Source organism: Pantoea sp. K16 (genome assembly GCF_048452805.1).
GTDB classification, from domain to species: Bacteria; Pseudomonadota; Gammaproteobacteria; order Enterobacterales; family Enterobacteriaceae; genus Pantoea; species Pantoea agglomerans.
The window spans coordinates 1-57,671 of sequence record NZ_JBLWNV010000014.1; the positions used below are offsets into that span (position 1 = coordinate 1).

The window sequence follows — 57,671 nt, forward strand, 5'->3', positions numbered from 1 at the left end:
GCGTCCTGTCGCGAGGTGGCGTATATTACGCTTTCCTCCTGCAGAGTCAACCTCTATTTCAGAAGTTTTTCTCCGGCGGCGCAGTCTCCTGTGCCTCTCAACCCGCTTTCCGTTGCCGGTGTTCCGTGTTGATGGAGGCGCATTATAGGGAGTTTCCGCGGGCTGACAAGCGTTTCTTTGAATTAATTTGCTGAGCGCATCTTTTTTAAACGAACGGCTTAAAAAGAGACGTTTCATGACGGAATAACGCACAAAAATCGCCATTAAACGTTGTAAAGAGACCTGCCGTTGCTTAATGCGGGTGCTATTATTTTGCTTCTTCTCGCAGGATAACCCCAGGAAGGACACTCAATGATAAAATCCGCGCGCAGCATGGCTGGTTTGCCATGGATAGCTGCCATGGCCTTTTTCATGCAGTCACTCGACGCCACCATACTGAATACTGCCCTGCCCGCTATCGCCACCAGCCTCGACCGTTCTCCTCTGGCCATGCAATCCGCCGTCATCAGTTACACCCTGACTGTCGCTATGTTGATTCCGGTCAGCGGCTGGCTCGCCGATCGCTACGGCACGCGCAAGGTGTTTATCGTTGCCGTTTCGCTGTTCACCCTCGGCTCGCTGGCTTGCGCACTTTCTCCCACACTCCAGGTACTGGTCATCTCGCGCATCATACAGGGCGTCGGTGGCGCAATGATGATGCCGGTCGCGCGACTGGCGCTGTTACGCGCCTATCCGCGCAGTGAGCTGTTGCCGGTGCTCAACTTTGTCACCATGCCGGGATTAGTTGGCCCGATACTGGGGCCAATGCTGGGCGGCGTGCTGGTGACCTACGCGACCTGGCACTGGATTTTCCTGATTAATATCCCGATTGGCATTCTCGGCATTATCTACGCACGCAAATATATGCCGGACTTCACCACGCCGAAGCGCCGCTTCGACTTTTTCGGCTTCTTATTGTTCGGGGCCGGACTGGTGATGATCTCGATTGGGATTGAGCTGTTTGGCGAGCGGATTGTTTCCGCCTGGCTGGCGGGCGGGATATTACTCAGCGGGATTGTGCTTTTGCTTCTTTATATAGTGCATGCCCGAAATCACCCTTCGCCACTGATCAATCTGCCGATGTTTAAAACCCGGACGTTCTCAGTGGGCATCGGTGGCAACATCGCGTCACGTCTTGGCACCGGTTGTGTGCCCTTTTTGATGCCGCTCATGTTGCAGGTCGGCTTTGGCTATTCAGCGATTATAGCGGGCTGCATGATGGCACCTATCGCCATTGGTTCAATACTGGCGAAGTCGACGGTGACGCAACTGCTGCGCTGGCTGGGTTACCGCCGCCTGCTGGTTGGCATTACCGCCATTATTGGCATTCTGATCGCCAGCTTCTCTCTGCAGTCGCCCGCTGAAAGCATCATCGTGCTATTACTTCCGCTGTTTATTCTCGGCATGGCCATGTCTACGCAGTTTACCGCCATGAATACCATCACCCTGGCCGATCTGAATGATGATAACGCCAGCGGCGGTAACAGCGTGCTGGCCGTGACTCAGCAGCTAGCGATCAGTTTTGGTGTGGCCGTCAGCGCCGCGGTGCTGCGCTTCTACCAGGAGTTTGAAACCAGCACCATTTCACAGTTCCACGCCACGTTTATGACCATGGGCGTGGTAACAGTACTGTCGGCGCTGACCTTTATGCTGCTGAAAAACGGCGATGGCCGTAATCTGATCAGTAATCGCGACAAAAAGAAAAAGCGCTAAACCGATCCACGCACCACCAGTTCCGGCGTCAGCACCAGCGTTTGCTGACTGGCGTCGGGATTGCTGAGACGATGGAGCAGGGTGTCTATCGCCAGTTCACCCAGCGCATCTTTCGGCTGATGAATGGTACTCAGTGGCGGAGTGAGATAGCGCGCCAGTTCGATATCGTCATATCCCATTACCGCCATCTGCTGCGGAACCTGCATGCCGGCCTGATAGAGTGCGTGATAAACGCCCACCGCCATGGCATCGTTGCTGGTGAAAACCGCTTCCGGCGGCGTTTCCAGCGCCAGCAGTTCGACCATCCCGTTGTAGCCTCCCTGGAATTCAAAGTCACCATTCACCACATAGCCGGGCAGAATCGCCAGGCCACTCTTTGTCATGGCGTTGCGATAACCTTCCAGGCGCATTCGAGCCGGGGTTTTATCCTGTGGACCGGCGATACAGGCGATGCGGGTATAACCACTGTCGATAAGATGCTGAGTCGCCAGCTCCCCGCCCAGCAGCGCGTTATCCTGAATAATGTCACCACGGCCTTCAAACGGCGCCCAGTCCATCATGACGGCAGGTATAGAGGGATAACGGTTCAGAATGTCGGCCGAGGGCAGGTGACTTTCCGTACACATGATCAATAAACCGTCGACGCGCTTCTGCATCAGCGTTTCCAGGCTGCGGTTCATCCGCTCTTCATCACCTGCCGTGTTACAGAGAATCAGGCTGTAGCCACGCTGATAGCAGCTCTCCTCCACACCCCGCACCACTTCGGCATAAAATGGGTTACTACTGGTGGTCAGCAGCATACCGATCGTGTGCGTCTGATTGATTTTCAGACTGCGCGCCAGCGCAGAGGGGGCGTAATTCAGATGGCGGATGGCCTGCTCAACTTTTTCGCGCACGCCTTCACTAACAAAGCGATTGTTATTGATAACGTGCGAGACAGTGGAGGTAGAGACGCCCGCCAGGCGAGCGACATCTTTCATGGTGCTCAAATGCTTAGCCCTGCTGCTGCAAAAATTCATCGATCTCCGCGCGCCACGGCACGGAGGGCTGCGCACCCGAGCGGGTAACGGCGATAGCAGCGGCGGCATGGGCAAACCGCACCGCGTCATACATCGTTTTCTGCTCCAGCCGCGCGGTAATAAAGGCGCCATTAAAGGTGTCGCCCGCCGCGATGGTGTCGATAGCTTTAACACTGAAGCCAGCAATACGCTGACCTTCTCCCTGCTCGCTCAGCCAGACACCGCGGCGACCCAGAGTAATCAGAACCGTGCCGATACCTTTCGCATGCAGTACTGCCGCAGCGCGGGCGGCATCTTCATCGTTGCTGACCGCAATGCCGGTCAGACTCTCGGCTTCGGTTTCATTCGGGGTAATAATGTCGATCAACGCCAGCAGTTCATCTGAGAGCTGGGTGGCGGGTGCAGGATTGAGAATAACCTGCGTCTGATGCTGTCGGGCAAGCGTCGCGGCGGCCAGCACACTTTCCAGCGGTGATTCCAGCTGCATTAATAGTGCATCGGCGTCGGCGATAATCTGCTGATGGCGCGTCACGCAGGCGGGTGTTAACGCCGCGTTTGCACCGGAGTAGATGCCGATGTTGTTCTCACCGTCACCATTGACGAAAATCATCGCCACGCCGGTTGACTCACCCTCGACCACTTCGACCGGCGTGGTATCAATATTGTCCTGGGCCAGTTGCTGACGAACACGTTCACCAATGTCGTCAGCGCCCACACAGGCGATAAATGCGATATCGGCACCAGCACGACCGGCGGCGACAGCCTGATTCGCACCCTTACCGCCAAACGCAATCTGATAATTCTGCCCGATCACCGTTTCACCGGGACGAGGAAAGTGCGCCAGATTAAGGATGTGGTCAGCGTTAATGCTGCCAAGAACGGCCAGTTTTGCGTTTTTGCTCATTAGGGGAGTCCGGAATAAGTGCGCCACCAGGAGGGTGGCGCAGTGCCCTGCTTTTCTTTGAGTTATTGAGTGACCAGCTTCAGGTCGACCGGGTTGATCGCCTTCACTTTTTCACCCTTCAGCACTTTATCAGCGGTATCTACGCCGATCATGCCAATTTTGTCTGGCATCTGTGCCACGGTCGCGGACAGTTTGCCACCTTCTACCGCTTTAACGCCATCAGCAGTACCGTCAAAACCAACGACGATCACACCAGTTTTACCAGCGGTCTGCAGCGCACGCAGTGCACCCAGCGCCATTTCGTCGTTCTGAGCGAATACGGCCTGAACGTCCGGGTGTGCCTGAAGCAGGTTCTGCATGACGTTCAGACCTTTGGTACGGTCAAAATCGGCTGGCTGGCTGGCGAGGATCTGGAATTTATGCGCATCAGCGGCCTGTTTGAAGCCTTCGCCACGCTCACGGGCGGCAGAAGTCCCGGCAATGCCCTGCAGTTCAATAATTTTGGCGCTTTCGCCGACTTTTTTGGCGATGAAGTCGCCGGCCATTTTACCGCCGAAACGGTTATCGGAGGCGACGTGGCTGACAACGGTGCCCTGTGCCGCAACGCGATCCAGCGTGATAACCGGAATGTTCGCCTGGTTAGCCATCTTCACCGCATTGCCCACAGCATCAGAGTCGGTTGGGTTGATCAGCAGCAATTTGGTGCCGCGAACCGTCAGATCCTGCACGTTAGCCAGCTCTTTCGCCGGGTTGTTCTGTGAATCCAGCACCACCAGGTTGTAGCCCAGTTTGTCCGCTTCTTTCTGCGCGCCCTCTTTCAGCGAAACAAAGAACGGGTTATTCAGGGTTGAAACCACCAGCGCGATAGTATCTTTAGCCATAGCGCTGGTACTGAGCGTTGCGCCAAGGATCACGGCCAGTGCGGTTAACTTTTTCATCATGTCATCCTGTGTAAGGTCAGAGTTATTTACTGCTTTTATTATCTACCAGCACCGCCAGCAGGATTACTACCGCCTTAACGATCATCTGGTAGTACGAAGAGACGCCCATCAGGTTCAGGCCGTTGTTCAGGAAGCCGAGGATCAGCGCGCCAATCAGGGTGCCGAAAATACGGCCCTTACCGCCTGCCAGGCTGGTTCCGCCCAGCACGACCGCAGCAATCGCATCCAGCTCATAGCCGGTACCCGCTGTCGGCTGTGCCGAAGAAAGGCGCGCCACTTCAATGGTGCCAGCCAGCGCTGCCAGCATGCCACTCAGTGAATAGACGATGATTTTGACGCGATTCACATTGATGCCGGAGAGACGCGTTGCCGCTTCATTACCGCCAAGCGCATAGATATAGCGACCCAGACGGGTGTGCTGCAGCATGTACCAGGCAGCAATAAAGACCAGCGCCATCAGCCAGACCGGCGCAGGGATACCCAGCGGACGACCGATACCAAACCAGCCCAGCAGATCGGCATTGGCATTAAAACCCGTGTTTACCGGACTGCCATCGGTGTAGACCATGGTGACACCACGCAGCAGCAGCATCATGACCAGCGTGGCGATAAACGCCTGCACTTTGCCGCGCGCCACAATGGTGCCGGTCAGGGCACCGATTGCCGCTCCCAGCGCCAGCGACGCCGCCACCGCGACCAGGGCATTGACCTCCATACCCACCAGCGACGCACCCACCGCGCCAGTCAGGGCCAGCAGCGATCCCACAGAGAGGTCGATACCAGAAGTCAGGATCACCAGCGTCATCCCGACCGCCATAATGGCGTTAACCGAGGTCTGCTGCAGAATGTTGAACAGGTTCGCCACGGTAAAGAAGTTCGGGCTCTGGCTGGCCACCACGGCGATCAGCACCATCAGCGCAATCAGCGACTTCTGTTCCAGTAGCCAGCTTTTGCTAAACCAGCGACGGCTGGCAGGTAAAGTTTGGGTCGTCATACCACTAAATCCTCGCTGTGTTGCTTGCCTACGGCGGCTGCCATCAGGCTCTCCTGAGTGGCTTCTTCTCGGGTAAATTCGCCGCTGATACGGCCTTCATGCATCACCAGAATCCGATCGCTCATGCCCAGCACTTCCGGCATTTCCGAGGAGACCAGAATGATGCTCAGCCCTTCGGCTTTAAACTGGTTAATCAGTTGATAGATCTCTTTCTTCGCGCCGACATCCACACCGCGTGTCGGTTCATCCAGAATCAGTACGTTAGGCCGGGTCATCAGCCCGCGGGCAATCGCCACTTTCTGCTGGTTGCCGCCCGAAAGCAGACCAATGGGCTGCTCCATTGAAGGCGTTTTAACGTTAAACAGCCGGATAAAGTCGCCCACGGCCAGCTGCTCTGCCGCATGTTTCAGCGTGCCGCTGCCGTGACTGAAATAGCCTAACGCTGTCAGCGACATGTTCTCTTTTACTGACATGCCCAGCACCAGGCCATCGCGCTTACGATCTTCGGAGATATAGACGATGCCGTTAGCCAGCCCATCCTGCGGTGAGCGCGTCACCACTTCCCGACCATTGAGCCACAGTGTGCCTTCGCGACGCGGCAGGGCGCCGTAAAGCACCTTCATCAGTTCGGTACGGCCCGCGCCCATCAAGCCAGACACGCCGAGGATTTCACCTTTGCGCAGGCTGAAACTGACGTTATCCACGCCCGGTCCGCTGACGTTTTCCACTTTCAGCCGCACGTCGCCTGGTGCCTGATCAATATGGGGATATTGATCTTCCAGCTTACGGCCGACCATCATCTCGATCAGGCTCTCTTCAGTCAGCTCGCTGACCGGGCGTTCAGCAATAAACTGACCGTCGCGGAACACCGTGACGTCATCGCAGATCTCAAAGATCTCTTTCATGCGATGCGAGATATAGACGATGCCGCAGCCCTGCGCTTTCAGTTCGTTGATCACCCGGAACAGCGACAGCGTTTCGGTATCAGTCAGCGCATCGGTCGGCTCATCCATGATGATCACCTGCGACTCAAAGCTCAGGACTTTGGCGATTTCGACCATCTGCTGATCGCCAATCGACAAATCCCCCACCAGCTTGTGGCTGCTGAAGCGCAGATTAAGCCGTTTAAGCAGCGCATCAGCTTCGGCATACATACGCGGCCACTGGATACGGCCAAAACGGCTGACATATTCGCGGCCGAGAAAAATATTCTCCGCCACGGTTAATTGAGGGATCAGGTTCAGTTCCTGATGAATGATGCCAATACCCGCTTCCTGAGACGCTTTCGGCCCGCTGAAACGGGTCTCTTTGCCCAGCCAGCGCAGCGTACCGGCATCATATTGATAGATGCCGGTCAGCACTTTCATCATGGTGGACTTGCCTGCGCCGTTCTCGCCCACCAGCGCCATCACGCGTCCTGCCCGGACATTCAGCGACGCCCCCTTGAGGGCTTTCACACCCGGAAAGGATTTTTCAATGCCGTCGAGTTGCAGTAAAAGTTGCATAGCGGCCTCAGAAGGTCACACCGGCGCTGAGGATGACATTCGCAAACGGAGAGCACTCTCCGCTGCGAATGACCGCCTGACTACGCTGCGTTTGTTGTTTGAATTGTTCATGACTGGTGTAGCTGATGGTGATGATATTCCCCTGGTGCTGTTGCAAGGCTTCGAGCACGGCGACAAGCGCGCTATGAAGTGGCGGATTATGCTGCTTAATCTCTTCCGCGATCAGGGCGCTCTCTACCTGCATCTCCAGTGCGACAGCATTAACCACCTGCATAAAATCGGGCGTACCCGGCGTGAGCGCTAAATCGATGCGCTGCGGTCCGGCCGGAATCGGCAAGCCTGCATCGGCAATAGTCAGCGTATCCGTGTGTCCCAGGCGGGCAATCACATGAGAGAGTTCAGCGTTTAACAAGCGACCTTTTTTCATCTTTTCACTCCACAGCGAAACGTTTCGCTGTCAGGAGTGTATGAAAAGCCGCCATCAACTCAACCGGCAAAGAAGAAATCTGTGATCGCTATCGAAACGTTTCGCTCACGCGGGGAGAAATTTGTATTAAGTCGGGGGAGGGGCAGAAAAAAGGGCCGCGAACGCGGCCCCGGAGGAGAGGATTAAGGCAGTTTCTTAACCTGCTTAACGTCCATCTCAATGCTGTTGAAATCTTTATCCAGTTCACCTGTCAGCTCGACGTTGTCTTTAGGTGAGATAGTCTGGCCGTTCCAGTGCTTGTGGTCGATTTCGACTTTCATGGTGCCGGTCTGGTCGCGGAACAGATAATCTTCGTTGCCGATCTGTTTCTCCAGCTTACCGCGCACGGTGACCCAGCTGTCATCTTTCATCTCTTCAGCCTGCTTTACGGTCACCACACTGGTGTGATCGGCACTGAAACCACCCTGACCGGCTGCTGCCTGCGTCTGTGCGGCTGGCGCACTGGGATCAACAAATCCACCCTGCTGTGCAGCGAAAACCGGGGCGGAAGCCAGCATTACGACGGCCAGAATTGCAGCGTGCTTTTTCATTTTGTCACCTCTTTTCCATGATGTGGTTCGTCTTGTTGAGCTTAGTTGACCATAAAGTTCTTAACAGCTTCTTAAGAGGCAAAAATAAGCTATTTTCGCCGAAATCAGCTGTACAAGCAGGAAGTTGCTTCGTATAAAGCGCTATCGGAACAGGGAGACGTGATGCGTATTTTACTGATTGAAGATGATCGTTTAATTGGCGACGGTATCAAGGCGGGGCTGAGTAAACTGGGCTTCAGCGTTGACTGGTTTACCTCTGGTGAGGCGGGCTTTAACGCGCTGGAGGCCGCGCCCTGGGATGCGGTGATCCTGGATCTCTCACTGCCCGAGCGGGATGGGCTCGATATTCTGCGGCAGTGGCGACAGCAGGGCAAAGATGTACCGGTACTGATACTGACCGCACGCGATGCGCTCGATCAGCGGGTCGAAGGCCTGCAACTGGGAGCCGACGACTATCTGTGTAAACCCTTTGCCTTAACCGAAGTGGCTGCTCGCTTACAGGCGCTGATCCGCCGCCGTCATGGCCAGCTGCAGCCCGAACTCCGGCACGGTAATGTGGTGCTGATCCCCGGCAGCCATAGTGTGATGCGCGAAGGTGAGGCGATTGCGCTGAAAAGCCGTGAACTGGCGCTGCTGGAACTGTTTATGCGAAACCCGGGCCGGGTGCTGACACGCAGCCAGCTGGAAGAGAAGCTCTACAACTGGGACGCCGATGTCTCCAGCAATGCGGTAGAGGTTCACATTCATCATCTGCGTAAAAAACTGGGCAGCCAGTTTATCCGCACGCTGCACGGCGTCGGTTATACCCTGGGAGCGGCTGAATGCGATCAATGAGCCTGTTTCTGCGGCTGGGTATCGGTTTTGTGCTGCTGCTCGGGATCTGCTGGGCCAGCGCCAGCCTGAGTGCCTGGCATCAGACACGTGAAACCCTTGATGAGCTCTTCGATACCCAGCAGATGCTGCTGGCAAAGCGTCTGCTGACGCTGGATTTCTCCTCGCTGGACAACGCCACTCTGCCTAAAACCAAAGAGATACTGCGCCACCATCGCGGCGATCAGGATGACGACGCCCTGGCCTTTGCCGTCTTCACGCGTGACGGCCGGCAGGTGATGAATGATGGTGACAATGGCCGCTACCTGCCGTTTGAGGCGGAGTATCAGGGATTTCATGAGGGCCAGCTCACCAATGATGACGATCGCTGGCGGTTTGTCTGGCTGACTACGCCCGACCAGCAGTTCCGGGTGGTGGTGGGTCAGGAGTCCGAATACCGTGACGACATGACGCGGGATCTGATGAAAGCCAGCATGCTGCCCTGGCTGATCGCGCTGCCCTTTATGTTGCTGCTGCTGATCGGTCTGGTCTGGTCTGAACTGCGCCCTCTGAAGACGCTGGCACAGCAGCTGGCGCAGCGCGCGCCCGATGATGATACGCCGCTGCAGGCAGACCGCGTGCCGAAAGAGGTGCAACCGCTGATGGTCGCGCTCAACGGTCTGTTCAGCCGCATCAGCGCAATGATGCAGCGTGAACGGCGCTTTACCTCTGATGCCGCACATGAGCTGCGCAGTCCGCTGGCGGCGCTGCAGGTGCAAAGCGAGGTGATCCAGCTGACTGCGGATGATGAAGTGATGCGAACCCATGCGCTGCAGCAACTGGATGCCGGCATTATCCGCGCAACCCGGCTGGTGGATCAGCTGCTGACGCTGTCACGGGTTGAAGCTGATGATGCACGCAGCGCCTTCGAAACGGTGGCGCTGAAACGCACGGTCCAGGAGACGCTGGCTGCACAGCTGCCGCTGGCGGATAAAACGGGTGTCACGCTGCGGCTGCATGCTGACGCCGATCCGCAGATTCAGGGGCATCCGCTGTTACTGTCACTGCTGGTGCGTAATCTGCTGGATAATGCCATTCGCTATACGCCAGCGGGCAGCGAAGTTGATGTGCGGCTTCAGGCGAATAGCCTGTCGGTAGAAGATAACGGCGAAGGTCTGAGTGCAGCCGATCTGCAACGGCTTGGTGAACGTTTCTGGCGACCGCCAGGTCAGGAGAAAAGCGGAAGCGGACTGGGATTATCGATAGTCCGCAATATCGCCCAGTTGCACGGGATGCAGGTCAGCTTCAGCCAGCGCTCGGGCGGCGGATTATGCGTTATGCTGCGCTGGTCAGCGCCCGCCCCGTAAGGCGGGCGCTGCAGATTAAATCTCGACCTGGGTGCCCAGCTCAATCACCCGGTTTGGCGGGATCTCAAACTGGTCTGGCGCACGGAGCGCATTGCGCTGCAGCGCCAGGAAGAGTTTGCCACGCAGGCGCAGATACCACGGTCGTTTGCCGATAATCAGCGACTCATGCGACATGAAGAACGATGTCTCCATCATGCGGCAGTTGAGCCCTTCAAGCCCGCAGCGGTGGAAAATCTCCTCGACGTTTGGCGTTTCGCGCCAGCCGTAGCTGGCCACCACCCGCCAGAAGGTGGGCGACAGCTGCTCAATCGTCACGCGACGCACGTTATGCACGTAAGGCGCATCTTCCGTCCGCAACGTCAGCAGCACCACCCGCTCATGCAACACTTTGTTGTGCTTAAGGTTATGCAGCATGGCAAACGGAATCACATTCAGCGCACGCGACATATAGACCGCGGTGCCCGGCACGCGAACCGGCGGCGATTTCTCCAGTGACGCGATCATCGCCTCCAGGGAGTTGCCATGCTCGTGCATGCGGCGCAGCAGGCGGAAACGTTCGCTTTTCCACGTCGTCATAATGATAAACATCACCAAGCCGAGACAGAGCGGCAGCCAGCCACCGGAGAAGATTTTCACCAGGTTGGCGGTAAACAGCGGCACATCGATACAGAGCATCAGTACCAGGATGACGGCAACCGCCAGCTTATTCCAGTGCCAGTTTTTAACCGCCACGGTACAGGAGAGCATCGCGGTCAGCACCATGGTGCCGGTGACGGCGATACCGTAGGCCGCAGCCAGATTACTTGAATGCTCAAAGCTGATAATCACAATCAGCACGGCGAAGTAGAGTACCCAGTTAATCACCGGAATATAGATCTGGCCCGATTCGCGCTCAGAGGTGTGGATGATACGCATCCCCGGCAGATAACCCAGTCGCACCGCCTGACGCGTCAGCGAGAAGACGCCGGAGATCACCGCCTGCGAGGCAATCACCGTGGCCAGCGTCGCCAGAATCAGCATCGGGATCAGCGCCCAGTCCGGCGCCAGCAGGAAGAAAGGGTTTTTAATCGCTTTGGGATCGCTGAGTAACAGCGCGCCCTGACCAAAGTAGTTCAGGACCAGCGACGGCAGCACCACCGAGAACCAGGCCAGTCGGATCGGCACTTTACCGAAGTGACCCATATCGGCATACAGCGCTTCAACCCCGGTAATCGCCAGTACCACCGCGCCAAGCGCGAAGAATGAGACAGATTTATAGTGCAGGAAGAACTCGACCGCATAGGCGGGATTCAGCGCATGCAGCACTTCCGGGTTTTTCATGATGCCGCTGACCCCAAGGATCGCCAGCACCAGGAACCACACCAGCATCACTGGCGCGAAGAGTTTGCCCACCATGCCGGTACCATGTTTCTGAATCGCAAACAGCAGCGTCAGCACCGCAATCGACATCGGCACAATAAAGGGATCCAGCGACGGCGCGGCAATCTCCAGGCCTTCAATGGCTGACATCACCGAAATGGCCGGCGTGATGACCACTTCCCCATAGAAGAAGCTGCCGCCAATCAGGCCCATGATCACCAGCACTGCCGTGGCGCGTGCACCCGTATGGCGGCCCGCCAGCGACATCAGTGTCAGAATACCGCCTTCACCGGCATTGTCGGCGCGCATCACATAACTGATGTACTTCAGTGATACCACCAGCACCAGCAGCCAGAAAATCAGCGACAAAAAGCCAAACACCGCTTCCCGCTCAACGCCGAAGCCGAACTGTCCGGAGAGACATTCACGCAAGGTATACAGCGGACTGGTGCCGATATCCCCGTAAACAACACCAATAGCGGCCAGCGTTAACCCGCGAAGTGACTGCTTATTATCCGAGCTCATAGAGTTATCTTTTGTTGGAGTCTAAGAGGCGCAACAACCCCTCGCTCAGGCCATCAAAAAGCGCACAGTATGCACGGTTTGCCGAAAATTCCTATACCCGCTTCGCCTGTCTGCCAGGGTAACGGGGTGGTTTCAGGCATTAAAGCGTTAATCAGCGCCGCTTTCAAAGCAGGCAAACCTTATGAAACAAAAAAGCTGACAGCTATCAACGCTTTCACGCATGATGATCTATAGAGTAAGGCGCTTGCTGAAGCGCGGCGGCCCGACGATCGTAAGGACATTGAAGTGATTATGGCTCAACCCCATCTTTTGGCAGAAAGAATTTCTCGCCTTAGCAATGCGTTAGAAAAAGGATTGTATGAGCGACATCATGCCATCCGCCTTTGCCTGCTGGCAGCGCTGAGCGGTGAAAGCGTATTCCTGCTGGGACCGCCCGGCATCGCCAAGAGCCTGATTGCCCGCCGCCTGAAATATGCCTTTCAGCACGCCCGCGCCTTTGAATATCTGATGACCCGTTTCTCCACACCGGAAGAGGTGTTTGGCCCGCTATCTATTCAGGCACTGAAGGATGAAGGGCGCTATCAGCGCCTTACTAAAGGTTATCTGCCCGACGCGGAGATTGTTTTTCTGGATGAGATCTGGAAAGCCGGCCCGGCGATTCTGAATACCCTGCTGACCGCTATCAACGAACGCCGCTTCCGCAATGGCGACAGCGAAGAGGCCATTCCGATGCGTCTGCTGGTCACCGCCTCTAATGAAATGCCGGAAGCGGACAGCGGCCTTGAAGCGCTCTATGACCGGATGCTAATCCGCCTGTGGCTGGATAATGTGCATGAGAAGCAGAACTTTCGCAGCATGCTGACCCATCAGCAGGATGAGCACACCAATCCGGTCGCGGAATCCCTGCGCATCAGTGATGAGGAGTATGCGCAGTGGCAGCTCGGCATCAGTCAGGTCAGCCTCCCGGATGCGGTGTTCGAGCTGATTTATCAGCTGCGCCAGCAACTGGAAAGCCAGCCCGCTGCGCCCTATATTTCCGATCGTCGCTGGAAAAAAGCTATTCATCTGCTGCAGGCCAGCGCCTTTTACAGTGGCCGCAGCGCCATTGCGCCGATAGACCTGATCCTGCTGAAAGATTGCCTCTGGCACGACGTCGCGTCCATGCAGCTGCTGGAGCGCGAAATCGATCAGCTGATGACACAGCACGCCTGGCAGCAGCAGCCGATGCTGCTGAAACTGCATCAGATAAAAGCGCGTCGCATGGCTCTGCAGCAGCAACAGAGCATCGCACAGGCGATCACCCTGGAAAAACACAGTGGGATGTTCAGTCGCAAACCCCATTACGATCTGCCGGAAAGCTTCACTGATGAGCAACTGACGCTGATGCTGCAAAAGCCGCTGATGCTGCATGACATGCAGGTGACACATCTGGTTATCGCGCGTGATGCACTGAATCAGTGGCTGCAGAAAGGGGGCGAGGTTCGCGGCAAGCTCAATGGAATTGGCTTTGCGCAGAGTCTGGATTTACAGGTGGATGCACAGCACTGCCTGGCTATCCGTGATGTCAGCCTGCAATCGTCGCGTCTGACACTGCCTGGCGTCAGCAACAGCGAGCCGCTGCCCGGTGAGATCACCGAAGCGCTGGATGCACTGGAGAGTGAACTGCGGTCGCAGCGTCATCTGTTCAGCCAGCACCAGCGCTGCCTGTTTATCAGTGATGACTGGCTGGCGCGGGTTGAAACCAGCCTGCAGGATGTGGCGGAACAGTTGAAACAGGCGCGTAAATGATCCCACTGGAGACGCTCAGCACACTGCTCTCCGTGGGTGAAACCGAACTGATTGAAGAGCTGATTATTGCCCTGCTGGCGTCTCCACAGCTGGCGCTGTTTTTTGAAAAGTTTCCCGGGCTGAAAAAAGCACTGTTACGCGATGTGCCACGCTGGCGAGCGGAGATCAACGCTGAGCTCAAAGCCACGCCGGTTCCGGCCACGCTGGCCGAAGAGTTTCAGCTGTTCCAGCGGGTACAACTCCTCAGCGATCGTGAATTCAGCCACCAGCTGAATGCCACGCTTCAGGCGCTTGAAAGCCTGCCTTCCCCTTTTCTGGATGAAGCCAACCGGCTGCTGCAGCACACCGATATCAGCCATCTCAGCAGCGCGCAGCACCAGCTTTTTCTACAGCGCTGGCGGCTGAGCCTGACCTTACAGACCCTGACGCTGAATCAGACGTTGCTGGAACAGCAGCGCGAACGCCTGCTGGCGGAACTGCAGCAGCGTATGGCGCTGAGCGGTCAGCTGGCACCGATTCTTGGCGACGATGACGAAGCCGCCGCTGGCCGGCTGTGGGACATGAGCAAAGCGTCACTGCAGCCTGGCGACTATCAACTGATGCTGCAATATGGCGACTTTCTGGCGCAGCAGCCGGAGCTGCTGAAACTGGCCCAGCAGCTGGGTCGCAGCCGCGAGGCAAAATCGGTGCCGTCGCAGGATGCCCCTATGGAGGCCTTGCACCATATGGTGCAGGAACCTGCGGCCGTGCCGGAGGAGGTCAGCGGCATTCACCAGAGCGATGACGTGCTGCGTCTGCTGCCGCCGGAGTTAGCTGCGCTGAGTATCAGTGAACTGGAGCTGGAGTTTTACCGGCGGCTGGTAGAGAAACGGCTGCTGACCTACAAGCTGCAGGGCGATGCCTGGCATGAAAAGGTCACGATGCGTCCTGCCAGCCACCAGCAGCATGAAGAGCAGCCACGCGGGCCTTTCATCGTCTGCGTCGATACCTCGGGTTCGATGGGTGGCTTCAATGAGCGCTGCGCCAAAGCGTTTTGTCTGGCGCTGCTGAAAGTCGCGCTGGCCGATCGCCGTCGCTGCTACATCATGCTGTTTGCGCATGAGGTGATCGGCTATGAACTGACCGGTGATGACGGGCTGGAACAGGCGATTCGCTTTCTCAGTCAGCGCTTTCGCGGCGGCACCGATCTGGCAGCCTGCCTCTCTTCCGTTGTGACCCGAATGGAAGGCGTCCTGTGGCAGGAAGCCGATGCGGTGATCGTCTCCGATTTTATTGCCCAGCGTCTGCCGGAAGAGGTGATCGGGACTATTAAAACGCGTCAGCGAAATAATCAGCAACGTTTTCACGCCGTGGCTATGTCGGCCCACGGGAAACCAGGCATTCTGCGCATCTTCGACCATATCTGGCGTTTCGATACCGGCATGAAAAGCCGTCTGCTGCGTCACTGGCGGCGTTAAGTCATCGGGCAGAAATGCATATTTGCTATAGTAAATTACCGTTTCACTTACTCAGCAATCTGGAGCTTCCTGTGACGCTTGCTCAACCTCATCGCGATCTGCCTGCGCCGACGCGAACGCTACTGCTCTCCGGCCATAACATTGAACAAAAACGTGCCGAATTGCTGGCCTATTTCCACCAGACCTGGGAACAGTATGAAAGTCTGTTTACCTGTCTGGCCGATTCCCAGGCCTGGTTTACCAAAGCCATTCCGCTGCGCCATCCTTTAATCTTCTATTTTGGCCACACCGCTACCTTCTACATTAATAAGCTGATGGCCGGACGCCTTATCGACGCGCGTCTGGACGATCGTATCGAAGCGATGATGGCGATTGGTGTGGATGAGATGAGCTGGGACGATCTCAACGACAGCCACTATGACTGGCCCACTGTCGAAGAAGTCCGCGAATACCGCGGGCGCGTTAAAGCGCTGGTCAGCGATCTGATCCAGACCCTGCCGCTGACTCTGCCGATCACCTGGGAGAGTCCGGCCTGGGTGATCCTGATGGGCATTGAGCATGAGCGTATTCATCTGGAAACGTCCAGCGTACTGATACGCCAGTTACCGGTCGGGTGGGTGAAACCCCAGCCCGCGTGGCCGGTCTGCCCGATGGCGCGCCACCAGCGCGAGGCTGTTCCGGCCAATACCCTGCTGCCGATGCCCGGCGGCACCGTCACGCTGGGTAAAACCGACGATACCTATGGCTGGGATGTCGAATATGGCCGCCAGCAGATCGCGCTGCAGCCGTTCAGGGCGAGCAAAATGCTGGTCAGCAACGCGGAATTCCTGGCGTTCGTTGAGGCGGGGGGTTATCAGGACGCTCGCTGGTGGGATGACGAAGGCTGGGGCTGGTGTCAGTTTGCAAAAGCGGAGATGCCCACCTTCTGGGTCGGCACGCCTGCGATGCCCGATCAGCTTAAACTGCGTCTGATGTGTGAAGAAGTCGCAATGCCGTGGGACTGGCCAGCCGAGGTTAACCAGCTGGAAGCGGCGGCCTTCTGCCGCTGGAAAGCGGATCAGACGGGAATGAGTGTTCAGCTCCCCTGTGAAGCGGAGTGGGCTCAGCTGCGCGAACAGGTCGCGGGCGATCAGCCGGATTGGGATCGGGCACCGGGCAACATTAACCTTGCATACTGGGCTTCCTCTTCACCGGTCGATCTCTTCGCCCAGGGCGACTTCTTCGATATCGTCGGTAACGTCTGGCAGTGGACGACCACGCCGACCAACGGCTTTGAAGATTTTAAAGTCCACCCGCTTTACGATGATTTCTCTACCCCGACCTTTGATGGCAAACATTCGCTGATCAAAGGCGGTAGCTGGATATCGACCGGCAACGAAGCGCTGAAATCGGCACGCTATGCGTTCCGCCGCCACTTCTTCCAGCATGCCGGTTTCCGCTACGTGGTTTCCAGCCATCAGGAAACCATGGCGCTGAACCCGTATGAATCTGACGCCATGGTGTCGCAATACCTCGACTTCCAGTATGGCCCGCGCTATTTCGGCGTGGATAACTATGCCGAAAGCTTGGTAAACCTGGCGCTGAACTACACCACAGCACGCGGCGAGGCACTGGATATCGGCTGTGCCACCGGACGCGCCAGTTTTGAACTGGCCCGCCACTTTGAACGTGTCACCGGCATGGACTACTCGGCGCGCTTCATCGATGTGGCGCTTCAGCTGGCCAGCGGCGAAGACTTCCGTTATCTCCTGCCACAGGAAGGCGATCTGGTGGAGTATCGCCAGGTTCGCCTGAAAGATTTCGCGCTGGAGAGCGAACTGGCGCAGCGGATTCAGTTTGTTCAGGGCGACGCCTGTAACCTTAAGCCGCAACCCGCCCGTTACGATCTGGTACTTGCATCCAACCTGATCGATCGCCTGCGTCAGCCCGCACGCTTCCTGCGGGATGTCACGCCGATGCTGCGTCAGGGCGGCATTCTGGTGCTCTCATCGCCCTATACCTGGCTGGAGGATTTCACGCCGAAGGAGAACTGGCTGGGCGGCGTGCGTGAAAACGGTGAGGCACTGACGACGCTGCAGGCACTGCAACGTCTGCTGGCGGCCGACTTCGACCTGGTCGATGAACCGCAGGATAAACCGTTTGTGATCCGCGAAACGGCCCGCAAGTTCCAGCACACGCTGGCGCAGGTCACCGTCTGGCGCAAACGCTAAGTGAACCGGCAGCGACGCCCGTCGCTGCCGGGAGTTGCCTGAACCACTATTTTGCTGCACATTCATCCTTGTTTACTTAAGCAGACCAATAACGAGGATGGCCATGGCCGAACATCTGCAGCTCGATAACCTGGATCGCGGCATTCTGAATGCCCTGCTCGACAATGCGCGCACTGCTTACGCCGAGTTGGCAAAACAGTTTAACGTCAGCCCCGGCACCATTCATGTCCGCGTGGAGAAGATGAAGCAGGCGGGCATTATCCTGGGCACCCGGGTTGATATCGATCCGCGCCAGCTGGGGTTTGATGTCTGCTGTTTTATCGGCATCATCCTTAAGAGCGCGCGTGACTATCCGGCGGCGCTGAGCAAACTGGATGCGCTGGATGAAGTGGTTGAAGCCTGGTACACCACCGGCCACTACAGCATCTTTATTAAGGTGATGTGCCGATCCATTGATGCCCTGCAACAGGTGCTGATCAACAAGATCCAGACCATAGATGAAATTCAGTCGACGGAAACGCTGATCTCGCTGCAAAACCCGATCATGCGCACTATCAAGCCCTGATCCTTCTCCGCCTTGTGCATAATCTTATCCCTGACGAATGTGGCGGCTGGCAACGGCTGCGTTCGCTTCTCATAATCTATTAACCCTGTTGTCCACAGGTGGATCACCGCTTGATCACAGCGTACAATGCTCGCCTTAATGTCCGGGAGAGCAAGATGGCCGATATTACCTTAATCAGTGGCAGTACTCTGGGTAGCGCAGAGTATGTGGCTGAACATCTGGAAGAAAAATTACAGGAAGCGGGCTTCTCAACGCAGATGCTGCATGGCCCGGAGCTGGATGAAGTGCCACATGAGGGTATCTGGCTGGTGGTCTGTTCAACTCACGGTGCAGGCGATATTCCCGATAACCTGCTGCCGCTGTTCGAAGCCATCACGGAAAGCCAGCCCGATCTCTCGCAGGTCCGGTTTGGTGCCATCGGACTCGGCAATCATGAATATGATCTCTTTTGTGGCGCGATCCGCCAGATTGAAGCCCTGTTAATTGCTCAGGGTGCCCGCCAGGTCGGCGATCGTCTGGAGATTGATGTGCTGGAGCATGAGATCCCTGAAGATCCCGCGGAAGCCTGGCTGGAAAGCTGGAAAAAGGCGATCTGAAGGGGGCTGGGGATCGCGAAATAGTGACGATCCCCAGTGGAACATGCTGATTTTATCCTTTTCCGCTCGTTTATTTTGTGGATAACTACCCTCTTTTACTGCGTATAACCGGTAGTTATCCAAAGAACAACCGTAGAATGAATTTTGAGCTGTGGATAACATGTCATTTTGATCCCAGCTTATACGGATCAGGATCACCGATCACTAACAGGTAGTGATCCTCTTCATCCTGTTGTTTCTGCTGTGCTTCTGGCACATATCCACAGAAAAGCGGGATCCTAATAAGAGATCTAACAGAAAGATCATATACAGATCTAAGATCCTTTCTTTTAAAACCGGACGATCCCGCGGCTTTCACCCCAGACGGAATTTGAGTAGAATCCACGCCCCAGGACGACGATCCTGCAAGTTCATCAACCGAGGTACCACTTCATGTTTTATCAGGATCCTTTTGACGTCATCGTAATTGGTGGTGGTCATGCGGGCACCGAAGCCGCAATGGCGGCAGCCCGAATGGGTCAGCAAACCCTGTTACTCACCCATAACATTGATACGCTTGGACAAATGTCCTGTAACCCGGCGATTGGTGGGATTGGCAAAGGACATTTGGTGAAGGAAGTGGATGCCCTGGGTGGTCTGATGGCCAGTGCGATTGACCAGGCGGGTATCCAGTTTAGGATACTAAACGCCAGCAAAGGTCCGGCAGTGCGGGCAACTCGTGCTCAGGCGGATCGCGTGCTCTATCGCCAGGCAGTGCGTACGGCACTGGAGAACCAGCCCAATCTGATGATCTTCCAGCAGGCGGTCGACGATCTTATCGTGGAAAACGATCGTGTGGTGGGTGCAGTCACCCAGATGGGACTGAAGTTCCGCGCGAAAACCGTCGTCCTCACCGTCGGCACGTTTCTTGACGGCAAAATTCATATCGGTCTGGATAATTACAGTGGCGGTCGTGCAGGTGATCCCCCGTCCATTCCGCTGGCAAAACGACTGCGTGCGCTGCCGCTGCGGGTAGACCGCCTCAAGACTGGTACGCCACCGCGTATCGATGCGCGCACCATCGATTTTTCAGTGCTCAGCCCGCAGCACGGCGATAACCCGATGCCGGTGTTCTCGTTTATGGGCAATGCGTCTCAGCATCCGCAGCAGGTACCGTGCTGGATCACTCACACCAATGAGAAAACCCATGAGGTGATCCGCAATAATCTGGATCGCAGCCCGATGTATGCCGGGATCATCGAGGGGATCGGTCCACGCTACTGCCCGTCTATCGAAGACAAAGTGATGCGCTTTGCCGATCGTAACTCGCATCAGATCTTCCTGGAGCCGGAAGGGCTGACCAGCAATGAGATCTACCCGAATGGCATCTCAACCAGTCTGCCATTCGATGTGCAGATTCAGATCGTTCGCTCCATGCAGGGCATGGAGAATGCGAAGATCGTGCGTCCGGGCTATGCCATCGAGTATGACTTCTTCGATCCACGCGATCTCAAACTGACGCTGGAGAGCAAATTTATTCACGGCCTGTTCTTTGCCGGCCAGATCAACGGCACAACCGGCTACGAAGAAGCCGCTGCACAGGGGATGCTGGCGGGGCTGAACGCCGCCCGTCAGTCTGCGGACAAAGAGGGCTGGGCACCACGTCGTGACCAGGCTTATCTGGGCGTACTGGTTGATGACCTCTGCACGCTCGGTACCAAAGAGCCGTACCGGATGTTTACCTCCCGTGCTGAATATCGTCTGATGCTGCGCGAAGACAATGCCGATCTGCGTCTGACCGAAACCGGTCGTGAACTGGGTCTGGTGGATGATGCGCGCTGGGCGCGTTTCAATCAGAAGCTGGAAGCGATTGAACAGGAGCGTCAGCGCCTGCGCGATATCTGGGTCCATCCGAAGTCAGAGCACGTGACGGAAGTGAATACGGTACTCAGCGCGCCGCTGACCAAAGAAGCGAGCGGCGAAGATCTGCTGCGCCGTCCTGAGCTGACCTATCTGAAGCTGATGACGCTGGATGCCTTTGGTCCGACACTGGCTGATGAGCAGGCCGCTGAGCAGGTTGAGATTCAGGTCAAATATGAAGGTTATATCGCGCGTCAGCAGGAAGAGATCGATCGCCAGCTGCGCAACGAGAACACGCTGTTACCGGTGGAGCTCGACTATCGCCAGGTGAACGGCCTCTCAAATGAGGTTATCGCCAAGCTGAACGATCACAAACCGAGTTCGATTGGTCAGGCGACGCGTATCTCCGGTATTACGCCGGCGGCCATCTCAATTCTGCTTATCTATCTGAAAAAACAGGGTCTGCTGCGTAAAAGCGCCTGATCTGAAAACGGGGCGAGGAGACTCGCCCCCGCTGAATGGACTTATGCTGTGATCAACACACTCACGTCGCTGCTACAGGCAGCCGGTATTTCCCTCTCCGATCAACAAAAACAGCAGCTGGTTGCCTATGTCGGCCTGCTGGATAAGTGGAACAAAGCCTACAATCTGACATCAGTGCGCGATCCGCAGCAGATGCTGGTACGCCATATCCTCGACAGCATCGTGGTGGCGCCGCATCTGCAAGGCTCACGTTTCATTGATGTTGGAACCGGACCAGGACTGCCTGGCATTCCGCTGGCTATCGTGATGCCTGATGCGCACTTTACGTTGCTCGACAGCCTGGGCAAGCGGGTGCGTTTCCTGCGTCAGGTTCAGCATGAGTTAGGACTCACTAACATTACTCCGGTGCAGAGCCGGGTTGAGGCGTTCCCGGCTGAGCCGCCCTTTGATGGCGTGATCAGTCGTGCATTTGCCTCGCTGACCGACATGGTGAACTGGTGTCATCATCTGCCGGGAAGAGAAGGGCGCTTCTTCGCGCTGAAAGGCGTGCGTCCGGACGATGAAATTGCGGAGTTACCGGCAGGCTACGTCTCTGATGCTGTGATTAAGTTGCAGGTACCGCAGCTGGAAGGTGATCGCCACCTGGTCATTCTTCGTCACCAATAGGCTTTCGACTGGCAGAGATTTAGCGTTTATCTGCCAGTGATTTTCGTCAGTTCCGGGATGAAAAAAGTGCAGATGATGCGCTATCAATAAAAGATTTTGATTAAGCCCTGGCTGACCGAAGGTTAAAACGCTGACGGAAATTATCCGAAAAGCTCTGTTACATTTAACGTTTAATTCACATTCAGTTATCAGAAATATCACTTGTATAGGCGGGTCGCTGAATAAAAGTAGTCACGGCAGAAAATATATCGCGGTAATAACTTTGCGTGCGTAATATCAATTACACGATTCTTAAGCACAGTTCGATGTCAATAGCGTGTTTTCTGTGAAAATAGTCTTGCAGATGCATTTTTATAATTTCAATGATTTGATTTTATTGAGTTAATTTGTAATACAGATTGTTCTTAAATAGCGCGAAGATAAAACTCAGTGTAGTGAAAGTGCTTATTATGTGATCTAAAGCACGCTTTAAAAGCAAGTTGCGAGAGAATTTTCAGTCAGATTAGGGTGAATCTCTGCAGGGTAATCTTTGGAAAAATAGCCCTCCGGAAAGAAATTTAAATAATTGTTCACCTTTTCGCTACTTACCGATTGAAATCGCAGGTGCGGCCCGTATAATTTGCACGGCTTTTGCTGCTTGACTCAACTGCGCAAAGGCAGTCTTATACGACACGCGACATACCCCTAACGGGGCAGGAGAGTATCAGCGTCATGTCAGTGTCTCTTTACAGTGTAAAATACGCCCGAACGGTGCTGATGATTCAGCTGGTGACGATAGTCATCATCGGTGCACTCTTTGCTCTTAAAGATGTCATCTGGGGTCTCTCTGCTCTTGCTGGCGGTGCGGCAGCCTGGCTGCCAAACGTATTGTTTTTGTTTTTAGCCTGGCGCCTGCAGGGGCAAACCCCAGCTTCGGGGCGAGTCGCGTGGAGCTTCGCTTTGGGTGAAATAGCCAAAGTGTTTGCGACCATCATTTTGCTCATTGTGGCGTTGGGTCTATTCGGAGCGGTTTTCTGGCCGGTCGGAATAACCTGGTTATCGGTGCTGGTGGTACAAATGCTGGCACCGGCGGTAATTAACAACAAAGGGTAAGAGGCATCATGGCTGCAGGAGAAATCTCTACTCCGCAAGAGTACATTGGTCACCACCTGACTCATCTTCAGTTGGACCTGCGTACCTTCGAGATAGTGAATCCGCACGACGCTCCCGCGACGTTCTGGGTATTAAATATCGATTCCATGTTTTTCTCTATGGTGCTGGGAATCATCTTCCTGGTGTTGTTCCGTAGCGTGGCAAAATCTGCCACCAGCGGTGTGCCAGGGAAAATGCAGGCGGCTATCGAACTGGTTGTCGGTTTCGTCGATAGTAACGTGCGCGACATGTATCACGGTAAGAGCAAACTTATCGCCCCGCTGGCTCTGACAATCTTTGTCTGGGTCTTCCTGATGAACTTCATGGATCTGCTGCCAATCGACTTGCTGCCATATATTGGCGAGCACGTATTGGGGTTACCGGCGCTGCGCGTCGTACCATCTGCAGACGTGAACATCACGCTATCTATGGCGTTGGGCGTATTTATTTTGATTCTGTTCTACAGCATCAAAATGAAAGGCATTGGCGGCTTCACTAAAGAGCTGACGCTGCAGCCTTTTAACCACCCGATCTTCATCCCGATCAACCTGATTCTGGAAGGTGTGAGCCTGCTGTCTAAGCCTGTATCACTGGGTTTACGACTGTTCGGTAACATGTATGCGGGTGAACTGATCTTTATCCTTATTGCCGGTCTGTTGCCGTGGTGGTCGCAGTGGGTGCTGAATGTGCCGTGGGCCATTTTCCACATCCTGATCATTTCGCTACAGGCTTTCATTTTCATGGTCCTCACGATTGTCTATCTGTCGATGGCATCTGAAGAACATTGATTTTTTTCTCAACACTACTTTCCCTCTTGATTTCGGGTTGCAGCGCACACCGCTGAAGCCCGGAAGATGAAGGGAGCATTTAACTGAAACAAACTGGAGACTGTCATGGAAAACCTGAATATGGATCTGCTGTACATGGCTGCCGCTGTGATGATGGGCCTGGCGGCAATCGGTGCTGCGATCGGTATCGGCATCCTCGGAGGAAAATTCCTGGAAGGCGCTGCTCGTCAGCCTGACCTGATTCCTCTGCTGCGTACGCAGTTCTTTGTTGTAATGGGTCTGGTGGATGCAATCCCGATGATCGCTGTTGGTCTGGGTCTGTACGTGATGTTTGCTGTCGCCTAAAGCCCTGTGTTCACTCAGCGCACAATGTGCAAGGGTGAACGGATTCTGCCGCTTATCGTTGATAACGGCAGAAAAGTTAAATACTCAATCTAGAGGCATTGTGCTGTGAACATTAATGCAACAATCCTCGGCCAGGCTATCGCGTTCATCCTGTTTGTCGCGTTCTGCATGAAGTACGTATGGCCGCCGCTCATGGCTGCTATCGAAAAGCGCCAGAAAGAAATTGCTGAAGGCCTTGCTTCTGCTGAACGTGCAAAGAAAGATTTGGATCTCGCGCAGGCTAATGCGACCGACCAGCTGAAAAAAGCCAAAGAAGACGCTCAGGTCATTATCGAGCAAGCGAACAAGCGTCGCGCGCAGATTCTGGACGAAGCCAAAACCGAAGCTGAAAACGAACGTAATCGCATCGTGACACAAGCGCAGGCTGAAATTGACGCTGAACGCAAACGTGCGCGTGAAGAACTGCGTAAGCAGGTCGCGTTGCTGGCTATGGCTGGCGCCGAGAAGATCATCGAACGCTCCGTGGATGAAGCTGCTAACAGCGACATCGTTGATAAACTGGTCGCTGAACTGTAAGGAGGGAGGGGCTGATGTCTGATCTGATTACTGTAGCTCGCCCCTACGCCAAAGCAGCTTTTGACTTTGCTGTTGAGCATCAAAGTATTGAACGCTGGCAACAGATGCTGGCGTTTGCCGCAGAAGTGGCTCGCAATGAACAGATGGCTGATCTTCTCTCAGGTGCATTAGCACCCGAAGCGCTGGCAGCGTCGTTTAACGCAGTCTGTGGTGATCAACTGGATGAACCCGCGCAGAACCTGATTAAGGTGATGGCGGAAAACGGACGTTTGACAGCGCTTCCGGCTGTACTGGCCCAATACATCGAACTGCGTGACGCTCATGAAGCCACCGCTGAAGTTGATGTTATCTCCGCCAGTACGCTGAGTGACGACCAGCTGAATAAAATCAGCGCCGCGATGGAAAAACGTCTGTCACGCAAAGTTAAGCTGAATTGCAAAATTGATAAGTCTGTGATGGCAGGCGTGATCATCCGTTCGGGTGATCTGGTTATTGATGGCAGCGTACGCGGCCGTCTTGACCGTCTGGCTGACGTCTTGCAGTCTTAAGGGGACTGGAGCATATGCAACTGAATTCCACCGAAATCAGCGAACTGATCAAGCAGCGCATTGCTCAGTTCAATGTCGTGAGTGAAGCTCACAACGAAGGTACGATTGTTTCTGTAAGTGACGGTATCATCCGCGTACACGGCCTGGCCGATGTCATGCAGGGTGAGATGATTGCCCTGCCGGGCAACCGTTACGCTATCGCCCTGAACCTCGAGCGTGACTCGGTTGGTGCAGTGGTGATGGGCCCTTACGCTGACCTCGCCGAAGGCATGAAGGTTAAGTGTACTGGCCGTATTCTTGAAGTACCGGTAGGCCGTGGCCTGCTGGGCCGCGTAGTGAACACCCTGGGTGCTCCTATCGACGGTAAAGGCGCAATCGACAACGACGGTTTCTCACCGGTTGAAGTCATTGCACCTGGTGTTATCGACCGTCAGTCGGTCGACCAGCCGGTTCAGACCGGTTATAAGTCGGTCGATGCGATGATTCCAATCGGCCGTGGCCAGCGTGAGCTGATCATCGGTGACCGTCAGACCGGTAAAACCGCAATGGCGATCGATGCGATCATCAACCAGCGCGACTCAGGCATCAAGTGTGTCTACGTTGCGATTGGTCAGAAAGCCTCAACCATCTCTAACGTGGTTCGTAAGCTGGAAGAGCATGGCGCACTGCAGAACACCATCGTTGTTGTGGCGTCTGCTTCTGAATCTGCTGCACTGCAGTATCTCTCTCCGTACGCAGGCTGTGCGATGGGCGAATACTTCCGTGACCGCGGTGAAGATGCGCTGATCGTATACGATGACCTTTCTAAGCAGGCTGTCGCGTACCGTCAGATTTCTCTGCTGCTGCGCCGTCCACCAGGTCGTGAAGCATTCCCTGGCGACGTGTTCTATCTCCACTCCCGTCTGCTGGAACGTGCATCACGCGTAAGCGCTGATTATGTAGAGCGTTTCACCAATGGCGCAGTGACAGGTAAAACCGGTTCACTGACCGCGCTGCCGATCATCGAAACCCAGGCGGGCGACGTTTCTGCGTTCGTTCCGACCAACGTAATCTCGATTACTGATGGTCAGATCTTCCTGGAATCGAACCTGTTCAACTCCGGTATTCGTCCGGCCGTTAACCCAGGTATTTCGGTATCCCGCGTAGGTGGTGCTGCACAGACCAAGATCATCAAGAAACTGTCCGGTGGTATCCGTACCGCGCTGGCACAGTATCGTGAACTGGCGGCATTCTCGCAGTTCGCCTCTGATCTGGATGATGCAACCCGCAAACAGCTGAGCCACGGTCAGAAAGTGACCGAGCTGCTGAAGCAGAAACAGTATGCGCCGATGTCTGTCGCACAGCAGGGTCTGGTTCTGTTCGCTGCAGAGCGTGGCTATCTGAACGACGTTGAACTGGCAAAAATTGGCAGCTTCGAAGCTGCACTGCTGGCCTTCGCCGATCGCGACCACGCTGAGCTGATGGCTGAAATCAACCAGTCGGGTAACTTTAATAACGATATCGAAGCCAAGCTGAAAGGCCTGGTCGAGACGTTTAAAGCAACCCAGTCCTGGTAATGTCTGGCGGCTTGTCTGAAAAGGCAGGCCGCAAGGCTTTGAGGAGAAGCTAATGGCCGGCGCAAAAGAGATACGAAGCAAGATTGGAAGCGTGAAAAACACGCAGAAGATCACCAAAGCGATGGAAATGGTCGCCGCCTCCAAGATGCGTAAAACGCAGGAACGCATGGCGGCCAGCCGTCCGTATGCAGAAACCATGCGCAAAGTGATTGGTCACCTTGCGTTGGGTAATCTGGAATACAAGCACCCTTACCTGGAAGAGCGCGACGTGAAGCGCGTCGGCTACCTGGTCGTTTCAACTGACCGCGGGCTTTGTGGTGGTTTGAACATTAACCTGTTCAAAAAGTTACTGGCGGATATGAAGTCCTGGTCCGATAAAGGCGTGCAGAGCGATCTGTCGATTATCGGTTCAAAAGGGGCGTCATTCTTTAATGCTGTGGGTGGCAACATTGTGGCGCAAGTCAGTGGCATGGGTGATAAACCTACCCTGTCTGACCTGATTGGCCCGGTAAAAGTGATGTTGCAGGCTTATGATGAAGGCCGCATCGACAAGCTGATGATCGTCAATAACAAATTCAATAACACCATGTCTCAGACTCCGACCATCACCCAACTGCTGCCGTTACCGCCAGCGGAAGGTGAAGAAGAGATGAAGGCGAAGACCTGGGATTACCTGTATGAACCCGATCCGAAAGCGCTGCTGGATACCCTGCTGCGTCGTTATGTCGAATCGCAGGTTTATCAGGGTGTGGTGGAAAATCTGGCCAGTGAGCAGGCCGCACGTATGGTAGCGATGAAAGCCGCAACCGATAACGGCGGAAATCTGATCAAAGAGCTGCAGTTGGTGTACAACAAAGCTCGTCAGGCCAGCATCACCCAGGAACTTACCGAGATTGTCGGTGGAGCCTCCGCGGTTTAACCAGGTTTGGAATTAGGTAGAGGATTCAAGATGGCAACTGGAAAGATTGTCCAGATTATCGGCGCCGTTGTTGACGTCGAATTCCCTCAGGACGCGGTACCGCAAGTGTACAGCGCCCTCGAGGTTATGAATGGTGATGCGCGTCTGGTGCTGGAAGTTCAGCAGCAGCTCGGCGGCGGCGTAGTACGTACCATCGCAATGGGTACGTCTGACGGCCTGAAGCGTGGTCTGAGCGTCAACGACCTGCAGAAACCGATTCAGGTACCCGTCGGTAAAGCGACCCTGGGCCGTATCATGAACGTTCTCGGCGAGCCAATCGATATGAAAGGCGAGCTGAAAGAAGAAGATGGCAGCGCAGTAGAGATCGCCTCTATTCACCGCGCAGCCCCTTCTTATGAAGATCAGTCTAACTCGCAGGAACTGCTGGAAACCGGCATCAAGGTTATCGACCTGATGTGTCCGTTTGCTAAAGGCGGTAAAGTCGGTCTGTTCGGTGGTGCGGGTGTAGGTAAAACCGTCAACATGATGGAACTGATCCGTAACATCGCGGCTGAACACTCAGGTTACTCAGTGTTTGCCGGTGTGGGTGAGCGTACTCGTGAGGGTAACGACTTCTACCACGAAATGACTGACTCTAACGTTATCGATAAAGTTGCACTGGTCTATGGCCAGATGAACGAGCCGCCGGGTAACCGTCTGCGCGTAGCACTGACCGGTCTGACCATGGCGGAAAAATTCCGTGATGAAGGCCGCGACGTTCTGCTGTTCATCGATAACATCTACCGTTATACCCTGGCCGGTACAGAAGTTTCTGCACTGCTGGGTCGTATGCCATCTGCGGTAGGTTACCAGCCAACGCTGGCAGAAGAGATGGGTGTGTTGCAGGAGCGTATTACCTCCACCAAGACCGGTTCAATCACCTCCGTACAGGCCGTTTACGTCCCTGCGGATGACCTGACTGACCCATCACCAGCAACTACCTTTGCGCACTTAGACTCAACGGTAACGCTGAGCCGTCAGATCGCCTCTCTGGGTATCTACCCGGCCGTTGACCCGCTGGATTCTACCAGCCGTCAGCTGGATCCGCTGGTTGTCGGTCAGGAGCACTATGATGTTGCACGTGGCGTTCAGTCACTGCTGCAGCGTTATCAGGAACTGAAAGACATCATCGCCATCCTCGGTATGGATGAGCTGTCTGAAGAAGACAAACTGCTGGTGGCACGTGCGCGTAAGATTCAGCGCTTCCTGTCTCAGCCGTTCTTCGTTGCAGAAGTATTCACCGGTTCACCGGGCAAATACGTGACGCTGAAAGACACTATCCGTGGCTTTAAAGGCATCATGGAAGGTGAGTTTGACCACCTGCCAGAGCAGGCCTTCTACATGGTTGGCGCCATCGAAGAAGCCGTGGAAAAAGCGAAGAAACTGTAATAACGGTTTCCCGGGAGGAAGATTATGGCTATGACTTATCACCTGGATGTGGTCAGCGCAGAGGAGCAGTTGTTCTCTGGTCTGGTACAGAAAATTCAGGTGTCAGGTAGCGAAGGTGAACTGGGGATTTTCCCTGGCCATGCGCCGCTGCTGACTGCCATTAAGCCTGGAATGATCCGTATCGTGAAACAGCACGGCGAAGAGGAGTTTATCTACCTCTCTGGCGGCGTGCTGGAAGTGCAACCGGGCAGCAGCACCGTTCTGGCCGATACCGCTATCCGCGGTACCGATCTGGACGAAGCGCGCGCTCTGGAAGCAAAACGCAAAGCAGAAGACCATATGAACAGCAGCCACGGCGACGTGGACTATGCTCAGGCCTCTGCCGAGCTGGCGAAAGCCATTGCTAAACTGCGCGTGATCGAACTGACCAAAAAAGCGATGTAATCCAGCTTTATGCGTCATGAAATGCCAGCCCTCGGGCTGGCATTTTTTTTGTCTGCTGCGCCTGATCTGCCTGTCCGCCTAATTTCGGCCTGAGAAAAATGTAGTAATCTCAATCTCAAACCGTTTTACTTTCACCCGTAAAAATTCACTCAGGATAGTTATGTCTAACAGTGCGATGAGTGTGGTGATCCTTGCTGCTGGCAAGGGCACCCGTATGTATTCCGATCTGCCTAAAGTTCTGCATACGCTGGCAGGCAAACCCATGGTTCAGCATGTGATTGACGCGGCTAAAGGGCTGGGCGCACAGCAGGTCCATCTGGTTTATGGTCACGGCGGCGATCGCCTGAAGGCGACCCTCACTGACAGCTCGCTCAACTGGGTACTGCAGGCCGAGCAGCTCGGCACTGGCCATGCGATGCAGCAGGCAGCGCCTGCATTCGCGGATGATGAAGATATCATGATGCTTTACGGTGACGTGCCGCTGATCTCTCAGGCGACACTACAGCGGCTGCGCGAAGCAAAACCGCAGGGCGGCATTGGCTTACTCACCGTGGTACTGGATGACCCAACCGGCTATGGCCGCATTGTGCGTGAGAACGACACCATCACCGGCATTATCGAACAGAAAGATGCCAGCCCGGCGCAGCTCACCATTAAAGAGATCAACACCGGCATTCTGATCGCCAACGGCGGCGATTTAAAACGCTGGCTGGCGCAGCTCACCAACAATAATGCGCAGGGTGAGTATTACATCACCGATATTATCGCGCTGGCGCATCAGGAAGGTCGGGTAATCAACGCGGTTCATCCGGCACGCATCAGTGAAACCGATGGCGTCAACAACCGGCTGCAGCTGGCGACATTAGAGCGCACTTACCAGGCCGAACAGGCGGAAAGGCTGCTGCTGGCTGGCGTGATGCTGCGCGATCCGGCCCGTTTTGACCTGCGCGGGACGCTGACGCACGGACGGGATGTTGAAATTGACACCAACGTCATTATTGAAGGCCAGGTCACGCTGGGCGCACGCGTCAGAATCGGCGCGGGCTGCATTATCAAAAACAGTGTGATTGGCGATGACTGTGAAATCAGCCCCTATTCGGTGATCGAGGATGCGAATCTCGCCACTGCCTGCACCGTCGGACCTTTTGCCCGTCTGCGTCCTGGCAGCGAACTGGCCGATGCCGCCCACGTGGGCAACTTCGTCGAAATGAAGAAAGCGCGTCTGGGCAGAGGATCGAAAGCGGGGCACCTCTCCTATCTCGGTGATGCGGAGATTGGCGACAACGTAAATATCGGTGCAGGCACCATTACCTGCAACTACGACGGTGCGAACAAATTCAAAACCGTAATTGGCGATGACGTATTTGTGGGCTCAGATACCCAGCTGGTGGCGCCTGTCAGCATCGCGGCAGGGACCACCATTGCGGCGGGCACGACCATCATGAAAGATGTGACCCAGGCCGGTCTGGTCTATAACCGTAAAGAGCAGAATCACAAAGCGGACTGGCAGCGCCCACAGAAGAAAAAATAAATTTTTAACGGCCCGCTTTAATGCGGGCCGATGCAGTGCAGTGCCAAAACTATAATCCCCACTCTCTACAAGGCTCGGGGAACCGGCAAAGCCGGATATCAGGTCGCATGACAACAGAAGTGGCGAAAAGCCATGTAGTCAGGAAAACATCATTATGTGTGGAATTGTTGGTGCAGTAGCGCAACGTGATATCGCAGAGATTCTGCTGGAAGGTCTGCGTCGTCTTGAATATCGCGGATATGATTCGGCCGGTCTGGCCGTGGTCGATCGTCAGGGGCACGTCACGCGCCTGCGGCGTTTAGGGAAAGTGCAGAAACTGGCGGAAGCCGCTGAGCAGCAACCGCTGATTGGTGGCACCGGCATCGCGCACACGCGCTGGGCAACCCATGGCGAGCCGTCGGAAGCGAACGCGCATCCGCACGTCTCAGAGCACATCATCATCGTGCACAACGGCATCATTGAAAATCATGAGCCATTGCGTGCTGAACTGATCGCGCGCGGTTATGTCTTTGCCTCTGAAACGGACACCGAAGTGGTGGCGCATCTGGTTCACTGGGAGCAGAAGCAGGGCGGTTCGCTGCGTGAAGTCGTACTGCGTGTGATTCCGCAGCTGCGCGGTGCCTATGGCATGGTGATCATGGACAGCCGCGATCCGTCACTGCTGGTGGCGGCCCGTTCCGGCAGCCCGCTGGTGATTGGTCGTGGCATGGGCGAAAACTTTATCGCCTCGGATCAGCTGGCCCTGCTGCCAGTGACCCGTCGGTTCATCTATCTGGAAGAGGGTGATATCGCCGAGATCAGCCGTCGCGATGTCACGGTGATCGACCGTGAAGGCAACACCGTGACCCGTGCCGAGATCGAGTCGAACCTGCAATATGATGCCGGTGACAAAGGCATTTACCGTCACTACATGCAGAAAGAGATCTACGAACAGCCCATGGCGCTGAAAAGCACCCTGAGCGGTCGGTTCAGCCAGGGTCAGGTTGATCTCAGCGAACTGGGCGCGGGCGCAGAAGCGCTGCTGAGCCAGGTTGAGCATATCCAGATTATCGCCTGCGGCACCTCCTACAACTCCGGCATGGTGTCACGCTACTGGTTTGAGTCGCTGGCAAACCTGCCCTGTGATGTCGAGATTGCCTCGGAATTCCGCTACCGTAAATCAGCGGTGCGCAAAAACAGCCTGCTGATCACCCTGTCGCAGTCGGGTGAAACGGCAGATACCCTGGCGGCGCTGCGTCTCTCTAAAGAGCTGGGCTACCTGGGCTCGCTGGCGGTCTGTAACGTGGCCGGTTCATCACTGGTGCGGGAATCTGACCTGGCGCTGATGACCAAAGCGGGCACCGAAATAGGCGTCGCCTCTACCAAAGCGTTCACCACCCAGTTAGCGGTGCTGCTGATGCTGGTGGCGAAACTGGGCCGTCTGAAAGGGATGTCTGCCGAGACTGAACATGAGATCGTTCATGCACTGCAGGCGTTGCCGAACCGGATTGAGCAGATGCTGGCGCAGGATAAGCTGATTGAAAATCTGGCAGAAGGCTTCTCTGACAAGCATCACGCGCTGTTCCTGGGTCGTGGCGATCAATATCCGATTGCCATGGAAGGGGCGCTGAAGCTCAAGGAGATCTCCTACATTCATGCGGAAGCCTACGCCGCAGGCGAGCTGAAACATGGCCCGCTGGCGCTGATTGATGCGGATATGCCGGTAATCGTGGTGGCACCTAACAACGAACTGCTGGAGAAGCTCAAATCCAACATCGAAGAGGTACGCGCACGCGGTGGCCTGCTTTATGTCTTTGCCGATCAGGATGCGGGCTTCAGCGACAGTGACGGCATGAAGATCATCCCGTTGCCGCATGTCGAAGAGGTCATTGCGCCCATCTTCTACACGGTGCCGCTACAGTTACTCTCCTATCACGTCGCCCTGATCAAAGGGACCGACGTCGATCAGCCACGTAACCTGGCAAAATCGGTTACTGTGGAATAACCGGGTGGGCCCCGTCGCGGGCCCACTTTGCTCTGGCCCTCTGTCATATAACTGTCATATTTCGTACATTTCACTGTCATCAAACTGTCCTATTTTCCCTCCTGCAGCAATCACAGATTCTTACTAAAACGGCCCCAAGCCTGACTTTTCTCCCCTGGAGGGAATATGACACTGATGCGTAGCACCGTAGCCCGAATCCTCGCCACCACCTTCGCCGTAAGCGCGGTATCTGCTTTTGCGGCAACCGATCTCACTGGCGCAGGCGGGACGTTCCCGGCGCCGGTTTATGCCAAGTGGGCAGCAGAATATCAAAAAGCCACCGGTAGCAAAGTTAACTACCAGGGTATCGGTTCATCTGGCGGCGTGAAACAGATCATCGCTAAAACCGTCGATTTCGGTGCGTCCGATGCGCCAATGAAAGATGAAGATCTGCAGAAAAATGGCCTGTTCCAGTTCCCTACCGTGATCGGTGGCGTAGTGCTGGCGGTTAACCTGCCGGGTATCAAGTCAGGTCAGCTGACGCTGGATGGCAAAACCGTCGGTGATATCTACCTCGGCACCATCAAAAAGTGGAACGACCCGGCGATTGCCAAACTTAACCCAGGCGTGAAACTGCCAGAGACCAACATCAACGTGGTACGTCGCGCTGACGGTTCAGGCACCTCGTTCGTGTTCACCAGCTATCTGGCGAAAGTGAACCCGGACTGGAACAGCAAAATTGGTAAAGGTAACACCGTCAACTGGCCGGTCGGTCTGGGCGGCAAAGGCAACGACGGCGTCGCCGCGTTTGTTCAGCGTCTGCCGGGTTCAATCGGCTACGTGGAGTACGCCTACGCCAAACAGAATAACCTGACCTACACCAAACTGATCGATGCCGATGGTAAAGCGGTCGCCCCAAGCGAAACCAGCTTCAGTAATGCCGCGAAAGGCGCTGACTGGAGCAAATCGTTCGCGCAGGATCTGACCTTCCAGAAGGGCGCTGATGCCTGGCCAATCTCGTCAACCACCTTTATTCTGATCTACAAAGATCAGGCTAATGCGGCCAAAGGCGCTGAAGTACTGAAATTCTTCGACTGGGCTTACAAAAGCGGCAGCAAAACCGCCACAGCGCTGGATTATGCTGCGCTGCCAGAGAGCGTGACTGAACAGATTCGCGCCGCCTGGAAAGCCAACATCAAAGACAGTTCTGGTAAAGCGCTTTATCAGTAATTGACCGACCCTGACCGGACAGCAGTCCGGTCAGACTCAACGGGCGGCGTCATGCCGTCCTGATAACTTCTGAAGACTGAGACTTCTATGGCTGCAACGAAGCCGGCATTCAAAGCCCCAGGCAAACAAGGTGACAGAATTTTTGGCGCGCTGGTCAGGCTGGCTGCGCTGATTGTCCTGTTACTGATGGGCGGCATTATTGTCTCCCTGATCATCTCCTCGTGGCCCAGCATCCAGAAGTTTGGTTTCGCCTTTTTGTGGACCAAAACCTGGGATGCGCCCAACGAACAATTTGGTGCACTGGTACCGATCTACGGCACCCTTGTGACCTCCATTATTGCCCTGATTATCGCAGTACCGGTGAGTTTTGGTATCGCGCTGTTCCTGACCGAACTCGCGCCAGGCTGGCTGCGTCGCCCGCTGGGCACCGCCATTGAGCTGCTGGCGGCCATTCCCAGTATTGTTTATGGCATGTGGGGTCTGTTTGTTTTCGCGCCGCTGTTTGCCGAATACTTCCAGACACCGGTCAATGACGTGATATCGGGCATTCCGATTGTCGGCGAGCTTTTCTCCGGCCCCGCTTTCGGTATCGGCATCCTCGCGGCGGGTGTGATTCTGGCGATCATGATCATCCCTTACATCGCCTCGGTCATGCGCGACGTCTTTGAGCAGACCCCGGTGATGATGAAAGAGTCAGCCTACGGCATCGGCTGCACCACCTGGGAAGTGATCTGGCGCATCGTACTGCCCTTTACCAAAAATGGCGTGATTGGCGGTGTGATGCTCGGACTGGGTCGTGCGCTGGGTGAAACCATGGCGGTGACTTTTATTATCGGCAACACCTACCAGCTCGACAGCCCGTCACTGTTTATGCCGGGTAACAGCATCACCTCGGCGCTGGCCAACGAGTTCGCTGAAGCGGAATCGGGCGTGCACGTCGCCGCGCTGATGGAGCTGGGACTGATCCTGTTTGTGATTACCTTTATCGTGCTGGCGATTTCAAAGCTGATGATTATGCGGCTGGCGAAAAGTGAAGGAGCGCGCTCATGACCACAATTGAAATTCAGGCGCGCGCTGAACTGGACGCATCACGCCGTAAAATGCAGTCCTGGCGCAGCACTAAAAATAAAATTGCGCTGACGCTGTCGCTGCTGACCATGGCTTTTGGCCTGTTCTGGCTGGTGTGGATCCTGTTCACCACCGTATCGCGCGGCGTGGATGGGCTCTCCTGGTCCCTGTTCACCGAATCAACGCCACCACCCAATACCGCGGGCGGCGGGCTGGCTAACGCCCTGGCAGGCAGCGGATTACTGATTTTCTGGTCTACCTTCTTCGGCACACCGCTGGGCATCATGGCGGGTATCTATCTGGCGGAATATGGGCGCAAGTCGCCACTGGCAGAAGTGATCCGCTTTATTAACGACATTCTGCTTTCGGCACCCTCGATTGTGGTCGGCCTGTTCGTCTACACCCTTGTGGTGTCGCAGATGCAGCACTTCTCCGGCTGGGCCGGGGTGATTGCGCTGGCGCTGCTGCAGGTGCCGATTGTTATTCGTACCACTGAAAACATGATGCGACTGGTGCCAGACAGCATGCGTGAAGCGGCTTACGCGCTGGGTACGCCCAAGTGGAAGATGATCGCGTCAATCACCCTGAAAGCGTCGGTCTCCGGCATCATCACGGGTGTGCTGCTGGCGATTGCGCGCATTGCAGGTGAAACGGCACCGCTGCTGTTCACGGCGCTCTCGAACCAGTTCTGGAGCACCGACATGATGCAGCCGCTGGCGAACCTGCCGGTCACCATCTTTAAGTTCGCCATGAGCCCGTTCGCAGAATGGCAGAGCCTGGCCTGGGCGGGCGTGCTGATTATTACCCTGTGCGTGCTGGTGCTGAACATCGTGGCGCGGGTGATTTTCGCCAAAGGTAAACACGGTTAATTTCCGGCGCGGCCCTGTGCGGCGCCGTATAAGAGAGATGAATTATGAGTATCGCGACAGCATCAGCCGATAAAATTCAGGTCCGTAATCTGAACTTCTATTACGGCAAATATCATGCGCTGAAGAACATCAATCTGGATATCGCTAAGAATCAGGTGACTGCGTTTATCGGGCCATCGGGCTGTGGTAAGTCGACCCTGCTGCGGACCTTCAACAAAATGTACTCGCTCTATCCGGATCAGCGGGCTGAAGGGGACATTCTGCTGGATGGCGAAAACATTCTGGCGACTCAGCAGGATATCGCGCTGCTGCGCGCCCGGGTCGGCATGGTGTTTCAGAAGCCTACGCCGTTCCCGATGTCGATCTATGACAACATCGCCTTTGGTGTTCGCCTGTTTGAAAAGCTGTCGCGTGCAGATATGGATGCGCGCGTACAGTGGGCGCTGACCAAAGCCGCGCTGTGGAATGAAACCAAAGACAAGCTGCATCAGAGCGGTTACAGTCTCTCCGGCGGCCAGCAGCAGCGTCTGTGCATTGCCCGCGGTATCGCGATTCGCCCGGAAGTCTTACTGCTGGATGAGCCCTGCTCTGCGCTTGATCCTATCTCTACTGGCCGTATTGAGGAGCTGATCACCGAGCTGAAACAGGATTACACCGTGGTGATCGTGACGCACAACATGCAACAGGCTGCACGCTGCTCTGACCATACGGCTTTCATGTATCTGGGCGAACTGATTGAGTTCAGCGATACCGACACGCTGTTCACTAAACCCGCCCAGAAGCAAACCGAAGATTATATAACTGGCCGCTACGGCTGATCTGACAGGAGATCGACATGGATAATCTTAATCTGAATAAGCACATATCCGGTCAGTTCAATGCCGAGCTGGAGCATATCCGTACCCAGGTGATGATCATGGGCGGTATGGTCGAGCAGCAGCTGACCGATGCGATTACCGCCATGCATAATCTGGATGGCGAACTGGCGCAGCGGGTGATCGACGGTGACCAGAAGGTCAATATGATGGAAGTGGAGATTGATGAAGCCTGCGTGCGCATCATCGCCAAACGTCAGCCAACCGCGATCGATTTGCGACTGGTGATGGCGATCATCAAAGCTATTTCTGAGCTGGAACGGATTGGCGACGTGGCGGAGAAGATCAGCCGCACGGCGCTGGAGAAGTTTGGTCAGCAGCATTTGCCGCTGCTGGTCAGCCTTGAGTCACTGGGTCGTCACACCGTGCAGATGCTGCATGATGTGCTGGACGCTTTTGCACGCATGGATCTCAATGAAGCGATCACTATCTACCGTGAAGATAAAAAGGTGGATAAAGAGTACGAAGGCATTGTGCGTCAGCTGATGACCTACATGATGGAAGATCCGCGCACCATTCCCAGTGTGCTGACGGCGCTGTTCTGTGCCCGCGCCATTGAGCGTATCGGCGATCGTTGCCAGAACATCTGCGAAATCATCTTCTATTTCGTCAAAGGTCAGGATTTCCGTCACGTTGGCGGTGACCGGCTCGATGAATTACTGTCGGGCGACGACGGTAGCAACAGACCTTCCTGATAAATCTTCTTCCTGCGCCTGATCGGCGCAGGGATAAGCCTTTTCAATTGGTCACATCCTGAACTCTCTCTATAATTGCGGCACTTTTCTTTATGAGGTGCGCAACGATGTCCCCTTCTCCCCAATCTAAGCCCGGCGTAACGCCAGGCAAAGCGATGCTGGCTGCGGTCAGCGGTTATGCCATGGATGGATTTGACCTGCTGATACTCGGCTTTATGCTGCCGGCTATCAGTGTTTCGCTGGCGCTCAATCCATCACAGGCGGGATCGCTGGTGACCTGGACGCTGATTGGCGCGGTTATCGGTGGCATCGTATTTGGTCATCTCAGCGACCGCTATGGCCGCATCCGCATGCTCACCGTCACGATTCTGGTCTTCTCGGTCTTTACCGGGCTGTGCGCGGTGGCGCAGGGCTACTGGGATCTGCTCGCCTGGCGAACGCTGGCGGGTGTTGGTCTGGGTGGCGAATTTGGTATCGGCATGGCGCTGATTGCCGAAGCCTGGCCGGCGGAGAAGCGCAATCGCGCATCAGCGTGGGTTGGCATCGGCTGGCAACTCGGGGTGCTGATGGCGGCCTTTATCACACCGCCGCTGCTGACTATCATCGGCTGGCGCGGCATGTTTCTGGTCGGCTTGTTGCCTGCGCTGGTCTCGTTTGCCATTCGTCGCGGCATGGGTGAACCGGAGGCGTATCAACGGCAGGTTAAACATGTGCCGTCACTCTCTTTTCCGGCGCGCCTGAAACTGCTGGTGCGCGATCGCGCCACCGCCAAAGCCAGCCTGGGCATTTTTATCCTCTGTTCAGTACAGAACTTTGGTTACTACGGGCTGATGATCTGGATGCCGAGTTACCTCTCCTCCAGCTTTGGCTTCAGCCTGACGAAGTCGGGCCTCTGGACCGCGGTGACCGTGGTCGGGATGACCTTTGGCATCTGGCTGTTTGGCGTACTGGCCGACCGCTTCGCTCGCTGGAAAATCTTCCTGCTCTATCAGTTTGGCGCAGTAGTGATGGTGGTGGTGTATGCTCAGCTGCGCGACCCGAACATCATGTTATTTACCGGCGCGATCATGGGGATGTTTGTTAACGGCATGATTGGCGGTTATGGCGCGCTGATTTCCGATACCTTTCCGCCGCAGGTGCGTGCCACCGCGCAAAACGTCCTGTTCAACCTTGGCCGCGGTGTGGGCGGCTTCGGCCCGGTGGTGATTGGTCTGCTGGCGAGCCAGTTCTCGTTTACGGCGGCGATTACCCTGCTGGCGCTGATTTATCTGCTGGATATTGCAGCGACGCTGTTCCTGCTGCCGAAGAAACAGGGTCAGGAAGATACGCTGGGCGCGATTGGCTGATGCTACCGTGATGGTATGGCTGGGTAAGTGTCATCCCGGCCATTCCGGGTCAGTAATATGGCTCACGATCACCTGTTCTGCCTTCATTACCCCCCTGGCATTACATGGCAGGGGGATCCGTTAACAGGCGATTTAAATTCATAACAGGCAGAGCGTTCTCGCAGGTTTACTTCATCAGCGGCAGGAGCTGTTGATACAGCGTCGCAAAGGTCTCCCGACGCGGCTGGTAGTGCGCTACCCGGGCCGGATCCGGCTGGTGTCGCTGCACCAGAACCGGGGTCGGCACGGTGACCTCTGCATCCAGCGCCTGCTGTGCCAGCCTGGCGGCTCCCAGCGCCGGGCCAACCTCACCGCCATGACAGTAATCCAGTGTCTGACCACTGATGTCTGCCAGCATCTGACGCCACAGTGCACTGCGTGCGCCGCCGCCGATCAACATAATGCTCTTTGGCTGAACGCCGCAGTCGTGCAGCGCGTCCATGCCCTCCGCCAGCGCAAACCCGACGCCTTCCAGCACCGCTCTCGCCAGCTCGGGACGGCTATGCTGATGGGTAAAGCCAAAGAAAGCACCGCGGGCATTCGGGTTATTGTGCGGCGTGCGCTCACCGGAAAGATAGGGCAGAAACCACAGGCCGGGCAGGTCATCGCGTGCGCGTTCAGCTTCAGCCAGCAGCTCAGGAACATCTCTGCAACCGGTCAGCGTCGCTGCCCAGTCCAGACAGGAGGCTGCGCTGAGCATCACCGACATCAGATGCCAGCGCTGGGGTAACGCATGACAGAAGCTGTGTACCGCGCGCTGCGGATTGCTGAGATAGCCGTCGCTCACCACGAAGTAGACGCCCGACGTACCCAGCGACAGCATGCCCTGACCTGGTTCGGTCATGCCGACACCAATCGCACCCGCAGCATTGTCGCCACCGCCCGCCGCCAGCGGCACGGCGTTCATCTTCCAGCGTGTGGCCAGTTCGGCATGTAAGGTGCCGGTCAGGGCATTGCCCTCATAGAGTTGCGGCATCTGATCGCGGCTGAGGTCGCAGGCGCGCAGCATCACATCGCTCCAGTCACGCCGTGCCACATCCAGCCACATTGTGCCTGCTGCATCTGACATATCAGTGGCGAAGTCGCCACTCAATCGCCAGCGCAGGTAATCTTTGGGCAACAGCACGTGAGCGATCTGATTGAATATTGCCGGTTCATGTTGCTGAACCCACAGCAGCTTAGGAGCCGTGAAGCCGGGCATCATCAGGTTGCCGGTGATCGCCCGCGAATCCGGCACCTTCTGTTCCAGCTCACGGCACTGCGCCTCGCTGCGCCCATCATTCCAGAGCATGGCCGGTCGTAATACCTGGTTTGCACTGTTGAGCAGCGTTGCACCATGCATCTGTCCGCTCAGCCCGATGGCCTGCACCGCGCGCAGATCCTGCTGCGCGCTCAGCGCCTGCATGGTCAAATCCAGCGCCTGCCACCAGCTTTCGGGATCCTGCTCGCTCCACAATGGCTGCGGACGCGAAACCTGCAGCGGCGCTGTTTCCGTCGCCACCACGTTGCCTTGTGCATCCATCAGCACCACTTTGACGCCAGAGGTGCCTAAATCGATCCCGATAAACATGCTCTGCTCCTGAAGGGTTAGAAATCAAACAGGTAGTGATTCACCAGATTTTCCAGCTGCTCCTGACGTCCGCTCTGATGCTGCGGATTGAGCTGCTGCTGCTGAGCATGCGCCGCCAGTGCCTCCAGTGAAAACTCACCTTTCAAAATTTGCTGGCCGAACTCACCATTCCAGCCGCTGTAGCGCTGTGCCACTCGCTTATCGAGTTCACCATCGCTGATCATGCGGGCGGCGACTTTCAGCGCCAGCGCCATGGTATCCATCGCGCCAATATGACCGTAGAGGAGATCGTATTTATCAGTGCTCTGACGACGCACTTTGGCATCAAAGTTTAAGCCGCCAGTGGTAAAGCCGCCCGCTTTGAGGATTTCGTACATCACCAGCGCATTCTCTTCCACGCTGACCGGGAACTGATCGGTATCCCAGCCGCACTGCGGATCGCCGCGGTTGGCATCCACTGAACCAAAAATGCCCAGCGCAATGGCCGTCGCAATTTCATGATGGAAAGAGTGACCCGCCAGCGTGGCGTGATTCGCCTCAACGTTAACCTTGATCTCTTTCTCCAGACCGAACTGTTTCAGGAAGCCATAAACCGTCGCGACATCATAGTCATACTGATGTTTGGTCGGCTCCTGCGGTTTCGGTTCGATCAGCAGCGTTCCCTGGAAGCCAATTTTGTGTTTGTGCTCGACCACCATCTGCATAAAGCGACCAATCTGCTCGCGCTCCTGGCGCAGATCGGTATTGAGCAGGGTTTCGTACCCTTCGCGTCCGCCCCACAACACATAGTTTTCGCCGCCCAGGGTTTTGGTCGCCTGCATGGCGCTGCAGACCTGCGTCGCTGCCCAGGCAAAAACTTCAGGATCGGGATTGGTGGCAGCCCCGGCTCCGTAGCGTGGATGGGTAAAGCAGTTGGCTGTGCCCCACAGCAGTTTCACGCCGGTCTCCTGCTGTTTCTCCAGCAGTTTATCGGTCATGGCGGCAAAATTCTCTTTGTAGCTGTGCAGCGAATCGCCTTCTGGTGAGACATCAACGTCATGGAAGCAGTACCAGGGCACATTCAGCTTGTGGAAAAACTCAAAGGCCACATCCGCTTTCAGTTTTGCCAGCTGCAGCGCATCTCCGCTTTTCTGCCACGGACGATCAAAAGCGCCGACACCAAACATATCCGCGCCATTCCAGCAGAAGGTGTGCCAGTAACAGGCGGCAAAGCGCAGATGCTCCGCCATGGTCTTGCCGAGGATCACCTCATCGGGATTGTAGTGGCGGAAAGCGAGAGGATGAGTCGACTGGGTGCCTTCATAACGAACCCGATCGATCTGATCGAAATAAGCGTGCATGGTTTGCTCCTTAGCATCAGTACCCGAATGGCCTGCGTTGAAGCAATATTTGATATTGGCTGCTGTCTCAGCTCAATTACGATATTTCACTACGGGTGTCAGATAATTATTATTTGTGCGCTGGCTCGCAAAATAATGTTATTTACGGGGTGGTTTACCATTATCGCTCTCTTGTCCGAAAAAGATGAAACCTCGATCGCGCTCATAAAAAATGAAATAAACCAAAAAACGTAATAGCCGGATAAAAATCAGTAATTGCTGTAACAGGAAAATAAGGGCAACAATTCATCCGCCTGGTTTATAGGCCTGAAACGACAATAGCCTCAACCTACAGGATGATCACAATGAAGATGAAACATGCACTGCTCGCCGCCTGTGCGGCGCTGGCGCTGTTCAGCCAGACCAGCGTGGCAAAAGAAGTGAAGATCGGCATGGCGATTGACGATTTGCGACTCGAACGCTGGCAGAAAGACCGCGACATTTTCGTAAAACAGGCTGAGACGCTGGGCGCGAAGGTGTTTGTTCAGTCAGCCAACGGCAACGAAGAGACACAGATGTCGCAGATTGAAAATATGATCAATCGCGGTGTCGATGTGCTGGTGATTATTCCCTACAACGGTCAGGTATTGAGTAATGTTGTCGCTGAAGCGAAACGGGAAGGCATTAAAGTGCTGGCGTATGACCGAATGATAAATAATGCCGATATCGACTTTTATATCTCTTTCGATAATGAAAAAGTGGGCGAGCTTCAGGCCGAGAGCATTGTGAAACAGGTGCCTAAGGGCAACTATTTTTTAATGGGCGGATCGCCTGTGGATAATAACGCACGCCTGTTTCGTGCCGGACAGATGAAGGTGTTAAAACCCTATATTGATAACGGCAGCATTAAAATTGTTGGCGACCAGTGGGTCGATGCCTGGCTGCCGGAAAATGCCCTGAAAATTATGGAAAATGCCCTGACCGCCAACGGCAACCATATCGATGCGGTGGTGGCCTCTAACGATGCCACCGCAGGCGGCGCGATTCAGGCGCTGAGCGCGCAGGGGCTGGCAGGAAAAGTGGCGATCTCCGGTCAGGATGCCGATCTGGCAGCCATTAAGCGTATCAAAGCGGGCACCCAGACCATGACGGTTTACAAACCGATCACTGAGCTCGCCACCGAAGCGGCGAAAATTGCCGTCGAGCTGGGCGAGGGCAAAACACCTGCCAGCAACAGCACGCTGAATAATGGTCTGAAAGAGGTTCCGTCACGGCTGCTGAAGCCGATTCCGGTCAACAAAGACAATATTGAAAGCACCGTGGTGAAAGACGGTTTCCACAAACAGAGCGAACTCTGACTGCGCATAGCGTGAGGGAGAACAGTCGATGCTGCTGGAAATGAAAAATATCACCAAACGTTTCGGTGCCGTGAAGGCGCTGAATGATGTCAGCCTGCAACTTGAGGCGGGCGAAGTGATGTCGCTGTGTGGTGAGAATGGATCGGGCAAATCGACGCTGATGAAAATCCTGTGCGGACTCTATCCGCACGGTGATTTTGAAGGGCAGATTCACTTCTCTGGCGACGACATTCAGGCGCAGACCATTCGCGATACCGAGCGTAAAGGCATTGTGATTATTCATCAGGAGCTGGCGCTGGTGCGGCAACTGACGGTGATGGAGAACATTTTCCTCGGTGCCGAACTGAGCCGTTTCGGCATGGTGGATGATGAAACCATGACCCTGCGCTGCCAGCAACTGCTGGCGCGGGTCGGGCTGAACGTCTCTCCCGCCACCCGGGTCGGTGAGTTAGGCCTTGGGCAGCAGCAACTGGTGGAGATTGCCCGCGCCCTTAACAAACAGGTCCGGCTGCTGATTCTGGATGAGCCGACCTCTTCCCTGACGGAGCAGGAAACGGACGTGCTGCTCGGCATCATCCGCAATCTGCGTGAACACGGCATCGCCTGCATCTACATCTCGCACAAGCTGAATGAGGTTAAGGCGATCTCCGATACCATCTGCGTGATTCGTGACGGCCAGCATATTGCTACCCGTCCGGCAGCGGGCCTGAGCGAAGATGACATCATCACCATGATGGTAGGACGCGAGCTGACCGCGCTCTATCCCCACGCGCCGCATCAGATTGGCGACGTGATACTGAAAGTTGAAAACCTCACCGCCTGGCATCCGGTTAACCGCCACATCCGCCGCGTTAACAATGTCTCGTTCTCGCTCAGACGCGGTGAAATCCTCGGCATCGCCGGGCTGGTGGGCGCGGGCAGGACTGAGACAGTCCAATGTCTGTTTGGCGTCTGGCCGGGGCGCTGGCAGGGCGATATCTGGATCAATGGCAAACAGGTCAACATCACCGATTGCCGCGCCGCCATTGCGCACGGCATCGCGATGGTGCCGGAAGATCGTAAAAAAGATGGCATCGTGCCGCTGATGGCGGTGGGCAAAAATATTACCCTGGCGGCGCTGGACCAGTTCAGCCACCGGCTCTCAACGCTGGATGAAGCGCAGGAGCAGCAGGCGATCAATGACGCGATCGGTCGGCTGCGGGTGAAAACCTCCTCATCAGAACTGCCGATTGGCCGTTTAAGCGGCGGCAACCAGCAGAAAGCGATTCTGGCGAAATGTCTGCTGCTCAATCCAAAAATCCTGATCCTCGATGAACCAACGCGCGGCATTGATGTGGGCGCACGTCAGGAGATCTACCTGCTGATCAATGCGCTGGTTCAGCAGGGTATCGCGGTGATTGTGATTTCCTCTGAGCTGCCGGAAGTGCTGGGCCTGAGCGATCGGGTGCTGGTGATGCATGAAGGGCAGATCAAAGCCGATTTGATTAACGATAACCTGACTCAGGAGCAGGTGATGGAAGCTGCCCTGCGGAGTGAACATTATGCTTAAAAGTGAAAGTACCCAAAGCCGCCTCTCCGGCACGCCGGGCAAACCGTCACCGGGCAGGTTCACACTGCCCAATCTGCAGGTTCTGGTGATGCTGGGCGCAATTGTGCTGATTGCATTGTTCTTTACCTGGACCACAGACGGCGCGTGGCTCAGCGCGCGTAACGTCTCCAACCTGCTGCGCCAGACCGCCATCACCGGCATTCTGGCGGTCGGTATGGTGTTTGTAATTATCTCGGCAGAGATCGACCTGTCAGTAGGTTCCATGATGGGCCTGCTGGGCGGCGCGGCGGCGATATTTGACGTCTGGCTCGGCTGGCCATTGCCGCTGACCATCGTAGTGACGCTGGTGATGGGATTACTGCTTGGCACGTGGAATGGCTGGTGGGTGGCCTACCGTAAAGTGCCTTCGTTTATCGTGACGCTGGCGGGAATGCTGGCTTTCCGCGGTGTTCTGGTCGGAATTACCGATGGCACTACGGTTGCGCCGATCACGCCAGGCATGTCGCAGATTGGTCAGAGTTATCTGCCGGGCGGCGTCGGTTTCGGCTTTGGCTTTGCCGGTCTGGCGTTGTTTATGTTGTGGCAGTGGCGGCTGCGGCTGCGTCGTCAGCAGCTCGGACTGGCGCAGGGCGCAGCCAGCGGCACCGTCGGGCGTCAGGCGATCACCGCCATCTTAGTGCTGGGTGCCATCTGGTTGCTCAACGACTATCGCGGCGTGCCGACCCCGGTGTTACTGCTGGCCGTGCTGTTGCTGGCGGGCATGTTTATGGCAACCCGCACCGCGTTTGGCCGTCGTATCTACGCCATCGGCGGCAACATTGATGCTGCGCGCCTGTCTGGCATTAACGTGGCGCGTACCAAGCTGGCGGTGTTTGCCATCAACGGTGTGATGGTGGCGATTGCCGGGCTGATCCTCAGTTCACGGCTGGGCGCAGGTTCGCCGTCGGCGGGTAATATTGCGGAACTCGACGCTATCGCCGCCTGTGTCATCGGCGGCACCAGCCTGGCGGGTGGCGTAGGTTCGGTTGCGGGCGCGGTAATGGGGGCGTTTATTATGGCCTCGCTGGATAACGGCATGAGCATGATGGATGTGCCGACTTTCTGGCAGTACATCGTCAAAGGCGCGATTCTGCTGCTGGCGGTGTGGATGGATACGGCAACGCGGCGTCGGGTGTAATCGCGCGGGCGATCACATTGTGGCGCAAACAATTTTTTTGCCCCTTTCAGCCGTGTTATGCAATGCGCTGAGGATTTAAGGGAACGCGCCATCATGCATGAGAAACGCTATCGCATTACCCTGCTGTTTAACGCCAACAAAGTGTATGACCGTCAGGTTGTGGAGGGCGTCGGTGAGTATCTGCAGGCGTCGCAGACTGACTGGGATATCTTCATCGAAGAAGATTTCCGCTGCCGCATCGACAACATCCGGGAGTGGCTGGGCGATGGGGTGATCGCCGATTACGACGATCGCTCTATCGAAACCCTGCTGTCGAATGTTTCCGTGCCGATTGTTGGCGTTGGCGGCTCTTATCATCGGCAGGAGGATTATCCGCCGGTGCACTACATCGCGACTGACAACGCCGCGCTGGTGGAGAAAGCCTTTCTGCATCTGAAAGAGAAGGGCATTAACCGCTTCGCCTTTTATGGTTTACCGGTCTCCAGCGGCAAGCGCTGGGCACAGGAGCGTGAACAGGCGTTTCGCCAGCTGGTGGGACGTGAACGCTATCAGGGCGTGGTCTACCAGGGCATGGAAACCGCGCCGGAAAACTGGCAGCACGCCCAGAACCGTCTCGCCGACTGGCTGCAGACGCTGCCGCCGCAAACCGGCATTATCGCCGTCACGGATTCACGGGCGCGACACCTGCTGCAAGCGTGCGAACACCTGAAAATACCGGTGCCGGAGAAGCTTACGGTGATCGGGATTGATAATGAGGAGCTGACCCGCTATCTGTCACGCGTGGCTCTCTCGTCCGTGGCGCAGGGCTCGCGACAGATGGGCTATCAGGCGGCCAAACTGCTGCATCGGCTGCTGGATAAGCAGCCCTTACCGCTTCAGCGTATCCTGGTGCCGCCGGTGAAAGTCATCGCCCGGCGCTCTACCGACTTCCGCTCGCTGCGCGATCCGGCGGTGATTCAGGCGATGCACTACATCCGCTTCAACGCCTGTAAGGGGATCAAAGTGGAGCAGGTGCTGGATGCAGTCGGGCTGTCGCGCTCTAATCTGGAAAAACGCTTTCGGGATGAGACCGGCGACACCCTCCATGCGATGATCCACCGTGAAAAACTGGAAAAAGCGCGCGAACTGCTGGCCTCTTCATCGCTCAACATCAACGAGATCTCGCAGATGTGCGGCTATCCTTCGTTGCAGTATTTCTACTCGGTCTTCCGCAAAAGCTACGACACCACGCCAAAAGAGTATCGCCAGCATTTTGGGGAGAATGTGTTGTAGCAGGAAGCGTTCAGTCTGAGGTGGATGGATACCGGATGAATCAGGGCGGCTTGAGCCACTAGATCATCCGCTGCTCACTCTGCTCCAGCACCGCCAGCGCCAGCCCGTTGGCCGGATCGATCCGCTGCTCAGGAAAGTGCAGCAGGGTATGTGCGGCGGTAAAGGCCAGCGCGTTGCCGTGTGCGGTAGTGCGCACCGCCTTGCAGAAGACTTCACTGGCGTTCCACGGACAATCAATGATGATGGTGGCGGGATTGAGCAGCAGCATAATCTGACTCAGCGCCGCACCCAGATAGCCACCCGCCTGAGCCATCACCTCATCCACCACCCGTGGCGCGCTGTCGCGGTTCTGCCAGCTCAGGCCAGGCTGACGCTGCGCCAGCTGCTGTTTAACCGCAGGCTGGCTGACCAGCGCTTCCAGGCAACCGCGGCGGCCGCAACTGCAACGCGGGCCGTCGGGCTGGACAACCAGATGTCCCGCCTCGCCCGCCGTCCAGCTGTGCCCGGTAAATACTTCGCCATGCTGTACCAGTGCACCGCCAATTCCCTCGGAAATACGCAGATAAAAGTGACCGCTCTCCACTGATAATCCACGCAGCTGTACCGCCAGCAGCGCAGCGGCTTTGACATTATTCATAATGCGGATGGGGAGACTGACGTGCTTACTCAGCGCGCCCAGCAGGTCAACATCCTGCCATTCGAGGGGCAATGAAATATGCATCCAGCCGCGCCGGGGATCGACGATACCGGGAAAACCCAGGCCAATGCCGAGCAAATCAGGATAGCTTTTCATCAGTTCCCGGCACAGCATCGCCAGCTCAGCCAGCAGTCGGGTCGGGTTACTGGTATCGGTGCGCAGCGTCTTTTCAGCCAGCACCTGTGAAAAATAGTCGCAGACCCGCCAGTGGATAACGTTGCGTTCCACCATGATGCCTGCGCTCTTGAGTTTTTCCGGTCGCAGGGTAATCCCGATTTTAGGCCGTCCGGCGGACGCGACGCTGACCGGCCCCAGCTCCTCTATCAGACCCTGCTCCAGCAGGTCATCAATGATTAAGGAGACGGTGTTTTTGCTTAGTGTCAGCGCCTCCGCCAGATCCTGACGCGACGTCACGCGCAGCTTACGCAGCTGAGTCATCACCCGTTTCTGGTTATTCAGTCGCAGTAGTGCAGGGCCTTTGCCGTTCGTTTTCATTACGGGTTCACTCAACAGAGGAGTAAGAATTGAGTGTATCAGCCCATACGTATTCCACATCCCACACTTTTGCGGGCGGTTTCACACAACCCGATCGCCTGTGGCTAAGATCGTGACCGCGATCAGATCGTGGGATTAATGCCGGGTTTTCTGCTGCACCAGTGGCCGGACGTCGGAATGATCCTGACTCAGCGCGTCCGGCTGCGCCGGGCATGGGCGGAAGGGCAAAGGCGGTATAGCTCGTCGTTATGACGAGGGGCTTCAGGCCCGATGAGCGCAGTGACCCGGCGCTGCCGGGTCACTGTTTAATATTCGTCGCCGCGTACCCGACTGCGATAGCTTTCCCAGTCGAAGCGCACCCACAGGCTGTTGCCGAGGCGCATACGGTCCATGACACGTTCGCCCAGCAGCGTATTCATGCCCGCATGGTCGAGGTTGGATAACATGCCGGTCGGGCGTTTCGAGGAGGATCGGCGATCGACAATCTGGTTAATAATCACTTTTTCGTAGCGCGATTCACTCTGCATACCGATCTCATCAATCACCAGCAGATCAACACTGCTGAGATCCTGAATCAGCCGCTCTTCGGTAATGCCGCTGCTGCCGCTGAAGGTGCCCTTCATGCTCGACATCAAATCAGCAACCGTCACGATCAGCACGCTTTTACCGCGCAGGATCAGGTCGTTGCCAATCGCGGCGGCCAGATGGTTTTTACCGGTGCCGGGACGGCCTGAAAAGACAAAACTGGCGATGCTGCCATCAAATTCAGCGGCATACTGACGCGCCAGTTCCAGCGCCTTGCGCTGTCCCTCATTCTCTACCCGGTAATTATCAAATGAGCAGTTCATATGCAGCTCGCGAATGCCGGAACGGCCCATTACGCGCTGCATTTTCATTGCGCGATTCTCACGCACAATCGCCTCTGATCGCAGGCGACCCTGCTCCTGATTCCACGCCAGTAGCTCTTCGCCATTGGCAAATTTAGGACGTGTGCCTGCGGGCATCATTTTTTTCAGACGGTTAAAGAGATCGTTTGGCGTTTTCATCATTCACCTCGGAAACCATCGGGAATGGTACGGTCAGGATCGGGCAACTGCGTGATATCACGCTTCGGTTGCCCGCCGTTTGCGGCACGGTTCATCTGAATGCTGCGTGCCAGTTTCTGTTGCCACTGTACATGATGGAACATCCGGCCTTCCGCCTGCCAGTAAGCCACAAAGGCCGCCAGCTCGCTGGGGGTCACCGGTTCACCCAGCGCCACACCCCAGATCGCGGCCTGGCGCGTAAAGTCGGCATCCGGCTGCCAGCCCTGATACATGGCGAACTTACCAGCCGGCGTGTGGATCGCGGCGGGGGAATCGTCATACAGGCTGTCATCCAGCGCCACATCATTCGGCTGCCGGGCGGCGGCTTCCAGCGCCAGCAGCTCAGCCAGACGCTTAGGTGTGATGGCGTACATCACCGGCGCATAATTATCTAACACCGCCAGCGTGCCCTTTTCCGCCTGCTGCAGGGCAGTCAGCGGATCCTGTCGGAAGGCATCCAGGCCAATGAGCGTTGAAGTTAAGATTTTAGCTGACATGAAAAGACCTGAGGTTAACGAACACCTTGCGCCGGGAACCCGTCGCCGACGCAGAAGTGTTTATTGTACCTTTTTTAATGATGCGGATCGCTTAAAAAGCAAGAGTGCGGATCAGTGCGAGGTGACCGGAGAAGTGGCGTGACGGGCCGGTGCAGATTCGGTGGCGTGCACGCTGACGGCAGCGGCGGCCGGACGGGTCTGCCATAGATAGCGAACCGAGGCCAGCCAGCACAGGCCGTAACCCAGCAGTTCGGTACCCTCTTCGGCCATGTTTTTCACCACGCGGTTGTAATCCCCCAGCATCAGGTGCTGCCACAACGCATGAATACCAAACAGTCGTGAGAAGACCAGCACCACTAAAAAGCCGGAGGCCATCACCGGCCAGCTGCGGTGCTGCAGCAGCCTGGCCAGCGCATGCAGGGTTTTTTTCGGCGTTCGCAGCGCGACGGCCAGACAACCGGCCGTCACCGCCAGGGCGAACCAGATCCAGCTGCCATGCTGGATGGTATCAAACACAAAGTCGAGCTCACGGATCAGCATACAGCTATAGAAGCCCGCCACTAAGGTCAGCGCGCCGCGCTGAGCCGGACGGCGCTGGGCCGCAATAAAGAACAGGGCGGCAATCACCGCCAGCATGATTTCCTGGGTGGTTTCAGTAAAAGAAGTTTCGTGCAGCGCATCATTCATCCAGGCCACATCAATATAGATGGGCAATATCATCAGAGCGAGAAAGAGTGCTGCCAGTATGAAGACCGTCATTTCACGGCCAATAATTGTCAAATCGTTGCGCATAGTGTTACCAGTATAATGATTAGCGGACTCATTATATTTTAAACGCCCGATTCCCTTTCTCTTTTCATGCCCCGATCAGAAGCTGGCGCTGAAGCCAAAGGTATAAAGTTGCTGCTCCTGGTTATTCAGCGCTTCGCTTTGTGAAAACGCGGCGAAAGCCGCCAGATTATCGTTCAGAGGCACTTGTGCACCGATGCTCAGATCGATGCCTTCGGACTGATCGGTGCCGTTCGTCGCCTCACGCCGGGGATTCTGCGGCGTGTCTGCCAGCAGATAGTGATAACTCAGCTGCGCCCAGGGCGATATCCATCCCTGCTGCGAATCGATGCGCCAGCCGACGCTGGCGCTCTGCTCACGACTCTGCTGATCGCTGTAGTCACATTGCAGACAGTTCATCTGCTGCGGATCAACGGCATACTGCGCCACCGGCCCGGTGGTAAATGACGGGGCAATGGGCAGGTCAACCCCAGCCCGATAGCGTTTTCCCAGCGGGGTGGTGCCTACGCTGCCGGTTTCACTGTGGACGGCGATGGGTGACGCGGTGGGAGAGTTGATGGCGGCTTCAAACAGGGCGCGGCTCTCATCGCTGAAGGCGAGTGGCGTCAGGGCGATCTTCTCCGCCAGAATCGTATCGTAGTCGGGCAGAAAGTCGGGATGTTGAGGCGCAGAGATGCCGCCGCGCGCAAAAGTCGGTTGCGTTAAGATTAACAGCCATACAGCACAGCAGATCCGCAGACCTTTCCAACCGCTTCTCGGCAACATCGCTTCTCCAGGCAAGGCTGAAGTTATTATCCGGCGTTTAAATTAAATTTCGGCCCGTCTCTGTTATTTAACCGGTGATCGTTTAACTATCAACCGATTAATTCTAAGATCAAGCGGACCGCTAAAATATTCTCGTTATAAAGGAACAATGCGATGCAACGATGTGGTTGGGTAACGCAGGATCCCCTCTATCTGGCTTATCACGACAGGGAGTGGGGTGTGGCACAGAGAGACAAGCGTGCGCTGTTTGAGATGCTCTGTCTGGAAGGACAGCAGGCGGGGTTATCCTGGATAACCGTGCTGAAAAAGCGGGAAAACTATCGGGCGGCGTTTCACCAGTTTGATCCGCAGGCCATTGCGTTGATGGATGCGGCAGAGATCGACACGCTGATGCTCAACAGCGGCATTATCCGCCACGCCGGAAAAATCGCGGCGATTATCGCCAACGCCCGTGCTTATCTCCAGATGGAAGCAAAAGGGGAGGATTTCAGCCACTTCGTCTGGCAATTTGTCGATAACGTGCAAATCGTTCACCATTATCCTGACTATAGCCAGGCTCCCACCACGTCAGAGCAGGCCATTGCGCTCTCGAAGGCGCTAAAGCAGCGTGGTTTCAAATTCATCGGCCCCACAATCTGCTACTCCTTTATGCAGGCCTGCGGGCTGATAAACGATCATCAGAGCAACTGTTTTTGCCATCCTGACAACCAAAAGGCGTAATTCCCGCTAAATCAGGATTTTTCCTCACTACATTCCCGGCCACCAGGCGGCATAATCGTGCCACTTATGGGAAAGGTTTTCCCCTGTGTGTCGAATGTAAGGGAACAAAAATGCAGAAGAAATTAATCGCCATCACCTTGTTATTAAGCGGCAGTCTGGCCCTGCCAGGTTGTACCACCAATCCTTACACCGGCGAATCTCAGGCGGGTAAGTCAGGTGTGGGCGCAGGCCTGGGTGCGTTAGTGGGTGCCGGTGTCGGTGTACTCTCCTCGTCGAAGAAAGATCGCCGTAAAGGTGCGCTGATTGGTGCTGCTGGCGGAGCCGCACTGGGCGGTGGCGTGGGCTACTACATGGATGTGCAGGAAGCGAAACTGCGCGACAAGATGCGCGGAACGGGCGTCAGCGTGACCCGTAATGGCGATAACATCGTCCTGAATATGCCAAACAATGTCACCTTCGACTCCAGCAGCAGCAATCTGAAACCTGCCGGCGCGAACACCCTGACAGGTGTTTCAATGGTGCTGAAAGAGTATCCGAAAACCGCGGTAAACGTAGTGGGTTATACCGACAGCACCGGCACCCGCGCGCTGAACATGCGTCTGTCACAGCAGCGTGCTGAAAGCGTCGCCAGCGCGTTGATCGTGCAGGGTGTTGCCAGCGATCGCCTGCGCACCCAAGGTGCAGGCCCGGATAACCCGGTTGCCAGCAACAGCACCGAAGCAGGCAAAGCGCAAAATCGTCGTGTTGAGATCACGCTCAGCCCGCTGGGATAAACGCGGTCGCCCCCGCCCGGGGGCGCCTTTTTTCTGTAAAGCATCGCGTTAAAAGTATCAGTAATGTTTCTGCGAATAGAGCCAGCAGAGGCTTTATGGTAGTCTGATCAAAAATTGATCAATGGACGCCTTCCCATGTCTCTTAAAGCCATCGCTACGGTTTTAGGTCTTTCCGTAACGACCGTCAGCCGCGCCCTCAATGGTTATCAGGATGTCGCTCCGGAGACGCGTAAACGCATCGAAGAGGAAGCGCAGCGGCGTGGCTACCGGCCTAATGCGGCGGCCCGGCGTCTGAAAACCGGCCGTGCTAACGCGGTGGGGTTCGTCTACCCGATCGGCGCCTCTCCCCTGAATGGCAGCGACTTCAGCGACATGCTGCTGGCGCTGGAGCATCACCTTGCCCGTTATGACATTAACCTGCTGTTGCTGGCGGATAAGCAGCAGAGTCAGGCGACGCTGACACGCCTGCTGCGCAGTGGCGCCGTTGATGCCCTGATCGTCGGCCACACCACGCCAGAAGACAGTCGGCTTCATGCTCTGCTCCAGACCAATTTTCGTTTTCTGGCGCTGGGCCGCAGCGATCTGCCATCGACCTATGCGTGGTTTGATGTTGATCACCTTGCCGGTTCACAGCTGGCGGTGGGCTGGTCGCTGGCGCAGGGACGGCAGCGGATAGCCTGGCTTGGCAGCAATGAAAACAGTACGCGGGTGCGTGACCGGCGTCAGGGTTATCTGACGGCGCTGGGGGAAGTTACGCCTTACGCGATGGCGGCGGTGGCACCGTCGCGTCGCGCCGGCTATCAGCAAACCCGGGAGTGGCTGGCAGAGGGGCCAGTACCGGAAGTGATCATCACCGACTGCGCTGCGCTGGCTGAAGGCGCGGCTCTGGCGCTGCAACTGGCGGGGCGTGCAGCGGGCGAGGGTGCCATTCTGCTGGCGGGCTGGGAAGGATTGCCGCGAGATGCGATTCTCGATCATCCCATTGTCGCCATTCGCCAGGCGACGCCGCATCAGGCCGGTGAACAGGTGGCTGAAATGGTCATCCGGCTGATTGATGGCGCACCGCCGGAAACGTTACAGACCCTGTGGCAACCCTGGCTGCAATTACCGGCGTAGCGCTTTTTGCGCCGGGCTTTGCTTGTGCTAGTCTCTGCCGGGTTTCTTATTACGCAGGATATCTCATGAAAATCAGGCCGCCTCGCGCCACCATCAGCGATGTTGCTCACGCGGCACGAACCGGTAAAACCAGCGTTTCACGCTATCTCAATGGTGAACTGCATCTGCTCTCTGCCGGTCTGAAAGCGCGGATCGAACAGGCTATTGCTGATCTCAGCTATCGCCCGAGTCAGATGGCGCGTGGCCTGAAGCGCGGACGTACCCGCCTGATCGGGCTGATTATCGCCGATATCACCAATCCCTATTCTGTTGATGTCATGAGCGGTATTGAAGCTGCCTGCCGCGAGCAGGGCTTCACGCTGCTGATGTGTAATACCAATAACGAAGTGGATCTGGAGCAGCACTATCTGCAATTGCTGAGCAGCTATCAGGTTGAGGGCATTGTGGTTAACGCCGTCGGGATGCGCGAAGAGGTGCTGAACCATCTGCAACAATCCCTGCTGCCGATGGTGCTGATTGACCGTAAAATCCCCGATTTTCCCTGCGATGTGGTGGGCCTGAATAACGCCGAGGCAGCTGAAACGGCAACGCGGCATCTGGTCGACAATGGCTATGATGCGCTGCTGTTTCTTAGCGAGCCGCTGGGCAGCGTCAACACGCGCCGTGAGCGCCTGCAGGCCTTCCGCCAGCTACTGGCAGAGCATCCGCAGGTTGAGCATGAGAATACGGAAGTGGCGCTGCATCAGCCCGCCGCGCTGGATCAGGCGCTGCTGGCCTTTCATCAGCGTCACACCGGCAAACGTTGCGCAGTGATGGTCGCCAACGGGGCGCTGACCCTGCAGGTAGCGCGATCGCTACAGCGACTCAATCTGCACTGGGGCCGCGATATCGGCCTGCTCGGTTTTGACGAACTGGAGTGGGCGGCGCTGGCCGGTGTCGGTATCACCACGCTGAAACAGCCCACCTGGCAGATTGGCTACAGTGCGCTGGAACGCCTGATTACGCGCATTGAAGGCAGCGGATTGCCGGTTGCCGAGCAGGTCTTCTCTGGCGAACTTATCGTTCGCGGCTCCAGCCAGCCTCTTAACTGAATTTCAGATTTAACCTTCCGTTTACGTGCTCGCTTCGTGAGCACGATCATAATTTCACAGTTTGCTGCTTTGCTTTGGAACCGGTTCCATTTAGGGTTTTTGTATTCGTTATGGGCAGAACCCTGCCATGGAGTAGAACATGAAACCTGACATCATCGTGGTGACCGCCGCATATGGCCACGCACAGATCGCCACTCTCGGCGGTCAGCGTGCGCTGCTGCCGATTATCCAGCAGGCGGGCGCAGACGGGGTCGAAATCCGCCGCGAACTGCTTGATGACGCGGCACTGGCCGATCTGTCGGCACTGGCCCGGGCGGTGGCGCAGCATCAGCTGCACAGCAGCTATTCGGTGCCCGATACGCTGTTTTGTGACGGCGGCGAAATCAATCCCCGTATAACCCACTACGTTGAAGAAGCACGCCAGTTAAACGCTCAGCGGCTGAAAGTGGCGCTGGGAGAGTTCACCGGTGCGCTGCCTCGTGAAGCGTTGCAGGCGCTGCTGGCGGATCTGCCGTTTCAGCTGACGGTAGAAAACGACCAGACTGAGCATGGCCGACTGGCTCCGTCAGTCGCCTTTTTCACGGCGGTCAGGGAAGCGGATCTGCCGATCAGCATGACCTTTGATATGGGTAACTGGTGCTGGACCGGTGAGGATGCCGATCAGGCGGCGCAGCAGCTGGCTGCGCAGGTGGGCTATGTGCATGTCAAAGCCGCCGTGGCGCACCAGGATAGCTACCGCGCGATTGCGCTGGATGAGGCTGATGACCACTGGCGCACACTGCTGCAACAGTTGCCCGCACAGGCACCGCGCGGTATTGAATTTCCGCTGGAAGGCGACGATCTGACGGCGGTAACACGCCACTACGTGTCGCTGCTGCGTAACGTGTAAGGAGTGAAGATGACCACGCATCACACTATGCATCACAACGGTCCGCTTGATGTTGTCACTATCGGTGAAGCGATGGCGATGTTCATCGCCCGTGAAACCGGCGACCTGGCCGCAGCAGAGACCTTTGTTAAACGCGCGGCGGGCGCTGAACTCAATGTGGCGACCGGCCTGGCTCGTCTTGGCCTGAAAGTGGGCTGGGTCAGTCGTATTGGCGATGACGCTTTTGGCCGGTTTATCTGCCAGCAGCTGGAAAAAGAGGGTATCGACCACGCCCGGGTGACGGTCGATAAGCGCTATCCCACCGGTTTTCAGCTCAAGTCCAAAGTCGACGACGGCTCTGATCCGCTGGTGGAATATTTTCGTAAGGGCTCGGCGGCCAGCCATCTGTCGGTCGACGATTTTGACGCGGACTATTTTGGTTCGGCGCGACATCTGCACCTGAGCGGTGTGGCAGCGGCGCTGTCAGAGAGTTCGCTGGAGCTGCTGAAGCACACCGCCAAAGAGATGCGCGCGCGCGGTAAAACTATCTCGTTTGATCCTAACCTGCGGCCGGTGCTGTGGCGCAGCGAAGAGGAGATGCGTAAGCAGCTCAATCTGCTGGCGGAGTATGCCGACTGGGTACTGCCGGGCGAAAAAGAGGGGCTGATTCTGACCGGCTATCGTCAGCCAGAAGCGATCGCGGATTTCTATCTCGATAAGGGCGTGAAAGCGGTCGTGATTAAAACCGGTTGTGACGGTGCCTGGTATAAAACGGCGCAGGGCGAGCAGGGCCAGGTTGAGGCGATAAAAGTCGACAACGTGGTGGATACCGTAGGCGCCGGAGACGGCTTTGCCGTTGGCGTCATCAGCGCCCTGCTGGAAGGTCAGTCGCTGCCGCAGGCGATTCGTCGCGGCAACAAAATTGGTTCGATGGCGATTCAGGTCATTGGTGACAGCGAAGGTCTGCCGACGCGTCAGCAACTGGGCGACGTGTAGTTCGCGCCCCTCTACAGTCACAGGAGTTCCCGATGAAAAAGCAGACAATCGCGCCAAAACGCTGGTGGTTCATCATGCCCATCGTGTTTATCACCTACAGCCTGGCGTATCTCGATCGTGCAAATTTTAGCTTCGCTTCTGCTGCCGGGATTAATGACGATCTCGGCATCACCAAAGGCATGTCCTCGCTGCTGGGTGCGCTGTTCTTCCTGGGTTACTTCTTTTTCCAGATCCCGGGTGCAATTTACGCCGAACGCCGCAGCGTCAAGAAACTGATCTTCTGGTGCCTGATCCTGTGGGGCGGCTGTGCCTCCCTGACCGGCGTGGTCAGCAACATTCCGATGCTGGCGGCCATTCGCTTTATTCTGGGCGTGGTGGAAGCCGCG

General features: G+C 56.1%; 53 protein-coding genes and 1 pseudogene (1 of these 54 running past the window's edge). 38 read left to right on the top strand and 16 right to left on the bottom strand.

Translation table 11 applies throughout. The features are described from left to right. Nucleotides 1-348 (bottom strand): annotated as a pseudogene (locus ACK13D_RS17760) (hypothetical protein); the annotation flags it as partial. A 3-nt stretch (nt 349-351) separates the two neighbouring features. Here ACK13D_RS17760 and mdtD point away from each other — a divergent pair. Next, complete coding sequence (gene mdtD, locus ACK13D_RS17765) at nt 352-1,752, top strand: multidrug transporter subunit MdtD (protein ID WP_010258829.1); 1,401 nt, start codon at nt 352-354, stop codon at nt 1,750-1,752. Here the strand turns inward: mdtD and rbsR are convergent. The 7 genes from rbsR to ACK13D_RS17800 form a co-directional block, all read right to left on the bottom strand. Then, nucleotides 1,749-2,732, bottom strand: a complete 984-nt coding sequence (rbsR, locus tag ACK13D_RS17770) for a ribose operon transcriptional repressor RbsR (protein ID WP_033759297.1) — start codon at nt 2,730-2,732, stop codon at nt 1,749-1,751. The two genes, mdtD and rbsR, sit on opposite strands and share 4 nt — an antisense overlap. Before the next feature lie 13 nt (nt 2,733-2,745). After that, nucleotides 2,746-3,675, bottom strand: a complete 930-nt coding sequence (rbsK, locus tag ACK13D_RS17775) for a ribokinase (RefSeq protein ID WP_060681381.1) — start codon at nt 3,673-3,675, stop codon at nt 2,746-2,748. A 62-nt stretch (nt 3,676-3,737) separates the two neighbouring features. After that, the gene (gene rbsB, locus ACK13D_RS17780) at nt 3,738-4,613 is read right to left on the bottom strand and encodes a ribose ABC transporter substrate-binding protein RbsB (RefSeq protein WP_052270980.1); all 876 of its coding nucleotides are present in this window, start codon (nt 4,611-4,613) and stop codon (nt 3,738-3,740) included. 25 nt (nt 4,614-4,638) lie between these two features. Then, complete coding sequence (gene rbsC, locus ACK13D_RS17785; protein ID WP_010258841.1) at nt 4,639-5,610, bottom strand: ribose ABC transporter permease; 972 nt, start codon at nt 5,608-5,610, stop codon at nt 4,639-4,641. Then, nucleotides 5,607-7,115, bottom strand: a complete 1,509-nt coding sequence (gene rbsA / locus ACK13D_RS17790; RefSeq protein WP_033768394.1) for a ribose ABC transporter ATP-binding protein RbsA — start codon at nt 7,113-7,115, stop codon at nt 5,607-5,609. Before rbsA ends, rbsC begins: the two co-directional genes overlap by 4 nt. 7 nt (nt 7,116-7,122) lie before the next feature. Beyond that, nucleotides 7,123-7,542 (bottom strand): D-ribose pyranase, encoded by a 420-nt coding sequence (rbsD, locus tag ACK13D_RS17795; RefSeq protein WP_050679987.1) that lies wholly within the window; start codon nt 7,540-7,542, stop codon nt 7,123-7,125. 182 nt (nt 7,543-7,724) lie between these two features. Beyond that, nucleotides 7,725-8,132, bottom strand: a complete 408-nt coding sequence (locus ACK13D_RS17800; RefSeq protein ID WP_010258845.1) for a YgiW/YdeI family stress tolerance OB fold protein — start codon at nt 8,130-8,132, stop codon at nt 7,725-7,727. A 162-nt stretch (nt 8,133-8,294) separates the two neighbouring features. Here ACK13D_RS17800 and qseB point away from each other — a divergent pair, with 162 nt between their 5' ends. Continuing rightward, a complete protein-coding gene (gene qseB, locus ACK13D_RS17805; RefSeq protein WP_010258847.1) occupies nt 8,295-8,966 on the top strand; it encodes a quorum sensing response regulator transcription factor QseB in 672 nt (223 codons plus the stop codon). After that, nucleotides 8,954-10,309 carry a quorum sensing histidine kinase QseC gene (gene qseC, locus ACK13D_RS17810; RefSeq protein WP_122457444.1) on the top strand — a complete coding sequence of 452 codons (1,356 nt, stop codon included), beginning with the start codon at nt 8,954-8,956 and terminating at the stop codon, nt 10,307-10,309. Before qseB ends, qseC begins: the two co-directional genes overlap by 13 nt. A gap of 15 nt (nt 10,310-10,324) precedes the next feature. On the opposite strand, the gene kup is transcribed toward qseC, so the two are convergent. Further along, entirely contained in the window at nt 10,325-12,193 is a 1,869-nt protein-coding gene (gene kup, locus ACK13D_RS17815; RefSeq protein WP_010258849.1) for a low affinity potassium transporter Kup, read from the bottom strand. Nucleotides 12,194-12,484: 291 nt separating this feature from the next. On the opposite strand from kup, the gene ravA reads away from it, so the two are divergent. The 24 genes from ravA to ACK13D_RS17935 all read left to right on the top strand — a co-directional run bounded on the left by ravA (nt 12,485) and on the right by ACK13D_RS17935 (nt 39,109). Further along, nucleotides 12,485-13,981, top strand: coding sequence for an ATPase RavA (gene ravA, locus ACK13D_RS17820; RefSeq protein WP_010258850.1), 1,497 nt, complete (start codon nt 12,485-12,487; stop codon nt 13,979-13,981). Then, nucleotides 13,978-15,438: an ATPase RavA stimulator ViaA gene (gene viaA, locus ACK13D_RS17825; RefSeq protein WP_010258852.1), complete on the top strand. Its 1,461-nt coding sequence runs from the start codon at nt 13,978-13,980 to the stop codon at nt 15,436-15,438. Before ravA ends, viaA begins: the two co-directional genes overlap by 4 nt. Before the next feature lie 71 nt (nt 15,439-15,509). Next, nucleotides 15,510-17,648: a 5-histidylcysteine sulfoxide synthase gene (gene ovoA / locus ACK13D_RS17830; protein ID WP_033780804.1), complete on the top strand. Its 2,139-nt coding sequence runs from the start codon at nt 15,510-15,512 to the stop codon at nt 17,646-17,648. Nucleotides 17,649-17,751: 103 nt separating this feature from the next. After that, on the top strand, nt 17,752-18,213 hold the full coding sequence (asnC, locus tag ACK13D_RS17835) for a transcriptional regulator AsnC (RefSeq protein WP_003849496.1): 462 nt from the start codon (nt 17,752-17,754) through the stop codon (nt 18,211-18,213). Between the two features lie 155 nt (nt 18,214-18,368). Continuing rightward, nucleotides 18,369-18,809, top strand: coding sequence for an FMN-binding protein MioC (gene mioC / locus ACK13D_RS17840; RefSeq protein ID WP_418796967.1), 441 nt, complete (start codon nt 18,369-18,371; stop codon nt 18,807-18,809). Between the two features lie 432 nt (nt 18,810-19,241). Next, entirely contained in the window at nt 19,242-21,131 is a 1,890-nt protein-coding gene (gene mnmG, locus ACK13D_RS17845; RefSeq protein ID WP_089415174.1) for a tRNA uridine-5-carboxymethylaminomethyl(34) synthesis enzyme MnmG, read from the top strand. A gap of 48 nt (nt 21,132-21,179) precedes the next feature. Next, a complete protein-coding gene (gene rsmG, locus ACK13D_RS17850; protein WP_010258859.1) occupies nt 21,180-21,797 on the top strand; it encodes a 16S rRNA (guanine(527)-N(7))-methyltransferase RsmG in 618 nt (205 codons plus the stop codon). A 711-nt stretch (nt 21,798-22,508) separates the two neighbouring features. Beyond that, entirely contained in the window at nt 22,509-22,889 is a 381-nt protein-coding gene (atpI, locus tag ACK13D_RS17855; protein ID WP_010258861.1) for a F0F1 ATP synthase subunit I, read from the top strand. Nucleotides 22,890-22,897: 8 nt separating this feature from the next. Beyond that, on the top strand, nt 22,898-23,716 hold the full coding sequence (gene atpB, locus ACK13D_RS17860; RefSeq protein ID WP_010258863.1) for a F0F1 ATP synthase subunit A: 819 nt from the start codon (nt 22,898-22,900) through the stop codon (nt 23,714-23,716). A gap of 105 nt (nt 23,717-23,821) precedes the next feature. Next, complete coding sequence (gene atpE / locus ACK13D_RS17865) at nt 23,822-24,061, top strand: F0F1 ATP synthase subunit C (protein WP_003849523.1); 240 nt, start codon at nt 23,822-23,824, stop codon at nt 24,059-24,061. A gap of 105 nt (nt 24,062-24,166) precedes the next feature. Beyond that, entirely contained in the window at nt 24,167-24,637 is a 471-nt protein-coding gene (atpF, locus tag ACK13D_RS17870; protein WP_003849528.1) for a F0F1 ATP synthase subunit B, read from the top strand. A 14-nt stretch (nt 24,638-24,651) separates the two neighbouring features. Next, complete coding sequence (atpH, locus tag ACK13D_RS17875) at nt 24,652-25,185, top strand: F0F1 ATP synthase subunit delta (RefSeq protein WP_003849530.1); 534 nt, start codon at nt 24,652-24,654, stop codon at nt 25,183-25,185. Nucleotides 25,186-25,199: 14 nt separating this feature from the next. Continuing rightward, on the top strand, nt 25,200-26,741 hold the full coding sequence (gene atpA, locus ACK13D_RS17880) for a F0F1 ATP synthase subunit alpha (RefSeq protein WP_010258868.1): 1,542 nt from the start codon (nt 25,200-25,202) through the stop codon (nt 26,739-26,741). Nucleotides 26,742-26,793: 52 nt separating this feature from the next. Continuing rightward, a complete protein-coding gene (atpG, locus tag ACK13D_RS17885) occupies nt 26,794-27,660 on the top strand; it encodes a F0F1 ATP synthase subunit gamma (protein WP_010258869.1) in 867 nt (288 codons plus the stop codon). Nucleotides 27,661-27,690: 30 nt separating this feature from the next. Further along, on the top strand, nt 27,691-29,088 hold the full coding sequence (atpD, locus tag ACK13D_RS17890; protein WP_010258870.1) for a F0F1 ATP synthase subunit beta: 1,398 nt from the start codon (nt 27,691-27,693) through the stop codon (nt 29,086-29,088). A gap of 24 nt (nt 29,089-29,112) precedes the next feature. After that, nucleotides 29,113-29,532: a F0F1 ATP synthase subunit epsilon gene (locus ACK13D_RS17895; protein ID WP_010258871.1), complete on the top strand. Its 420-nt coding sequence runs from the start codon at nt 29,113-29,115 to the stop codon at nt 29,530-29,532. Nucleotides 29,533-29,692: 160 nt separating this feature from the next. Beyond that, nucleotides 29,693-31,063: a bifunctional UDP-N-acetylglucosamine diphosphorylase/glucosamine-1-phosphate N-acetyltransferase GlmU gene (gene glmU, locus ACK13D_RS17900; protein WP_323170575.1), complete on the top strand. Its 1,371-nt coding sequence runs from the start codon at nt 29,693-29,695 to the stop codon at nt 31,061-31,063. Nucleotides 31,064-31,217: 154 nt separating this feature from the next. Beyond that, nucleotides 31,218-33,047, top strand: coding sequence for a glutamine--fructose-6-phosphate transaminase (isomerizing) (gene glmS / locus ACK13D_RS17905; protein WP_010672188.1), 1,830 nt, complete (start codon nt 31,218-31,220; stop codon nt 33,045-33,047). Nucleotides 33,048-33,212: 165 nt separating this feature from the next. Beyond that, nucleotides 33,213-34,256 carry a phosphate ABC transporter substrate-binding protein PstS gene (gene pstS / locus ACK13D_RS17910; RefSeq protein WP_010258875.1) on the top strand — a complete coding sequence of 348 codons (1,044 nt, stop codon included), beginning with the start codon at nt 33,213-33,215 and terminating at the stop codon, nt 34,254-34,256. Nucleotides 34,257-34,343: 87 nt separating this feature from the next. Then, complete coding sequence (pstC, locus tag ACK13D_RS17915; protein ID WP_010258877.1) at nt 34,344-35,306, top strand: phosphate ABC transporter permease PstC; 963 nt, start codon at nt 34,344-34,346, stop codon at nt 35,304-35,306. Then, nucleotides 35,303-36,193 carry a phosphate ABC transporter permease PstA gene (gene pstA, locus ACK13D_RS17920; RefSeq protein WP_010258878.1) on the top strand — a complete coding sequence of 297 codons (891 nt, stop codon included), beginning with the start codon at nt 35,303-35,305 and terminating at the stop codon, nt 36,191-36,193. The genes pstC and pstA overlap by 4 nt, the downstream gene beginning before the upstream one ends. Before the next feature lie 44 nt (nt 36,194-36,237). Beyond that, nucleotides 36,238-37,011, top strand: a complete 774-nt coding sequence (gene pstB, locus ACK13D_RS17925; RefSeq protein ID WP_010258879.1) for a phosphate ABC transporter ATP-binding protein PstB — start codon at nt 36,238-36,240, stop codon at nt 37,009-37,011. A 17-nt stretch (nt 37,012-37,028) separates the two neighbouring features. Further along, nucleotides 37,029-37,763: a phosphate signaling complex protein PhoU gene (phoU, locus tag ACK13D_RS17930; protein WP_010258881.1), complete on the top strand. Its 735-nt coding sequence runs from the start codon at nt 37,029-37,031 to the stop codon at nt 37,761-37,763. A 107-nt stretch (nt 37,764-37,870) separates the two neighbouring features. Beyond that, nucleotides 37,871-39,109: an MFS transporter gene (locus ACK13D_RS17935; RefSeq protein ID WP_010258883.1), complete on the top strand. Its 1,239-nt coding sequence runs from the start codon at nt 37,871-37,873 to the stop codon at nt 39,107-39,109. A 166-nt stretch (nt 39,110-39,275) separates the two neighbouring features. On the opposite strand, the gene xylB is transcribed toward ACK13D_RS17935, so the two are convergent. Both xylB and xylA read right to left on the bottom strand, forming a co-directional pair. Continuing rightward, the gene (gene xylB, locus ACK13D_RS17940; protein WP_418796968.1) at nt 39,276-40,718 is read right to left on the bottom strand and encodes a xylulokinase; all 1,443 of its coding nucleotides are present in this window, start codon (nt 40,716-40,718) and stop codon (nt 39,276-39,278) included. A gap of 17 nt (nt 40,719-40,735) precedes the next feature. Beyond that, nucleotides 40,736-42,058, bottom strand: a complete 1,323-nt coding sequence (xylA, locus tag ACK13D_RS17945; RefSeq protein ID WP_167430512.1) for a xylose isomerase — start codon at nt 42,056-42,058, stop codon at nt 40,736-40,738. Between the two features lie 344 nt (nt 42,059-42,402). On the opposite strand from xylA, the gene xylF reads away from it, so the two are divergent. From xylF to xylR, 4 genes are all read left to right on the top strand, one after another. Then, on the top strand, nt 42,403-43,395 hold the full coding sequence (xylF, locus tag ACK13D_RS17950; protein WP_010258888.1) for a D-xylose ABC transporter substrate-binding protein: 993 nt from the start codon (nt 42,403-42,405) through the stop codon (nt 43,393-43,395). A 28-nt stretch (nt 43,396-43,423) separates the two neighbouring features. After that, the gene (locus tag ACK13D_RS17955; RefSeq protein WP_010258889.1) at nt 43,424-44,944 is read left to right on the top strand and encodes a xylose ABC transporter ATP-binding protein; all 1,521 of its coding nucleotides are present in this window, start codon (nt 43,424-43,426) and stop codon (nt 44,942-44,944) included. Then, nucleotides 44,937-46,121 carry a xylose ABC transporter permease XylH gene (gene xylH / locus ACK13D_RS17960; protein WP_052270968.1) on the top strand — a complete coding sequence of 395 codons (1,185 nt, stop codon included), beginning with the start codon at nt 44,937-44,939 and terminating at the stop codon, nt 46,119-46,121. Before ACK13D_RS17955 ends, xylH begins: the two co-directional genes overlap by 8 nt. A 93-nt stretch (nt 46,122-46,214) precedes the next feature. Then, nucleotides 46,215-47,393: a D-xylose utilization transcriptional activator XylR gene (xylR, locus tag ACK13D_RS17965; protein ID WP_010672192.1), complete on the top strand. Its 1,179-nt coding sequence runs from the start codon at nt 46,215-46,217 to the stop codon at nt 47,391-47,393. Nucleotides 47,394-47,451: 58 nt separating this feature from the next. Here xylR and ACK13D_RS17970 read toward each other — a convergent pair whose 3' ends face one another. The 5 genes from ACK13D_RS17970 to ACK13D_RS17990 form a co-directional block, all read right to left on the bottom strand. Continuing rightward, nucleotides 47,452-48,585 (bottom strand): ROK family transcriptional regulator, encoded by a 1,134-nt coding sequence (locus ACK13D_RS17970; protein WP_022624794.1) that lies wholly within the window; start codon nt 48,583-48,585, stop codon nt 47,452-47,454. A 305-nt stretch (nt 48,586-48,890) separates the two neighbouring features. Beyond that, nucleotides 48,891-49,631, bottom strand: a complete 741-nt coding sequence (gene dnaC, locus ACK13D_RS17975; protein ID WP_010258898.1) for a DNA replication protein DnaC — start codon at nt 49,629-49,631, stop codon at nt 48,891-48,893. Next, nucleotides 49,631-50,167, bottom strand: a complete 537-nt coding sequence (gene dnaT, locus ACK13D_RS17980) for a primosomal protein DnaT (protein ID WP_033780812.1) — start codon at nt 50,165-50,167, stop codon at nt 49,631-49,633. The genes dnaC and dnaT overlap by 1 nt, the downstream gene beginning before the upstream one ends. A gap of 111 nt (nt 50,168-50,278) precedes the next feature. Beyond that, nucleotides 50,279-50,959, bottom strand: a complete 681-nt coding sequence (locus tag ACK13D_RS17985; protein ID WP_033785865.1) for a hypothetical protein — start codon at nt 50,957-50,959, stop codon at nt 50,279-50,281. 75 nt (nt 50,960-51,034) lie between these two features. Continuing rightward, nucleotides 51,035-51,721 (bottom strand): autotransporter, encoded by a 687-nt coding sequence (locus tag ACK13D_RS17990; protein ID WP_010258902.1) that lies wholly within the window; start codon nt 51,719-51,721, stop codon nt 51,035-51,037. A gap of 153 nt (nt 51,722-51,874) precedes the next feature. Here ACK13D_RS17990 and ACK13D_RS17995 point away from each other — a divergent pair, with 153 nt between their 5' ends. From ACK13D_RS17995 to ACK13D_RS18025, 7 genes are all read left to right on the top strand, one after another. Further along, entirely contained in the window at nt 51,875-52,441 is a 567-nt protein-coding gene (locus ACK13D_RS17995) for a DNA-3-methyladenine glycosylase I (protein ID WP_045139480.1), read from the top strand. A gap of 110 nt (nt 52,442-52,551) precedes the next feature. Continuing rightward, the gene (locus tag ACK13D_RS18000; RefSeq protein WP_010258904.1) at nt 52,552-53,214 is read left to right on the top strand and encodes an OmpA family lipoprotein; all 663 of its coding nucleotides are present in this window, start codon (nt 52,552-52,554) and stop codon (nt 53,212-53,214) included. Between the two features lie 135 nt (nt 53,215-53,349). Continuing rightward, entirely contained in the window at nt 53,350-54,330 is a 981-nt protein-coding gene (locus ACK13D_RS18005; protein ID WP_033759341.1) for a LacI family DNA-binding transcriptional regulator, read from the top strand. A 65-nt stretch (nt 54,331-54,395) separates the two neighbouring features. Further along, complete coding sequence (locus ACK13D_RS18010; RefSeq protein ID WP_010258906.1) at nt 54,396-55,421, top strand: LacI family DNA-binding transcriptional regulator; 1,026 nt, start codon at nt 54,396-54,398, stop codon at nt 55,419-55,421. 139 nt (nt 55,422-55,560) lie between these two features. Further along, the gene (locus ACK13D_RS18015) at nt 55,561-56,310 is read left to right on the top strand and encodes a sugar phosphate isomerase/epimerase (protein WP_418796969.1); all 750 of its coding nucleotides are present in this window, start codon (nt 55,561-55,563) and stop codon (nt 56,308-56,310) included. A gap of 9 nt (nt 56,311-56,319) precedes the next feature. Next, entirely contained in the window at nt 56,320-57,285 is a 966-nt protein-coding gene (locus tag ACK13D_RS18020; RefSeq protein WP_010671602.1) for a sugar kinase, read from the top strand. 32 nt (nt 57,286-57,317) lie between these two features. Beyond that, nucleotides 57,318-57,671, top strand: partial view of an MFS transporter gene (locus tag ACK13D_RS18025; protein WP_010258909.1) — the 5' portion only. It continues 927 nt past the right edge of the window; 354 of the gene's 1,281 nt are visible here — the first part of the coding sequence; it begins with the start codon at nt 57,318-57,320; its stop codon lies off the right edge, out of view.

Bases quoted from the DNA above. Each gene is read 5' to 3' on its own strand.
- mdtD (WP_010258829.1), top strand. From the start codon at position 352: ATGATAAAATCCGCGCGCAGCATGGCTGGTTTGCCATGGATAGCTGCC.
- rbsR (WP_033759297.1), bottom strand. From the start codon at position 2,732: ATGAAAGATGTCGCTCGCCTGGCGGGCGTCTCTACCTCCACTGTCTCG.
- rbsK (WP_060681381.1), bottom strand. From the start codon at position 3,675: ATGAGCAAAAACGCAAAACTGGCCGTTCTTGGCAGCATTAACGCTGAC.
- rbsB (WP_052270980.1), bottom strand. From the start codon at position 4,613: ATGAAAAAGTTAACCGCACTGGCCGTGATCCTTGGCGCAACGCTCAGT.
- rbsC (WP_010258841.1), bottom strand. From the start codon at position 5,610: ATGACGACCCAAACTTTACCTGCCAGCCGTCGCTGGTTTAGCAAAAGC.
- rbsA (WP_033768394.1), bottom strand. From the start codon at position 7,115: ATGCAACTTTTACTGCAACTCGACGGCATTGAAAAATCCTTTCCGGGT.
- rbsD (WP_050679987.1), bottom strand. From the start codon at position 7,542: ATGAAAAAAGGTCGCTTGTTAAACGCTGAACTCTCTCATGTGATTGCC.
- ACK13D_RS17800 (WP_010258845.1), bottom strand. From the start codon at position 8,132: ATGAAAAAGCACGCTGCAATTCTGGCCGTCGTAATGCTGGCTTCCGCC.
- qseB (WP_010258847.1), top strand. From the start codon at position 8,295: ATGCGTATTTTACTGATTGAAGATGATCGTTTAATTGGCGACGGTATC.
- qseC (WP_122457444.1), top strand. From the start codon at position 8,954: ATGCGATCAATGAGCCTGTTTCTGCGGCTGGGTATCGGTTTTGTGCTG.
- kup (WP_010258849.1), bottom strand. From the start codon at position 12,193: ATGAGCTCGGATAATAAGCAGTCACTTCGCGGGTTAACGCTGGCCGCT.
- ravA (WP_010258850.1), top strand. From the start codon at position 12,485: ATGGCTCAACCCCATCTTTTGGCAGAAAGAATTTCTCGCCTTAGCAAT.
- viaA (WP_010258852.1), top strand. From the start codon at position 13,978: ATGATCCCACTGGAGACGCTCAGCACACTGCTCTCCGTGGGTGAAACC.
- asnC (WP_003849496.1), top strand. From the start codon at position 17,752: ATGGCCGAACATCTGCAGCTCGATAACCTGGATCGCGGCATTCTGAAT.
- mioC (WP_418796967.1), top strand. From the start codon at position 18,369: ATGGCCGATATTACCTTAATCAGTGGCAGTACTCTGGGTAGCGCAGAG.
- mnmG (WP_089415174.1), top strand. From the start codon at position 19,242: ATGTTTTATCAGGATCCTTTTGACGTCATCGTAATTGGTGGTGGTCAT.
- atpI (WP_010258861.1), top strand. From the start codon at position 22,509: ATGTCAGTGTCTCTTTACAGTGTAAAATACGCCCGAACGGTGCTGATG.
- atpB (WP_010258863.1), top strand. From the start codon at position 22,898: ATGGCTGCAGGAGAAATCTCTACTCCGCAAGAGTACATTGGTCACCAC.
- atpE (WP_003849523.1), top strand. From the start codon at position 23,822: ATGGAAAACCTGAATATGGATCTGCTGTACATGGCTGCCGCTGTGATG.
- atpH (WP_003849530.1), top strand. From the start codon at position 24,652: ATGTCTGATCTGATTACTGTAGCTCGCCCCTACGCCAAAGCAGCTTTT.
- atpA (WP_010258868.1), top strand. From the start codon at position 25,200: ATGCAACTGAATTCCACCGAAATCAGCGAACTGATCAAGCAGCGCATT.
- atpG (WP_010258869.1), top strand. From the start codon at position 26,794: ATGGCCGGCGCAAAAGAGATACGAAGCAAGATTGGAAGCGTGAAAAAC.
- atpD (WP_010258870.1), top strand. From the start codon at position 27,691: ATGGCAACTGGAAAGATTGTCCAGATTATCGGCGCCGTTGTTGACGTC.
- ACK13D_RS17895 (WP_010258871.1), top strand. From the start codon at position 29,113: ATGGCTATGACTTATCACCTGGATGTGGTCAGCGCAGAGGAGCAGTTG.
- glmU (WP_323170575.1), top strand. From the start codon at position 29,693: ATGTCTAACAGTGCGATGAGTGTGGTGATCCTTGCTGCTGGCAAGGGC.
- glmS (WP_010672188.1), top strand. From the start codon at position 31,218: ATGTGTGGAATTGTTGGTGCAGTAGCGCAACGTGATATCGCAGAGATT.
- pstS (WP_010258875.1), top strand. From the start codon at position 33,213: ATGACACTGATGCGTAGCACCGTAGCCCGAATCCTCGCCACCACCTTC.
- pstC (WP_010258877.1), top strand. From the start codon at position 34,344: ATGGCTGCAACGAAGCCGGCATTCAAAGCCCCAGGCAAACAAGGTGAC.
- pstA (WP_010258878.1), top strand. From the start codon at position 35,303: ATGACCACAATTGAAATTCAGGCGCGCGCTGAACTGGACGCATCACGC.
- pstB (WP_010258879.1), top strand. From the start codon at position 36,238: ATGAGTATCGCGACAGCATCAGCCGATAAAATTCAGGTCCGTAATCTG.
- phoU (WP_010258881.1), top strand. From the start codon at position 37,029: ATGGATAATCTTAATCTGAATAAGCACATATCCGGTCAGTTCAATGCC.
- ACK13D_RS17935 (WP_010258883.1), top strand. From the start codon at position 37,871: ATGTCCCCTTCTCCCCAATCTAAGCCCGGCGTAACGCCAGGCAAAGCG.
- xylB (WP_418796968.1), bottom strand. From the start codon at position 40,718: ATGTTTATCGGGATCGATTTAGGCACCTCTGGCGTCAAAGTGGTGCTG.
- xylA (WP_167430512.1), bottom strand. From the start codon at position 42,058: ATGCACGCTTATTTCGATCAGATCGATCGGGTTCGTTATGAAGGCACC.
- xylF (WP_010258888.1), top strand. From the start codon at position 42,403: ATGAAGATGAAACATGCACTGCTCGCCGCCTGTGCGGCGCTGGCGCTG.
- ACK13D_RS17955 (WP_010258889.1), top strand. From the start codon at position 43,424: ATGCTGCTGGAAATGAAAAATATCACCAAACGTTTCGGTGCCGTGAAG.
- xylH (WP_052270968.1), top strand. From the start codon at position 44,937: ATGCTTAAAAGTGAAAGTACCCAAAGCCGCCTCTCCGGCACGCCGGGC.
- xylR (WP_010672192.1), top strand. From the start codon at position 46,215: ATGCATGAGAAACGCTATCGCATTACCCTGCTGTTTAACGCCAACAAA.
- ACK13D_RS17970 (WP_022624794.1), bottom strand. From the start codon at position 48,585: ATGAAAACGAACGGCAAAGGCCCTGCACTACTGCGACTGAATAACCAG.
- dnaC (WP_010258898.1), bottom strand. From the start codon at position 49,631: ATGAAAACGCCAAACGATCTCTTTAACCGTCTGAAAAAAATGATGCCC.
- dnaT (WP_033780812.1), bottom strand. From the start codon at position 50,167: ATGTCAGCTAAAATCTTAACTTCAACGCTCATTGGCCTGGATGCCTTC.
- ACK13D_RS17985 (WP_033785865.1), bottom strand. From the start codon at position 50,959: ATGCGCAACGATTTGACAATTATTGGCCGTGAAATGACGGTCTTCATA.
- ACK13D_RS17990 (WP_010258902.1), bottom strand. From the start codon at position 51,721: ATGTTGCCGAGAAGCGGTTGGAAAGGTCTGCGGATCTGCTGTGCTGTA.
- ACK13D_RS17995 (WP_045139480.1), top strand. From the start codon at position 51,875: ATGCAACGATGTGGTTGGGTAACGCAGGATCCCCTCTATCTGGCTTAT.
- ACK13D_RS18000 (WP_010258904.1), top strand. From the start codon at position 52,552: ATGCAGAAGAAATTAATCGCCATCACCTTGTTATTAAGCGGCAGTCTG.
- ACK13D_RS18005 (WP_033759341.1), top strand. From the start codon at position 53,350: ATGTCTCTTAAAGCCATCGCTACGGTTTTAGGTCTTTCCGTAACGACC.
- ACK13D_RS18010 (WP_010258906.1), top strand. From the start codon at position 54,396: ATGAAAATCAGGCCGCCTCGCGCCACCATCAGCGATGTTGCTCACGCG.
- ACK13D_RS18015 (WP_418796969.1), top strand. From the start codon at position 55,561: ATGAAACCTGACATCATCGTGGTGACCGCCGCATATGGCCACGCACAG.
- ACK13D_RS18020 (WP_010671602.1), top strand. From the start codon at position 56,320: ATGACCACGCATCACACTATGCATCACAACGGTCCGCTTGATGTTGTC.